This window comes from Gilvimarinus sp. 1_MG-2023, from assembly GCF_030548285.1.
Genome location: NZ_JAUOSC010000001.1, coordinates 57,672 through 115,342 on the forward strand (window position 1 = coordinate 57,672; position 57,671 = coordinate 115,342).

General features: G+C 50.4%; 45 protein-coding genes, 1 tRNA gene and 1 pseudogene (2 of these 47 cut by a window edge). 34 read left to right on the forward strand and 13 right to left on the reverse strand.

Features of this window, described 5'->3' with window-relative positions:
- From serS to Q4563_RS00275, 6 genes are all read left to right on the forward strand, one after another.
- Positions 1–610, forward strand: the end of a protein-coding gene (gene serS / locus Q4563_RS00250; protein WP_303603217.1) for a serine--tRNA ligase. It extends 671 nt beyond the left edge of the window; the window shows 610 of its 1,281 coding nt (coding positions 672–1,281); the start codon falls outside the window, past its left edge; it ends in the stop codon at positions 608–610.
- A gap of 27 nt (positions 611–637) precedes the next feature.
- A complete protein-coding gene (cysG, locus tag Q4563_RS00255) occupies positions 638–2,023 on the forward strand; it encodes a siroheme synthase CysG (RefSeq protein WP_303603218.1) in 1,386 nt (461 codons plus the stop codon).
- A 90-nt stretch (positions 2,024–2,113) separates the two neighbouring features.
- The gene (locus tag Q4563_RS00260) at positions 2,114–2,350 is read left to right on the forward strand and encodes a hypothetical protein (protein ID WP_303603219.1); all 237 of its coding nucleotides are present in this window, start codon (positions 2,114–2,116) and stop codon (positions 2,348–2,350) included.
- A 57-nt stretch (positions 2,351–2,407) separates the two neighbouring features.
- On the forward strand, positions 2,408–3,787 hold the full coding sequence (gorA, locus tag Q4563_RS00265) for a glutathione-disulfide reductase (RefSeq protein WP_303603220.1): 1,380 nt from the start codon (positions 2,408–2,410) through the stop codon (positions 3,785–3,787).
- A gap of 112 nt (positions 3,788–3,899) precedes the next feature.
- On the forward strand, positions 3,900–4,346 hold the full coding sequence (locus Q4563_RS00270) for an excinuclease ATPase subunit (protein WP_215976776.1): 447 nt from the start codon (positions 3,900–3,902) through the stop codon (positions 4,344–4,346).
- Positions 4,347–4,844: 498 nt separating this feature from the next.
- Positions 4,845–6,041, forward strand: coding sequence for an alginate export family protein (locus Q4563_RS00275; protein WP_303603221.1), 1,197 nt, complete (start codon positions 4,845–4,847; stop codon positions 6,039–6,041).
- A 92-nt stretch (positions 6,042–6,133) separates the two neighbouring features.
- On the opposite strand, the gene Q4563_RS00280 is transcribed toward Q4563_RS00275, so the two are convergent.
- Positions 6,134–10,174, reverse strand: a complete 4,041-nt coding sequence (locus Q4563_RS00280) for a hypothetical protein (protein WP_303603222.1) — start codon at positions 10,172–10,174, stop codon at positions 6,134–6,136.
- A 395-nt stretch (positions 10,175–10,569) separates the two neighbouring features.
- On the opposite strand from Q4563_RS00280, the gene Q4563_RS00285 reads away from it, so the two are divergent.
- Entirely contained in the window at positions 10,570–10,746 is a 177-nt protein-coding gene (locus Q4563_RS00285) for a hypothetical protein (protein WP_303603223.1), read from the forward strand.
- Positions 10,747–10,959: 213 nt separating this feature from the next.
- On the opposite strand, the gene Q4563_RS00290 is transcribed toward Q4563_RS00285, so the two are convergent.
- From Q4563_RS00290 to Q4563_RS00300, 3 genes are all read right to left on the reverse strand, one after another.
- Positions 10,960–11,976, reverse strand: a complete 1,017-nt coding sequence (locus tag Q4563_RS00290) for an aldo/keto reductase (RefSeq protein ID WP_303603224.1) — start codon at positions 11,974–11,976, stop codon at positions 10,960–10,962.
- 148 nt (positions 11,977–12,124) lie between these two features.
- Positions 12,125–13,045 carry a cysteine synthase A gene (gene cysK, locus Q4563_RS00295; protein ID WP_303603225.1) on the reverse strand — a complete coding sequence of 307 codons (921 nt, stop codon included), beginning with the start codon at positions 13,043–13,045 and terminating at the stop codon, positions 12,125–12,127.
- Positions 13,046–13,096: 51 nt separating this feature from the next.
- Complete coding sequence (locus Q4563_RS00300; protein ID WP_303603226.1) at positions 13,097–14,326, reverse strand: hypothetical protein; 1,230 nt, start codon at positions 14,324–14,326, stop codon at positions 13,097–13,099.
- Positions 14,327–14,495: 169 nt separating this feature from the next.
- Between Q4563_RS00300 and Q4563_RS00305 the strand changes: the two genes are divergently transcribed.
- The gene (locus Q4563_RS00305; RefSeq protein ID WP_303603227.1) at positions 14,496–15,425 is read left to right on the forward strand and encodes an HPP family protein; all 930 of its coding nucleotides are present in this window, start codon (positions 14,496–14,498) and stop codon (positions 15,423–15,425) included.
- On the opposite strand, the gene Q4563_RS00310 is transcribed toward Q4563_RS00305, so the two are convergent.
- A complete protein-coding gene (locus Q4563_RS00310) occupies positions 15,419–16,201 on the reverse strand; it encodes a substrate-binding periplasmic protein (protein ID WP_303603228.1) in 783 nt (260 codons plus the stop codon). The genes Q4563_RS00305 and Q4563_RS00310 overlap by 7 nt on opposite strands.
- 371 nt (positions 16,202–16,572) lie before the next feature.
- Between Q4563_RS00310 and ahpC the strand changes: the two genes are divergently transcribed.
- The 5 genes from ahpC to Q4563_RS00335 all read left to right on the forward strand — a co-directional run bounded on the left by ahpC (position 16,573) and on the right by Q4563_RS00335 (position 21,922).
- Positions 16,573–17,139: an alkyl hydroperoxide reductase subunit C gene (ahpC, locus tag Q4563_RS00315; RefSeq protein ID WP_303603229.1), complete on the forward strand. Its 567-nt coding sequence runs from the start codon at positions 16,573–16,575 to the stop codon at positions 17,137–17,139.
- Positions 17,140–17,210: 71 nt separating this feature from the next.
- Positions 17,211–18,791 (forward strand): alkyl hydroperoxide reductase subunit F, encoded by a 1,581-nt coding sequence (ahpF, locus tag Q4563_RS00320; RefSeq protein ID WP_303603230.1) that lies wholly within the window; start codon positions 17,211–17,213, stop codon positions 18,789–18,791.
- A 784-nt stretch (positions 18,792–19,575) separates the two neighbouring features.
- On the forward strand, positions 19,576–19,833 hold the full coding sequence (locus Q4563_RS00325; RefSeq protein WP_215976788.1) for a YerC/YecD family TrpR-related protein: 258 nt from the start codon (positions 19,576–19,578) through the stop codon (positions 19,831–19,833).
- 35 nt (positions 19,834–19,868) lie between these two features.
- Positions 19,869–21,248 (forward strand): anthranilate synthase component I family protein, encoded by a 1,380-nt coding sequence (locus Q4563_RS00330; protein ID WP_303603231.1) that lies wholly within the window; start codon positions 19,869–19,871, stop codon positions 21,246–21,248.
- A gap of 11 nt (positions 21,249–21,259) precedes the next feature.
- Complete coding sequence (locus Q4563_RS00335) at positions 21,260–21,922, forward strand: anthranilate synthase component II (protein WP_215976790.1); 663 nt, start codon at positions 21,260–21,262, stop codon at positions 21,920–21,922.
- A gap of 78 nt (positions 21,923–22,000) precedes the next feature.
- Here the strand turns inward: Q4563_RS00335 and Q4563_RS00340 are convergent, their stop codons facing one another.
- Positions 22,001–23,071 (reverse strand): beta-N-acetylglucosaminidase domain-containing protein, encoded by a 1,071-nt coding sequence (locus Q4563_RS00340; RefSeq protein WP_303603232.1) that lies wholly within the window; start codon positions 23,069–23,071, stop codon positions 22,001–22,003.
- 349 nt (positions 23,072–23,420) lie between these two features.
- Between Q4563_RS00340 and pgi the strand changes: the two genes are divergently transcribed.
- The 19 genes and pseudogenes from pgi (at position 23,421) to Q4563_RS00435 (ending at position 43,652) form a co-directional block, all read left to right on the forward strand.
- Positions 23,421–25,067: a glucose-6-phosphate isomerase gene (gene pgi / locus Q4563_RS00345; protein WP_303603233.1), complete on the forward strand. Its 1,647-nt coding sequence runs from the start codon at positions 23,421–23,423 to the stop codon at positions 25,065–25,067.
- A 311-nt stretch (positions 25,068–25,378) separates the two neighbouring features.
- A complete protein-coding gene (edd, locus tag Q4563_RS00350; RefSeq protein WP_215976793.1) occupies positions 25,379–27,193 on the forward strand; it encodes a phosphogluconate dehydratase in 1,815 nt (604 codons plus the stop codon).
- 38 nt (positions 27,194–27,231) lie between these two features.
- Positions 27,232–28,704, forward strand: a complete 1,473-nt coding sequence (zwf, locus tag Q4563_RS00355; RefSeq protein ID WP_215976794.1) for a glucose-6-phosphate dehydrogenase — start codon at positions 27,232–27,234, stop codon at positions 28,702–28,704.
- A gap of 5 nt (positions 28,705–28,709) precedes the next feature.
- Positions 28,710–29,417 (forward strand): 6-phosphogluconolactonase, encoded by a 708-nt coding sequence (gene pgl, locus Q4563_RS00360; protein WP_303603234.1) that lies wholly within the window; start codon positions 28,710–28,712, stop codon positions 29,415–29,417.
- 33 nt (positions 29,418–29,450) lie between these two features.
- Entirely contained in the window at positions 29,451–30,083 is a 633-nt protein-coding gene (locus Q4563_RS00365; RefSeq protein ID WP_215976796.1) for a bifunctional 4-hydroxy-2-oxoglutarate aldolase/2-dehydro-3-deoxy-phosphogluconate aldolase, read from the forward strand.
- Between the two features lie 60 nt (positions 30,084–30,143).
- Positions 30,144–31,154 carry a type I glyceraldehyde-3-phosphate dehydrogenase gene (gene gap, locus Q4563_RS00370; RefSeq protein ID WP_215976797.1) on the forward strand — a complete coding sequence of 337 codons (1,011 nt, stop codon included), beginning with the start codon at positions 30,144–30,146 and terminating at the stop codon, positions 31,152–31,154.
- Between the two features lie 16 nt (positions 31,155–31,170).
- Positions 31,171–32,616 carry a pyruvate kinase gene (gene pyk / locus Q4563_RS00375; protein WP_215976798.1) on the forward strand — a complete coding sequence of 482 codons (1,446 nt, stop codon included), beginning with the start codon at positions 31,171–31,173 and terminating at the stop codon, positions 32,614–32,616.
- A gap of 94 nt (positions 32,617–32,710) precedes the next feature.
- Positions 32,711–33,547, forward strand: a complete 837-nt coding sequence (locus tag Q4563_RS00380) for a M23 family metallopeptidase (protein ID WP_215976799.1) — start codon at positions 32,711–32,713, stop codon at positions 33,545–33,547.
- 203 nt (positions 33,548–33,750) lie between these two features.
- A complete protein-coding gene (locus Q4563_RS00385; protein WP_215976800.1) occupies positions 33,751–33,948 on the forward strand; it encodes a Trm112 family protein in 198 nt (65 codons plus the stop codon).
- 29 nt (positions 33,949–33,977) lie between these two features.
- On the forward strand, positions 33,978–36,581 hold the full coding sequence (gene alaS, locus Q4563_RS00390; protein WP_303603235.1) for an alanine--tRNA ligase: 2,604 nt from the start codon (positions 33,978–33,980) through the stop codon (positions 36,579–36,581).
- Between the two features lie 265 nt (positions 36,582–36,846).
- Complete coding sequence (locus Q4563_RS00395; protein WP_215976802.1) at positions 36,847–38,079, forward strand: aspartate kinase; 1,233 nt, start codon at positions 36,847–36,849, stop codon at positions 38,077–38,079.
- Positions 38,080–38,319: 240 nt separating this feature from the next.
- Positions 38,320–38,505 carry a carbon storage regulator CsrA gene (csrA, locus tag Q4563_RS00400; RefSeq protein WP_215976803.1) on the forward strand — a complete coding sequence of 62 codons (186 nt, stop codon included), beginning with the start codon at positions 38,320–38,322 and terminating at the stop codon, positions 38,503–38,505.
- Positions 38,506–38,691: 186 nt separating this feature from the next.
- Positions 38,692–38,781 (forward strand) — tRNA-Ser (locus Q4563_RS00405).
- A gap of 994 nt (positions 38,782–39,775) precedes the next feature.
- Complete coding sequence (locus Q4563_RS00410; RefSeq protein ID WP_303603236.1) at positions 39,776–40,699, forward strand: GIY-YIG nuclease family protein; 924 nt, start codon at positions 39,776–39,778, stop codon at positions 40,697–40,699.
- A 20-nt stretch (positions 40,700–40,719) separates the two neighbouring features.
- A complete protein-coding gene (locus tag Q4563_RS00415; protein ID WP_303603237.1) occupies positions 40,720–40,992 on the forward strand; it encodes a hypothetical protein in 273 nt (90 codons plus the stop codon).
- 90 nt (positions 40,993–41,082) lie between these two features.
- Positions 41,083–41,373: a hypothetical protein gene (locus Q4563_RS00420; RefSeq protein WP_303603238.1), complete on the forward strand. Its 291-nt coding sequence runs from the start codon at positions 41,083–41,085 to the stop codon at positions 41,371–41,373.
- Positions 41,374–41,501: 128 nt separating this feature from the next.
- Positions 41,502–41,732, forward strand: a pseudogene (locus tag Q4563_RS00425) (integrase core domain-containing protein); the annotation flags it as partial.
- A 52-nt stretch (positions 41,733–41,784) separates the two neighbouring features.
- Positions 41,785–42,465, forward strand: coding sequence for a sulfotransferase family 2 domain-containing protein (locus tag Q4563_RS00430; protein WP_303603239.1), 681 nt, complete (start codon positions 41,785–41,787; stop codon positions 42,463–42,465).
- A gap of 671 nt (positions 42,466–43,136) precedes the next feature.
- Positions 43,137–43,652, forward strand: coding sequence for an adenylate kinase (locus tag Q4563_RS00435; protein WP_303603240.1), 516 nt, complete (start codon positions 43,137–43,139; stop codon positions 43,650–43,652).
- A gap of 64 nt (positions 43,653–43,716) precedes the next feature.
- On the opposite strand, the gene Q4563_RS00440 is transcribed toward Q4563_RS00435, so the two are convergent.
- Together Q4563_RS00440 and Q4563_RS00445 are read right to left on the reverse strand one after the other, a co-directional pair.
- Complete coding sequence (locus Q4563_RS00440) at positions 43,717–44,097, reverse strand: DUF4112 domain-containing protein (protein ID WP_303603241.1); 381 nt, start codon at positions 44,095–44,097, stop codon at positions 43,717–43,719.
- Between the two features lie 38 nt (positions 44,098–44,135).
- Positions 44,136–44,783 carry a DsbA family oxidoreductase gene (locus tag Q4563_RS00445; protein ID WP_303603242.1) on the reverse strand — a complete coding sequence of 216 codons (648 nt, stop codon included), beginning with the start codon at positions 44,781–44,783 and terminating at the stop codon, positions 44,136–44,138.
- A gap of 855 nt (positions 44,784–45,638) precedes the next feature.
- On the opposite strand from Q4563_RS00445, the gene Q4563_RS00450 reads away from it, so the two are divergent.
- On the forward strand, positions 45,639–48,410 hold the full coding sequence (locus Q4563_RS00450; RefSeq protein WP_303603243.1) for a discoidin domain-containing protein: 2,772 nt from the start codon (positions 45,639–45,641) through the stop codon (positions 48,408–48,410).
- Positions 48,411–49,038: 628 nt separating this feature from the next.
- Here Q4563_RS00450 and Q4563_RS00455 read toward each other — a convergent pair.
- Complete coding sequence (locus Q4563_RS00455; RefSeq protein ID WP_215977292.1) at positions 49,039–49,326, reverse strand: hypothetical protein; 288 nt, start codon at positions 49,324–49,326, stop codon at positions 49,039–49,041.
- A gap of 370 nt (positions 49,327–49,696) precedes the next feature.
- Positions 49,697–52,558: a valine--tRNA ligase gene (locus Q4563_RS00460; protein ID WP_303603244.1), complete on the reverse strand. Its 2,862-nt coding sequence runs from the start codon at positions 52,556–52,558 to the stop codon at positions 49,697–49,699.
- A gap of 225 nt (positions 52,559–52,783) precedes the next feature.
- Between Q4563_RS00460 and Q4563_RS00465 the strand changes: the two genes are divergently transcribed.
- Positions 52,784–55,801 carry a hypothetical protein gene (locus Q4563_RS00465; RefSeq protein WP_303603245.1) on the forward strand — a complete coding sequence of 1,006 codons (3,018 nt, stop codon included), beginning with the start codon at positions 52,784–52,786 and terminating at the stop codon, positions 55,799–55,801.
- A 59-nt stretch (positions 55,802–55,860) separates the two neighbouring features.
- On the opposite strand, the gene dapD is transcribed toward Q4563_RS00465, so the two are convergent.
- From dapD to nth, 3 genes are all read right to left on the reverse strand, one after another.
- Positions 55,861–56,895: a 2,3,4,5-tetrahydropyridine-2,6-dicarboxylate N-succinyltransferase gene (gene dapD, locus Q4563_RS00470; protein ID WP_303603246.1), complete on the reverse strand. Its 1,035-nt coding sequence runs from the start codon at positions 56,893–56,895 to the stop codon at positions 55,861–55,863.
- 15 nt (positions 56,896–56,910) lie between these two features.
- A complete protein-coding gene (locus tag Q4563_RS00475; protein WP_303603247.1) occupies positions 56,911–57,264 on the reverse strand; it encodes an ArsC family reductase in 354 nt (117 codons plus the stop codon).
- Positions 57,265–57,387: 123 nt separating this feature from the next.
- Positions 57,388–57,671, reverse strand: partial view of an endonuclease III gene (gene nth, locus Q4563_RS00480; RefSeq protein ID WP_303603248.1) — the final stretch only. Its footprint extends 388 nt past the window's final position; 284 of the gene's 672 nt are visible here — the last part of the coding sequence; its start codon lies off the right edge, out of view — the gene reads right to left on this strand; the stop codon is at positions 57,388–57,390.

Consider the following 57,671-nt stretch of genomic DNA (forward strand, 5'->3'; position numbering starts at 1 on the left):
CGGTTTTTATCTAATTCCTACCGCCGAGGTGCCGGTTACCAATCTGCTGCGCGATACCTTGCTGGATAAGGGCGCCGAGCTGCCGTTAAAGTTTGTCGCGCACACACCATGCTTTCGCTCAGAGGCGGGCAGCCACGGGCGCGACACCCGCGGCATGATTCGTCAGCATCAGTTTGAAAAAGTCGAGTTGGTACAATTTGTTCGCCCCGAAGATTCCGATGCCGCACTGGAAACGCTTACCGGCCACGCTGAAGCTATTTTGCAAAAGTTGGGCCTGCCATATCGCACCGTCATTTTATGTGGTGGCGATATCGGTTTCTCGGCTGCTAAAACGTACGACATTGAAGTCTGGGTTCCCTCGCAAGACAAATACCGCGAGATTTCATCTTGCTCGAGTTTCCGTGACTTTCAGGCACGCCGCTTAAAAGCACGCTACCGCGATCCGGAAACCGGAAAACCTGCCTTGCTGCACACTTTAAACGGCTCTGGTTTAGCCATTGGCCGCACCTTGTTGGCGGTCATGGAAAATTATCAGCAGGCCGATGGCAGCATACTGGTACCCGAAGTGCTACAGCCTTATATGGCCGGTGCCACTCGTATTCAAGCCTAAGTGCAAGTTAGCGTAAGGAGTTAAGTGGTGGAGTATTTCCCTTTCTTTATGCATCTGCGCGGTCGCCCCGTGCTACTGGTGGGAGGGGGGGATATTGCCATCCGCAAGGCTCGTTTGCTGAACAAAGCGGGCGCGCGGTTACAGGTGGTCAGCCGCGAGGTTGCCCCTGAGCTCGAAGCTATAGTGCGTGACGGCGGCGGCAGTATCCGAGTGGGGGAGTTTACCCCCGATGATCTCAACGCCGTGGTGTTAGTGCTGGCCGCCACCGATAATGCCGAAGTTAACCGCAACATTTCCGAGCACGCTCAAGCCCGTCAATTACCTGTTAACGTTGTAGATAGCCCTGAGCTATGCACCGTGATTACCCCCGCTATTGTCGATCGTTCGCCACTGATGATTGCCATCTCCAGCGGGGGTGAGGCACCGGTATTGGCGCGCCGGGTACGCGCCCAGCTAGAGCAGTGGCTGCCCACCAGTTACGGACGTTTAGCCGGTCTTGCCAGTCGTTTCCGTCAGGCGGTAAAAGATAAATTTAGCGATGGCGATCAGCGCCGGCGCTTTTGGGAACAAGTGCTTAGCGGCCCAATCGCTGAACAAGTCTACGCCGGTAAAGACGAGCAAGCCGATCGTATGCTGCGCGAGCAATTGGCGCAGCAAAATGACACGGTCGGCGGCGAGGTGTATTTAGTCGGCGGCGGGCCAGGGGATCCCGAGCTGCTCACCTTAAAAGCCTTGCGTTTAATGCAGCAGGCCGAAGTGGTTCTTTACGATCGCTTGGTCTCCGATGAGGTGATGGAGTTAGTGCGGCGCGATGCCGATCGCATCTACGTGGGTAAAAAACGCAGTGAACACGCCGTGCCTCAGCCCGATATCAATCAGCTATTGGTAGACTTGGCTCAGCAGGGTAAGCGAGTGCTGCGTCTAAAAGGCGGCGATCCATTTATTTTTGGCCGCGGCGGTGAAGAAATAGAGCTTTTGGCCGCCAACCACATTCCCTTTCAAGTTGTGCCGGGTATTACCGCGGCCTCTGGCTGTGCCGCTTATGCGGGTATACCGTTAACCCACCGCGATCACGCACAATCCGTGCGTTTTATTACCGGCCATCTAAAAAACAATAACCCAAATTTAAGCTGGCCCGAGCTGGCACAACCGGGGCAAACTCTGGTGTTTTATATGGGCTTGTTGGGTCTGAAAGAAATTGCCCAGCAGCTTATGCACAATGGCCGATCGGCCTCTACCCCAGTAGCGCTGATTGAAAAAGGCACCACAGATGAACAACGTGTGATCGTCGCTACTTTAGACACCATCAATGCCAAAGTGGAAGATTTGGGTGCCAATGGGCCAACACTGATTATCGTTGGCGAAGTGGTCTCTTTACGCGAGCAGTTAGATTGGTTTGGCACAAGCCGCTAAAATTGTGAATTAAAACGCGTTTTTGGATAAAATACATACAGTTTTTGATATTTGGCCGATAGCCATCATACTCAACTGATAAGTGTATTTATGGTTTACTTAGGACCCATTACAAGATTATCCCCGCTAACCATGCCCAAGCCTGCCACCGGCTATGAGCCCGATAAAGACTTGCTAATTGATAAGCGCTTGCCCGATTCTAGCCCCCCCAAGCTAGAGCGGCGACGGGGTGATCGGCGCAAAAAACAAAGAACATCTGTTCTCGATTCGCGCGCCGGTCAGGATCGACGTCGTGAAAATGCGCCTAATATTGATCTCGAAGTGTAACAGCCGTACTCTTAAGCACTCTAATGAGTGAATTCACCTCTTTGTTGGACAGATCAAATGGGCACTACAATAGCGACAGAAACCTATGATTTATTAGTAATCGGCGCAGGTTCCGGCGGTGTTCGCGCCAGCCGGGTGGCCGCGAGTTTGGGCGCAAAAGTGGCCGTGATTGAAGAGCGAGCACTAGGGGGCACCTGTGTTAATGTCGGTTGTATTCCCAAAAAGTTATTCGTATACGCCAGCCAATTTAACGAGCAGTTTGAGCGCGGTAAGGCTTACGGGTGGCAAGCGAATGATATTCACTTTAACTGGCCAATCTTGCGCGATAACACACAGCAGGAAATCCAACGGTTAAACGGTGTTTACGGTCGAATCCTGGACAATGCCGGCGTCACCTTACTGCGCGGTCACGCCCGGCTTTTGGGTGATGGCCAGGTACAGATAGAAGATACCGTTTATCGGGCTAAGCGTATTATTTTGGCCGTTGGTGGCTGGCCGTTTATCCCCGATCTTCCCGGTCGCGAACACGCAATTACCTCAAATGAGATTTTTACTCTGCCAGAGCTACCAGAGCGAGTTGTAGTCGTCGGCGGCGGCTATATCGCCTGTGAATTTGCCGGCTTTCTTAATGGCTTGGGGGTAGATACACACCTTATCTATCGCGGCGATTTAATACTGCGCGGTTTTGACGATGACATTCGTCAGTTAATGCTCGAACAAATGCGCCATAAGGGCGTGCAGGTACATTTGCAAACGGATATCGATGCCATAGAGAAAACCTCGACCGGGCAGCTGAATTTGGCGTTAAATAATGACAGCGAGATGCAAGCCGGTGCGGTGATCTACGCCACAGGTCGCAAGCCATTACTGGATAACCTAGGGTTAGAAAACACCCAGGCCACCACAAGTAAAAGTGGTGCCCTTACCGTCGGTGATGACTATCAAACCGCAGAGCCCAATCTCTACGCCATTGGTGATGCTATAGACCGGCTGGCTCTGACGCCTGTGGCTCTGGCAGAGGGTATGGATTTAGCACACCGATTATACGGGAAAACCGGCCAAGGCCCGGGAGCTGTCGATTACCCACTGGTGCCCACTGCTGTCTTTACCCAACCCAACATTGCCACTGTGGGTTTAACCGAGAATCAGGCCCAACAAAACAGCGTAGAGTACGATGTTTATCGAGCAAGCTTTACACCATTACCTCTGACCCTGTCACAGAGTTCTGAGAAAGTTATGGTAAAATTATTGGTCGAGCGAGCGAGTGATAAAGTCATAGGCTGCCATATGGTGGGGGCTGAGGCTGGTGAAATCATTCAAGGCCTAGCAGTGGCCATGACGGCTGGGGCCACCAAGGCTGATTTTGACCGCACCATAGGTATCCACCCAACAGTAGCGGAAGAGTTTGTGACTCTGCGCGAGCCGGTTACCAAGTAGGGGGTGTCTCTTGGCCCCGTGGGCACTAAGGTAAACAAACAATTCGTAGCGTCATAAAGTTTTGGTATATTTAAGTTTTCGAAGACTAACGACAATAGAAAGGAGTTCAATAATGGCTATTCGATTGAATAAAACACTGTCTTTAATCGCAGCGGCGGCACTGACTTTCGGTGCGGTAAATGCCCAGGCGCGCGATGAAGGCCTAATGCTGCCGATTCAGGATGTCTTGACTGAATACACAGACAAGCTCGATAGCGATATTAAGTTGTATTTTGGCGAGCAAGCTTACCCCGCACCCAGTAAAAAATTGGGCAGCTTCACCAGTAACAAAAAAACCAAGGCCGTTTTTAAGTCTGATGAGGAAGCGTGTTCTTGGGCTATGCTATCGGCGTTGATTGCACTGCAAGAGCGGGCTGTGCGTGAAGGTGGTAATGCTGTGGTTGATATCGTTAGCTACTACAAGAAAAACGAAATGAGCAGCGAAACTCAGTACGAGTGTCATGCCGGTAAAATCATGGCCGGTGTTGCCATGCGTGGACGAGTAGTCACTATAGACTAACCAACCACTGACGACTAGTTTATCTCAATTTGCTCTATAAGAAAGGCGCTCTATCGCAGAGCGCCTTTTTTTTGCCTCATGATATCGGTCAAAAATCCCACTTGCACACTCTGAGTGCGCCTCTAATTTTATGCACTGCCACAAATGCTCGTCTCTGGTGCGAGCGTTGCGCCTTCGTCTGGGGCAAATATCTAAATGTGTGGGCAAAACAGTGCATGGGCAGGACTAAATGTAAACCCAAGCCACTGTCTGTTTTTTAAGTTCTAGGTTTTTTTCTACAGTTCTAAGTTGTTGAAAAATAATAATAATAAAGTTTTTTGTGCAATGTTAAAGCCGGCTGGCATATGCCTTGCTCTACCCCTTGCGCCGATGTGGGCGACACAAAAAAACAGAAATCCAGCGCACAGTAAAAGCTCACAGATAAGTTTCACAAACTTAGAACCAAAATAGCGCGGCGGGAAGAAAACAAAACCTAAACAACGAGCTAGGAGATAGGCAATGAAAAAGCAATTGGTTTTGGCCTTGGGGGCCGCAGGATTAATGAGCGCGTTTGCAGCACAAGCACAAGAGGCTGCCAGTATTAAAGAAGCACTGACACAGGGAGATGTGAAGTTAAATTTTCGTCTGCGTTATGAGGATGTTAATTGGGATGGACTGACCGACTCGGATGCACTAACACTACGTACCCGATTAAGCTTCACCTCGCAAAGCTACCAAGGCTTTGGCTTAACGCTGGAGATGGACGATGTCCAAGAGCTGCTGGATGCCGATTATCGCACCGCTGGCAATGATGCCCTAAACCCAGGTACGGCGATTATTGCCGACCCCGCAGGTACAGAAGTTAACCAAGCCTTTCTGTCTTATCAGGCTCCCGCTAAAACCACGATTAAATATGGCCGTCAGCGAATACTGTTGGATAATCAGCGGTTTATTGGCGGCGTAGGCTGGCGTCAAAACGAGCAGACTTACGATGCCTTCTCGCTCAGTAATAAAGCACTTGAAGACGGCACCTTTTTCTATGCCTATGTCCATAATGTTAATCGCATTTTTGGTGAAGATAACCCCATTGGGGATCACAAACACGAAGCACATTTAATCAATTTTAATTACGCCGGCTGGGATGCTGGCAAGCTGTCGCTTTATGCCTATTTGTTGGATAACGAAACCGCTGCGGCCTTGTCAAACGACAGTATTGGGGTGCGATGGGCAGGTAAGGCGGGTGAGTCTGTAGGCTACACACTGGAATACGCCATCCAGTCAGATGCTGGCGATAATCCTGTTTCTTATGATGCCAATTATCTTTTGGCAGAAGCTTCAGTAAAATTCAGTGGCGTTAGCATAAAAAGCGGCTACGAAGTCCTCGGCTCAGACGATGGCGTGGTTGCATTCAGTACACCATTGGCAACCTTGCACAAATTTCAGGGTTGGACGGATCGATTCTTAGGCACACCAGCGGCGGGGGTTGAAGATCTTTATGTGGGTGTGTCCGGCGCCCTGGGTGGGGTGAAGTTAGCAGCTACCTACCACGATTTAAGCGCGGAGTATGGCAGTACCGATTATGGTCAGGAGTTCGACATCTCTGCAGCGAAAAAAATCGGACCCGTAACACTGCTGGTTAAGTACGCCGATTATCAAGCCGATGATTTTGGTTCGAACACGCAAAAGCTGTGGGTTATGCTAAACGCGACCTTTTAAGTCATTATTGTAGTCGTGTATTAACGCAACACAGACAAATATATATTTTTCAGTCTGTCAAAAAATGGCCCCAATATTATGGGGCCATTTTTTTATTTGTCTTCCGGTAAATCTAACTCCAGGCTTGTTTTGTCCTGTGAAGCACTTGGCGCTACTGGCGCCTTGGCGGGTGGGCTTTGTGAGTGCCAAATGCCGCCATTACTAAGCTGTTGCCAACCCCAACGTAACCAGCCGGTTAGGGCAAAGGCGAGCCATAAAGACCACAGTAGCATAACCAAACGATAAGCCCACAGTGGCAAGCTGATAATGGTAACCTGGGGTGTGCTGCCCGCACCCTGATCAATAAACCAGTGCAGTAGATGGTTACTTGAGCCATTGCCCTGAACCAACATTTGCGGTTGCGCCAAAAGCCCGTAGGGAATAGTGACCAGTAACAACAATAACGAAACAACACTAAAAATAATTAAAAACACCTGCATAACATTAAAGTTATTACCCAAGCTTGCGCAGGCTGTGCGTCCGCGCACCGTTAAAGCAATAAAGCAGGCGGCAATGATTAACAGTAGCAAGGCGTTCATGGTGACGATGCCCAGGCTTAGCAGTATCCATTCCCACGTACGCAGTGGCGTCAATTTGGTTTTGGCCAAAGCGATAGCCAGTAACAACACCACCGCCACTATGCTCCACAATAAAACAGCCGGCCCAATTTGTGGCCCGGAAACCCACAGCACCCACCGATCACTGGGCAAGGTTATTGAAATCTCGGCGTTGGCAAAGGGGTAATCGAGCCGAACCGGTTTTGGTTTGGTCAGTAGCGATAATTCACTGGGGCTTTGCCATTGCAGCTCAACGTTTTGGGTGTCGGCGCTTACCGGTATCGCAAGCTTGCCACTTTGCTGCGCGCTGGGTTGTTCACGCCCGTTAACATGAAGTCGGGTCAGCTCGGCACCGCTGGGTAATTGAAATTCAAATTTACCCGCTTGATAGGTTTGCACACTCACATTCAATGTGTTGGTTTGCAGCCCTTTGCCCAGTGTTTGCCCCAGAGTTAATTCACTCAATGCCAGTGTGGTCCCTTCAACTGGGGTGGGGCGCGATACCTCTAACGTTAAGTTGTCGCCGGGGCGGGGCAACCATTTTACTTGATCACCCTGTAAAAGCTTAGTTGCTTCGGAGGTGGTCTTAACGTGCCACTTAGGCGCTGCACTTAATTGCCACACTTCATAGCGTTGACTGTTAGCATCCGCGGCGGTAAGTTCTAAGCTTGTGTTTGGCTCCAAGCGAGAGCGCCACTCAACGCTGCGCTGGGTGGGGGCTAGTTGTACCGGCATAGCGCCATCAATCAGCTCACTATCGCTCAGGGGTTGTTCGCCTGGTAGCAGAGGAACTGAAGCGTTAATGCCTCCCTGGCTAGGCGCCATACGGTAGACGCGAGTGTGTACCATCCAATCGTGTTCAAGCTGAATGTGACGTTCTACCCGAATAAACGGAGCAATGTCGTTGGGTTGCAGCTCTACCTGATCATTGGTTTGTGTTTGCACTGGGTTCAGTTGCAGATGGCGACCAGGTTTTTGGCTGAGGTTGACGCTCCAACCGTCCAGCTCGGTAGTGACATTATGTACCACCGTGGAAAAATTTAAATCCAAGGTTTGGCGTGATGGCACCTGACCGGAAAGCACCACTTGGTGGTGCCCTTTGGGAACTGCGAGCATAAACCCAAGGTCGGCACGCTGTAGGGTGGCGGCTTTGTTATTCAGTGTCACCTGCTGCGGCCAGTTATAACCTAGCTCGGGTAGACTGAGAGTCGTTAAGGCTTGTGCGCTGACTTCCAGTTGAACGGTAACCTGTTGATCGTGCGCCTGTACCAGCGTTGAATTAATGACAGCGCAACTTGGATGGCAGTCGGGCGTTGCAAACAAACGTTCACGCAAGTCATCAAGCAGCTCATTATCAATCACCACACTCGCCTCTGGGGCGGGTGTCCAGCCGCTGCCAACAATCAAAGCCAGTACTGCAGCTACACTAGAGCGGGGCAGTTGGGGGAGGCTAGGCCTGGGGCTTTTAAGCCACAACAACCACGCTAACAACAACGGCGAAAGCAGAGCCAGTAGGTGACCGAGTTTATCCAGTATAGGCGGTACCATCAGTAAGGTCAGTGTTTGGGTATGGGTCACCGGACCGGTCCAGTTTAAGCGGGCGGAATTCCACTGCCATTTCATTCGCGGTGGTCCAGCCTGCACTTGTTGTTGTGCATCGTACTCGGTGCTGAGTATTTCTTTTTGTGGCGCGGGGGCCTCGGCGTATCGAATGCTGCTCAGTATGTTGCTGCTTTGATCAACGACTTTCTCTTCTAGCGTTCGAGCTACAACGCTCACTTTATCGGCCGATTGAGCCTTTTCTGCGTGTGGTGCTTGCAGGGTATTGATTTGCGAGTGTTCGAGTTGTGGATAAGCCACCATTCGGGCTTGATTAATGGCAAAGGGCAGCATAATAACCGCAAAGAGTGCAAAGCTTGCCAGTGTGTAATAACTCAAGCGCTGGTGCCATTTGTCTTTAACGTGCTGAGCCAAAGCAATGCAAATGGCAAAGTTAAGCCAAATAATCAGCGGTGCTCCCTGGCGTTGATACGTTAACAAAACCACAAACAGCGCCAACGCAGCGGCGCGCCATCCACCCACGCGTTTAACCGCAACCGCAATGATTAAAATTAAAAAGATATCCCACAGGTTAAAGCGATCTATCCATACGCCGCTTACATTGTCGGCGCCCGAAGTGGCTAAAATAGACCAGCCCGGTGGTAAAAATAGTTGGCTGGAGACGGACTCAAAACTTTCATCCCAACCGCTAACGGGAATACTGCTCTGTCTTGGCATACGGCCTACGGCTGATAGGTTGACCGATTGCTGACGTACCTCTACCCCGAGCTGATCGTTTAGTTGCGATACCACTAAGGGCTGATTGGGGGTTGAGGCACTGCCTAGTTGATAGGCCTCCACCACATTAAGGCGGGCGTTGGGGCCCAGCTCACCGGTTAACGTATCTTCAATGGTAAAACCTGCACCATTAAAATCGAGCCAAAGTTTTTTATTAAGCGTTAACTTGTTCTTGCGCTCGCCGCTGATACGGGATATTTCCTCGAGCGTTGCCGGGTGTTCATGGTTTAACAGGTAGGCGGGATGATTGACCCATTGGGCGGGGACTTGCGCTTGGGCTGGGTCCACCGTGGGTGCGCCACTGATGTTGGCATTGCGATACTGAGTGTCTGCGGCAAAGCTCCAGATTTCCTGTTCGGGCCAAAGCGCTTCATTTATATTGGCCGATAGCGGCGGTAAGTTCTGCAGGCTGTAGGCTTGAATATCGATGTGCCAGCGGCCGGGTTTAACCAGAGCGGTAAGCGTATTGTCGGCATTAATTCGCGCGGCCAAATTGCTTTGCACCGACTGCGCTTTAAAATGTTGGGGGAGTACTTGTTCGAGCTGTATTTCTCTTGAGGTGCCACTGACGTCAAGGTGAATGCGTGTGGTGAGTGCCATGGGTATGCCGTCTTGCAGTAAGCGGTAAACGCGTACATTTACATCGTCAGCTTCACTGTCGGCTATCTCTTGAACCTGTCCCTGTAGCCTGAGCGTATCGCGGTCTACCTCTATTCGAGGTACGACTTGTTGATGGCGGGTAAGGCTCAGCAGCCCAGTTTGGCGGGGTATGCTTAACAGCTTGGGTAGAGCCCCCCATTCAAACCGCCCGTTTATGGTGTGGTTGCCCGCATCGAGCACAACCGCGGGGGCATTGTTGTAGCGAAATAGATTAAGGCTGGTTCCGGTTTGGTCGGTGACAGCCAGAGGCCAATGATTGTCATCCCCCGGTAAAATAACCTGAGTGCGACGGTACAGATCAACCTCAAGAGTAAATTTACCGCCGCTATCATTGACGTTTAATTGCAGTGACTTGGGCCAGACACAATGGTGTGCGCTGTTCGAGGCCAAAACACAGGCCGCATCGGGGCGCTCGGCCCGTATCCAATCGGCCCATTCGGCCAGCGGCTTAGGCGTAGCGGCGGGGTCGTAGGCAGCGTGGCCAGGAAGGGTAGATAACAGCAGCGCTGTAGCTACGAGAAAGAGGATGATTTTTTTCATACGAGTGCTTCCCGTCACCAATTGATTATGCGCGATACCTTAGCACAAGGCGGTTATTGCGGGAATTAAAAGATGTTACACAAGAGCACAGGTTCTACTTTTGGAAACAAGGTCGTTCATGGCAAAAAACGCTCGGTAATCGGCTGGCCTCAGGGGACAAAAGCGGGCCATCGGCGCGGGTTTTAGTGGGCGGTCGTGTTTATTGTGACGTCGTAATAATCTAGGTTAAGCGCTTCGCATCGGGCAAGGAGCTGCCAGTGTGTGTAGTTGTTCTTAGTGACCGAAAAACACCTTGCCAGCTTTAAAGCCGATCTCTGTCGGAGATAGATTGTCGCGGGGAGTGTGATTTTGGCAAATGAATTTGCTGTTATATGTGTGTATCGAGGGAGTGCAATATGCAAAAGGTTATCGTATTTAGAAAAATGTCATTTTGGACAAGTCAGCCGGATATGTTGAAGTTGAATCAAAAAATCCAGTCATTGAATAAAGATGGTTGGAAGGTTCAATCAATCGTTCCCAATGTCTCTATGGTGGGGGCTATTCGTTCATTTACTTTGCTGCTTGAAAAGTAATTTTTAAATATACCTCATTAAAAATCATATAATGATAATATTATGTCGCTGCAAAGTTATGCGGCTGCGTCCGCTACACTTGCGATTCGCAGCCCATATTCGGGTGTTAAGCATCCCCCACTTCTATTAATATCCAGCTCTGCGGTCTAAATAATCCTTTACCTTTAATTGTTGATTAAAGAGAGGATTGAATAGCCCTGAGCTTTGGTATGGTTAAGGCTTAACAATAGCGTCAATCGCTGCCAGCTCGTCTGCACTAAAGTTCATATTATTTAAAGCCGCAACCGAATCGTTGATTTGTTCGACACGGCTGGCGCCGATGATGGCACTGGTGACGGTTGGGTTATTGAGCGTCCAGGCAATGGCCATTTGGGCGAGGCTCTGGTCGCGGCTTTGGGCTATGTCGTTTAGGGCGTTTACTTTACCTATGACTTCTTCGCTTAGGTCACTTTCTTTTAGGTAAATTTGATCGCCCCGGCCAGCGCGTGAATTATTGGGAATGCCGCCTAGGTATTTGTTGGTGAGGATGCCTTGATTCAGTGGCGAGAAAACAATGGCGCCTACACCTTCGTTGTCCAGCACGTCGGTCAGGCCGTCTTCAATCCAGCGATCCATGAGGTTGTAGCGGGGCTGGTGTATTAGCAGCGGGGTGCCTAGGTCTTGCAAAATAGCGGCGGCTTGCCGAGTTTGTTCTGCGCTATAGCTGGAAATGCCGGCGTACAGTGCACGGCCTGAGCGAACAATGTAGTCCAACGCTTGCATGGTTTCTTCCAGTGGGGTTTCTGGATCAAAGCAGTGGGAGTAAAAAATATCAAAGTACTCCACACCGCAACGCTTGAGGCTTTGGTCGCAACTGGCTACTAAGTATTTGCGTGAGCCGCCCATACCGTAAGGGCCGGGCCACATGTCGTATCCGGCTTTACTGGAAATGATCATTTCATCGCGGTAGTGGTCTAGACCTTCGGCCATAAGCTGGCCAAAGGTGGATTCTGCCGAGCCGTAGTTGGGGCCATAGTTGTTGGCTAAATCGAAATGCGTAATGCCGAGGTTAAACGCGCCTTGAACCATAGCGCGGGCATTGGCCAGGGAGTCTACCGCCCCAAAATTTTGCCACAGTCCGAGAGATAGGCGTGGCAGGCGCAAGCCGCTTTTACCACAGCGCTGATAGGGCATGGTTTGGTAGCGTTGTGCGCTGGCGACATAGCGCGGATTGACTTCGTGGGTAATCATTGGCTGTCTCTTATAGTGTGTTGTGTGGCTAACGGTGCCCGTATGCGGGTTGGGCTTATTGTTGGATTATACCTATTCTACGAAAAAGCCGACCTTTGGGGGTCGGCTCTGACGATTCTTAACAGAGTTTTCGTTTGCCGAGTTGGTGTTATTCGCTGGCAAACAAATCGTCAATGGATAGGTAGCGCTCGCCGGTGTCGTAGCTGAACACCAAAATACGACTGCCTGGTGCGAATTCCGCTTCGCGCTCTTTAACCGCCGCGAGACTAGCGCCAGATGAAATGCCGACAAATATCGCCTCTTTGCTGGCGCACTGGCGGGTCATTTCAAAACTTGCTTCTTCGCTAACGGCAATGGTGCCGTCCAGAGTGTCGGTATTGAGAATCTCCGGCACAAAGCCGGCGCCTATACCCTGCAGGCGATGCAGACCTTTTTCTTTGCCCGCGATTACTTGGGATTTTTCTGGCTCTACCGCATAGGTTTTCATATCGGGAAATTCGGCTTTTAACGCTTCGCTGCAGCCGGTGATATGGCCGCCGGTACCCACGCCGGTAATTAAGTAATCTAAACCTTCCGGAAAGTCGGCTAAAATCTCCTGGGCGGTGGTTTTGCGGTGCGCTTCTACATTGGCTTTGTTGGTGAATTGTTGCGGCATCCAGCTGTTGGGGTAATCGTCGCGTAACTCGGTGGCTTTGTTGATGGCTCCGCCCATGCCTTGCTCTTTCGGGGTTAATACCAGCTCGGCACCGAGGGCTTTCATGATTTTTCGCCGTTCGACAGACATTGACTCTGGCATGGTCAGTATAAGTCGGTAACCGCGCGCGGCCGCTACCATGGCCAAACCAATGCCGGTATTGCCGCTGGTCGGCTCGATGATAACGGTGTCTTTCTGCAGCAAATCTTGGGCTTCGGCGTCATCAATCATGGCCAGAGCAATACGGTCTTTGATGCTGGCGCCGGGGTTAAAACGTTCGGCTTTCATCCATACTTCGATGTCGGGTCGAAATAGGTGGTTAATTTTAATGCACGGGGTGTTGCCAATGGTCTCTAGAATATTGTTGTACTTCATTGTTCTGCTCCGTTTGGTGTGTGGCCGGCTTAACTTAGCCCTAGTCGAGGGTTATTTCAATAATTTTGAATCTAATACGTCAGCCGGTGTTCCGATTAAATTTTCTACACTCTCTTTAAGCATGGTGAGGTCAACCCGCTTTTCTTGGACCAGTATACGGGTGATGTCGTCTAGCGATTTTTCCCCATCAGTCTTTTGGTCAATTTCCTCGGCCAGCGCTTTAATTAATAATACCGCACGCGCGGTTGTTTCCCCGCTTGAGGCGCTACCGCGCAGCTGGGTGATGTCTTCACTCCAATCGGCAAGCCATTGGTAAATACGCTCGAGCCTATCGTCGCTTAAACCCCCACTGCGGTAGAGAATTTCAATGGCATAGTACTCGGCCAGGCCCTCGACTAACCAGTCGTCGTTGCCTTTATCGGTAATGCCGGTCAAGGTATGAAATAGCTCATGGAGCAGGGTGCTGGTGCCATTTTCGCTCACCATAGGCCGGTCGGCATGGAAGAACAGCGAGTTGGGGCCTGACAAGCCACCACGCCACATGGGGTCTGGCGCGGTAACGATTAATATCTTGGGTGGCAGCTCGTCCAACAGCTGACGAAATTGAGGCCAGTTCATAAGAATAAAGCTGACTAAGTCCATCCGTTTTACGCCCAGATTTTGCGGCGCACTGACGGCAATGTGTGTATCGCTTAAGCGCTCGCGCCGGGTGCCGAGTTTACCGGCTATAAACCAACCGGTGGGGCGGTCAAAGCGTCGGTCGGGGGCGTCAATGGCAAAGCTGCCATCTTCTTGTTTGAGCCAGCCGCTGTTCACGCTGTTCCAGTGCTCGGGCAGGGTAAAAGTTAAGGTGGCTTGGCTTTCAACTCCGGCTTTAGTGCGTACTTTGGCCGGTGGGACTAGATCGTCGCCCCTAAATATGGTGAAGTCTTTTTGCCGGATAGAGTCGAACTCCCCTGGATCGCGCTCGTGATTAAGCGCCACTTTATACTCTAGTTTGGCGTTTTCTTCCGGTGGGTGCCAAATCGCGCGCCCATCGTTGACCTCTAGTTGACCGTTGCCCTCTATATCACTATGAAAGTCGGGGTCGAGGTTAAAATTAATACTCTTAATCAGCTGGGCTTGAGGAATGGTTATGCTCATCTGAGCGTGCTCGGTATCATCGCTTATGGTCGCATGATATTGAAGAGCGTAAGTCTCGCTAATGGCGGTATTTGAGGTGATTAACAGAGCGAGGAAAAAGCTCGATTTAAAGATTCCCGAGCGGAACGTCAGGGACATAAAAATATAACTCCGATGACAACGAGTGAGTGTAAGTAAACATAGAGTGCATGGTTTGGGCACACGCATCAACGCCTATGATCACATTTCGGTCGATAAATTCAACTTGTTAACCGAAGTGTCCTTCTTTATGATGCCCCACCTTGGTGCACTGTAAAGGTAGAGTCGCGTGTTATTTCTCAAAGGTTTACTGGGGATAGAGGAAAATGTAACAAACCATCCGGAAAAACTGATATCCGGTTTAGGTGCTGCTGTAGGGATTGGCTTGGTTTACGGCTTAACACAATGGTTTGTACCGGACGCTACGGCTTGGATCTTGGCGTCTATGGGGGCTTCAGCGGTACTGCTATTTGCTGTGCCCCACGGGCCACTATCGCAGCCGTGGGCGCTCGTCGGCGGGCATCTAATCTCAGCTTTGGTCGGGGTGTCGGTTCAGCAATGCTTACCTGGGCAGCCTTTTGCGCCTGCTCTTGCGGTTGGCCTTGCCGTATTGCTCATGTGTTATTTGCGTTGCATACACCCACCCGGTGGGGCTACCGCTTTAGCTGCGGTTATCGGTGGGCCCGCTATTCATCAGTTGGGTTATGGTTATTTGTTGATTCCGATAGGCATTAATGTCGCCGTTATCTTGGTCGCTGCGGTGTTGTTTAACAGTGTGTTTGCATGGCGGCGATACCCAAGAACCTTGGCTAGCAGCGGGCATGTGGTTAATAAGTCTCTGCCAACGTTGACCCATGAAGACTTTGCCGCGGCAATGCACGATTTAAACACTTTTGTGGATGTGGCGCCGGATGAACTGTCGGATATATTTGCTCGTGCCTGGGAGCATGCACGCCAGCACGATAGCCATAAGCTTGAGCTACACAAAGGGGCTTACTACAGCAATGGCGAGGTGGGTGCACAGTGGTGTGTTAGACAAATTTTTGATTGCGATGACGACCTAAGTCGTAATGATGCCAAATTAATTTATCGCAATGTGGTTGGTGTCGAGTCAGAGCAAACCACACTTTGCCGAGTTGGGGAGTTTCGCCAATGGGTACGCTGCCAAGTGCAAAAACGCAATGGTCATTGGGTTCGCGTGGTGCCAGAGGCTCAATAAAAATCTGTCACTTCAATGTTATAGCGTTGCAGTATTGTCTGGTATTGATCGGTTTTCCGAAATTCTGCCACCGCTTGGGTCAAGTCGGCGACTAATTGCTGGGCGTCGGCTCTGGTTTGTGAAACCCCTATATAAATAGGTCCGCTATAAACGGCCTGGTCGAAAAAACGGATTTGACTCTCAACCCCTAACGTGCGCGCATGATGGGTAATACTGGCCCGGTTGCCCAGAGCATAATCTATTCTCCCTGCCAATAATATCTTAACCAGCTGCGACTCGGTGTTTACCTGTCGCTTGGTAAAATCATTTTGGTCTTGCAGTGCCTCACCATAAAAATAACCCCGCACGCCTCCCACTTTGTGTTGCTTAAGGTAGTCACTGTTAAGTGGCCGAGGCGTGGTTACTGCTGTCTCCAGGCGAGAAAAAACGGAGATAGTTTCAAAAATATGGGGTACTTGGGTGAATACTATGCCCGGCGAGCGTTCGCTAGTGTTAAATAAGGTGCAGGCGATATCAGATTTACCTTCTCTGAGTTCGTGCAGCAGGCGTATAAAAGGTGAGCGCTTAAAGCTGAGGGTGTGACCGAGCGAGGCCACTACTTCTCGGCATATCTCAATAGAGACGCCCGTAAACTGCCGGTTAATATCGTCGTAGTAATAAAACGGGGGGTAGTCTTCGTTGGCGAGTGATGCCTGTAGCTGGAGGGCGTGTACAGGCTGTGAGCCAATAGACAAGGCCAGAAATGGCGCGAATAGAGATCCCAAAATCAGTTTCAACGGCCGATCCTACTTTTTGGTCTGCGTGCCAGAATACTATACCCGTATTTGACTGCCAATATAGGGTTTTTCCCAGATAGAGACAGCTCCCACTCTCTGCCTTCCCTGTTAGCCTTAGCTGGAACGCTTTCCCTTGCCCTGAGTGAACACCAGTGTCAAGAAACCTGTACCGATAGTCAGCCTGCCGACTAACTCATATTGTTGTATCTCCTCCTACAATCACCCGCCATAAAAATATCGACCCAGCCCGCCCGATAGGAAATAGCTATCAGTAGAATAATGATAGTTAATTTAAATTGTTTCTTTATGGTTGATAGTATTTATTCCGTTGATTAGATATCGCTTTTTAAACACTAACTCAGGAGTAAACCATGTCTCGATATATCAATAGTGAACTGCAAGCCTTTCAAGCCAAAGCTTATCTGAAGGGTGAGTTTGTGGATGTTTCCGAAGCCGATTTTAAAGGTAAGTGGGCGGTTGTTTTCTTTTATCCTGCGGACTTTACCTTCGTTTGCCCGACAGAGTTGGGCGATTTAGCGGATAACTACGAAGAGTTTAAGCGCCTGGGCGTTGAGGTGTACTCCGTATCGACGGATACCCACTTCACTCACAAAGCCTGGCACGACTCATCAGAGACTATTGGCAAGATTCAGTTCCCGATGATTGGCGATCCAACAGGGGCGATTACCCGCAGCTTTGGCGTGATGATCGAAGAAGAAGGCATTGCCGATCGCGGCACCTTTGTGATCGACCCCGAAGGCCGGGTGCAAATTGTTGAAATCACCGCCGGTGGTGTAGGGCGCGATGCCAATGAGCTGATACGTAAAATCAAAGCGGCTCAATATGTTGCTAACAACCCAGGTGAGGTTTGCCCGGCTAAATGGAAAGAAGGTGAACAGACACTGGCACCATCGCTGGATCTTGTCGGCAAAATTTAACTCTAGCCCCTTTGTGCCGGCTTCGGTCGGCATTTTTTTTAACCATTTATGAACAACATCGGGACACACTTATGTTAGATGCAACAATCAAACAACAATTGGACACCTATCTGCAAAAGTTGGCGGAGCCCATTGAGCTCAGTGTGTCCATGAACGACGGTGAAAAAGCGCGCGAATTGAGTGCTTTAGCGAGTGAAATCGCGAGTTTGTCTGACAAAATTCAACTCAAATTTCAGTCTGCCAATCGCTCGCCCAGTATGGGCATTGCCAGAGCGGGGGAGACGCCTCGGGTGAGCTTTGCTGGTATTGCTCTGGGGCACGAATTTACCTCGTTGGTGTTGGCCGTATTACAGACCGGTGGTCACCCGATAAAAGAAGATGAATCTTTAGTGGCAAAAATTCGCAACCTCAAGGGCGAATACCATTTTGAAACCTTTGTGTCGCTCTCCTGCCAAAACTGCCCAGAGGTAGTTCAGGCTCTGAACGTGATGGCGACGATTAATCCGAATATTACCCACCAGATGGTCGATGGTGCTTTATTTCAAGAGGAAGTTGAGCGGCGTAATATTATGGCCGTTCCCGCGGTGTATCTAAATGGTGAACCCTTTGGGCAGGGGCGCATGACCCTGGATGAAATTGTCGGCAAGCTCGATGAAAACAGCGGCGAGGAAAAAGTCGCCGAGCTAAACGCCCGCGAAGAATACGATGTGCTTGTAGTCGGCGGTGGGCCAGCCGGCGCAGCGGCGGCCATTTACGCGGCGCGCAAGGGTATTCGTACGGCGCTTCTGGCCGAGCGTTTTGGTGGCCAGGTGATGGACACTGTGGGGATCGAGAATTTTATTTCAGTGCCCTACACCGAAGGGCCTAAACTGGCCGCAGGGCTGGAGCAACACGTAAAAGACTACGGCGTAGATATTATCACCGCCGAGCGCGCCAACCGAATTTACCGCGATGAAAAAATAAACCTGGAGCTGCAAAGCGGAGCCAGTTTGGCCAGCAAAAGCGTTATTTTGGCAACCGGTGCCCGCTGGCGCGAGCTGGGTGTGCCCGGCGAAGCTGAGTACCGTACCAAGGGCGTGGCTTATTGTCCGCATTGTGATGGCCCATTCTTTAAAGGTAAATCCGTAGCGGTCATTGGCGGTGGCAACTCCGGTATTGAGGCGGCGATTGATCTGGCCGGAATTGTCGATCATGTAACCGTGTTGGAGTTCGCCGACACCTTGTGTGCTGACCAGGTCCTGCAAAACAAGGCAAGGTCGATGGCCAATATCGAAATTATCGCCAGCGCTCAGACCACCGAAATAATCGGTGATGGCCAAAAAGTGACGGGCTTACGTTACCGCGACCGGGTAACCGAGCAAGAGCACACACTGAGCCTAGCGGGTGTGTTTGTGCAGATTGGTTTGGTGCCCAATACCGAATGGCTGCAGGAGTCAGAGGTGGCACTCACCGTGCGCGGAGAAATTGAAATTGACGAGCGCGGTGCGACAAGTGTACCCGGCATATTCGCTGCGGGTGACGCCACGACCGTGCCCTACAAACAGATAGTGATCTCTATGGGCGCAGGAGCCACGGCAGCACTGGGTGCTTTCGACTATTTAATTCGCCGTGAGGTTGCGCAGCCAGAGGTTGAGAAAAAATCGGCGGCCTAGTATTTATCTTTCAACTCCCATTGGCCCTTCGGGGCCTTTTTTTAAGCCAAAAAAAGAGCCGCGAAGAGCGGCTCAAGGGGGAGGGTGATGCCGCGGCGGACGCCGCGCTCATCGATGGGAATAAAAAAAGGCCGCCCACCGGTGAGGGTGGTGGCCTAACGAGGGTGAGTGGTTCACCGGCTCGGGCGAATAAAAAAGGGCCGTCAATCGGTTAAAAAAGCGGCCCAAGTCGGGGGGTGAAAACATGTTTACACTCTGAACCGCACCAGTCACTACTTGAGAGGTGCTCAAGTTGGCGTCTGATTGCTGGGCTGGATTGGTATTAACCATGTCAATTGTCTCGCAGCGGTTCAATAGTGTTCGCAGTATTGCGTGTGTTGTTTACCATTTGTTAATAAGTGAATAGCGATACTTATGCCAACAATCAAATATTCATATAAAACAATCACATATGGAGTTTTTGGTGTCGGTGTGTGCTGCTAAACCGGCCTTAGGTGGAGAAACTTACAAGCGGTAAGTGTAAGGATTGCAAAATGATTGAATAGTAATGGGGTAGGCAGAGAGTCGCTTGATTATACGGTTTGGGCGGGCCGTTTTATTGCTTTTATTCTGATCGATTAAGACAGTGGGGTGTTAAAACGCTCGGCTGCATGAGGTCCTGTTGAGCTAGGTCGCTATTTTGCCATGGAATATGCCGGGCCGCACGGTTCCAGTCGGTAATTGGCGTATAGATTTGATTAATACCGGTTGTTGTTTAGCATCAATGATGGTAGTGTACTAGTACATGAATACGGAAGAGCAACACCTTCAAGAGCTGGTTCAGTATCTGCTGCAATTTGACACTCCCGAAAGTATGCGTCGCGTGCTTGAAGGTTTGTTAACGCCGGCGGAGCTGCACGCTATTTCTCAGCGTTTGCAGATCACACGGTTGTTAAAAGCCGGTGTGTCTCAACGAGAAGTGGCCCGGCAGCTGGGGGTAGGCATTGCCACGGTAACCCGAGGTTCACGCGCTCTTCAGGCTGGCAAGCTGGATGATATGTAAGCCGCTGCCCAAACCTAGCTGTTATAGGCCCGATTATGAATAAGCCAGACCCTATTAGCATTCCTCGCAAGCCGAGTTATGTCACACTTACGACCGATTGTGATTTTTTTGGAGTCTTCAAAAAAATCGAGAAACGCTATGACCATTGTTTTTTCCTCGAATCACTGGGTGAAGAAAGCCATATATCTCGCTACTCTCTGATCGGCTTCGATCCGGAAAAAATTCTCTCGGCCCAAGGTAAAACCTTGACCATTACTGAGCGCGATGGCAGTGCTGAGCAATATCCCAGTGAAAACCCCTACTATTTGCTGCGCGATATTGTGCCACAAAATATTATTTCTCGCGGATACGCCGGCGGCTTAACCGGCTATATTGGCTACGACTGCATGAACTACTTTGAGCCGAGTATGAACTTGCAAGCCAGTGATTACTTCGATGCCTTTAAGTTTGGTTTGTACAAAGACGGGCTGATTCTGGACAAAATGACCAATGAGGTTTTCTACTTCTTTTACGATGAAAGCCGCGAAGCTTTGGTGCATGACCTGTTGAATGAAACGTATCAAGGCGATGGCGATTTGTGCATAACCCCGCAAGGCGACACCATGGATCGCGCCGCCCATGAACAGGCGGTAGAAAAGGTTAAGAAAGACATTGTTGAGGGAAAAATCTTCCAGTGCGAAGTGGGGTTTAAAACTCAATTTAAAATTGAGGGTGATACCATTCGTGTGTATGAATCTATGCGCGAGGTGAACCCTTCACCGCAAATGTACTACCTTAAATTTGGCGATGAAAAAGTCATTGGCGCTAGCCCCGAGCTCTTATTCCGCCTGCGGCAGGGCGAAATGGAAACCTATCCTTTGGCCGGTACGACGAAACGTGGCGCCACAGAAGCCGAGGATAAAGCCCTGGCACGCACCCTGTTAAATGATCCGAAAGAAATTGCCGAACACAATATGATCGTGGACTTACACCGCAATGATATTGGCCGCGTAGCGCAATTTGGTACGGTGAAGGTACGCAGTTTGATGGATATTAAGCGCTTTAGTCATGTGCAGCATATTTCCAGTGAGATTGTCGGGATTATGTCGGATTCTGAAGATATGTTTTCCGCTCTGGCGAGTAACTTCCCGGCGGGTACATTAACCGGCGCCCCTAAAATTGAAGCCATGAAAATTATTGATGAGCTGGAGGCCGATGGCCGTGGCCCATACGGTGGCGCAGTAGGGCACTTCTCTTTTAATGGCGACTGCACCTTTGCCATTCCTATCCGAACGGTGTTTGTTAACGGCGAACACGGTTATGTGCAAACTTGCGGTGGCAATGTGTACGATTCTAATGCCGCTGATGAATACCAAGAAATTCAACGTAAATTCGCCGGCACTAAAAAAGTGTTGGATCGATTTAAGCCGGCCTAAGGAGTCTGACCGTGAAAATTTTAATTATCGACAACTACGACTCCTTCACCTACAACTTGTATCAATATATAGGTGAAATTCTAACCGCAGAAAAGGCCAAGGGCGCTGTGGGCGATTTTTCTATTGTAGTGGAGCGCAATAATGACATCAGTTTAAACGATGTTATTGCTATGGCGCCGGATCGTATTATTATCTCGCCAGGCCCGGGGTCGCCCGATGACAAAGCCTATTTTGGTATTTGCGCCGAGGTTATTGCCGAAGCCGGAAAAACCATCCCGCTACTGGGTGTGTGTTTGGGCATGCAAGGTATTACTCATGTTTTTGGTGGTAAGGTGGTTAAAGCCGGCTTGCCTGTGCACGGCAAAACCAGCCCAATTTATCACAACGCGCAAGGTGTCTTTGCCCGTGTGCCGCAATCGCTTGAGATCATGCGCTACCACTCGCTGGTAGCTGACCCATTAAGCTTGCCCGAGTGCTTGGAGTTGACCGCAGTAGTAGCTGAGGTGGGTATTAAAAGCTTTAGCGATGCCGCTGCCAGTGGTGCGCCTATGGAAATTATGGGTGTGCGCCATAAAGACTACCCGATTGAGGGCATACAGTTTCACCCCGAATCTTTTGCCACCGAGGGCGGTAAAGATTTACTGAGAAATTTTTTGTTTGAGCAGGAGCGCTAAATACTTAAGGGTGTGTGGGCGTCAAATTTTTAAAAGTGTCGAATACGATCTTTTGCTGAGAGGATGTATTCGAATATGCTACTCGGTTAGGCAACTGGGGTCGAAGGTGTAGCCGCCGGCTAGCCAATCACAGATTTCTGCTGCTATGGGGTCGATGATGCCGAGTGGTGTGTAGCGCTCAATCAGTATTTGTTTGTCGTGATCGCTTAATGCGTTTAATCCGCCCTGCTCAAAAGTGGGTAAATCTTGCTTAAGGTAGTGCGCGGTTTGTTCGCTGTACAGGTTTTGTAGAATTGTTTGGCACTGCGGTGCTTGCTGACTTGTTAACACTTGACTTAAGCCGGCCAGGGCAGGCCACGATGCATAGAATTGATTCATCGGGTTAGCCGCAATGCCTGCTATATAGGGTTTGGCGGTGCTCCGGTCGCTCTTGGTGGGCGATAAATACAAGTGCTGTGAGCGTACGGCGCCGTCATTGACCGGATAGTTGTCCCACAAAAAGGGCTTGCGCCCCAGGCGCTCGTTCACCTCAAGCAAATGCTCGGTTGGGTAGTGATCACTGCACACCGAAGGCCCCGTCCAGAAAACATCAATAGCCCGATCAAGGGTTTGTCCCAGGGTTTCTAAATAGTGCTCTGGTGCAGGGCCGAATACTTTTTCCAGCACCGGATCGTTGGAGTAGTATGTAGGGCAAAGAATGACTCGTTTGGCGTTGCTTAGGTTGGCGGCGCGCTCGGCGAGCTCGCTCTGGCGCTGGGCGAGCTGGGGGATGTCGCCACGCATATCGTCAAATAATAGGGCGAGGTAATCCAGCTCAAGAGTGTTCAAGTGTTTAATTTTAGCGTCGAGCGCGGCGGTATCGGTAATGCCCTGATCGGTACATAAGTCCAGCGGGCTTAGGCCTACGCCAAAATCAATCTGACAGTCTCGGTAGGTCTCGCGGGTGGCGGCCAACTCGCGCCATTGCTCGGCGGGGTGTGATGCGCGCCAGTGTCGCCGCAAAAAGGGGTCAGATTTGGGCGCGTAAAGATAGAAGTCGAGCTGATGCTCGCTCAGAAAAGAGGCCAATTGACGCCGCTGCGGCCACTGCCACGAGCGACCAAAAAAACCTTCAATGACGCCGGCCGGAATTGGGTTGCTGGTATTCATAAGCCCTATCTTATAGCAGTTGCCGAGATTGCGTTAGTGTTGCCGCCACCGCTGGCAATTATTGCGATATTTACTCAGTTTTTGCCGTAAATTCAACAACCTGCGCTACGGATATGACGTTAGTGTGACGGGATAGTTCAGAATAGTCAGATTGACATCAAGGGGTGGTATCACTATCATAGCGGCCTTTTCGCACCGCACTGTTAATGATTTGGCCCAATAGGGCTAAAACCCTGTTTAACCAAGGTAAATCAAAACGTCTGACGCACTGTTGTGGCGCGTTTTATTGGTTAAGGCAGTGTTTGGTGTTGTCGTACAACCGAAATGTAACTGAGGATGTGGAGTAAACATGCCCAGCCGTACTGAACTGACTGCCTGGCAGGCCCTTCAGGCTCATGCCAATGAGATAAGTACACGTCACATGAGTGACCTGTTTGATGAAGACGATCTGCGATTTGCAAAATTCTCCCTCCAGTCCCCTAATATTCTGCTCGATTACTCCAAAAACCTGATCACCGAAGAAACCCGCACCAAGCTACTTGACCTGGCAAAGGTCTGCGAGGTGGAGTCTTTCCGCGATAAAATGTTTGCCGGTGAGAAAATCAATCGCACCGAAGATCGCGCTGTATTGCACGTTGCACTGCGTGATCCGTCGGATGAGCCGCTCGAAATAGACGGGGACGATGTGCGCTCGCAAGTAAAACATGAGTTGGCGCGTATGAAAGCGCTGGTGGCTCAAGTGCGCGGTGGCGATTGGCGCGGTTACACAGGTAAAGAGATCACTGATATCGTCAGTGTCGGTATCGGTGGCTCCAACCTAGGCCCATTAATGGTGACCGAGGCCTTGGCGGCCTATCAAGATGGTACTCTCAATGTACACTATGTATCTAATGTGGATGGTTTTCAGATCGCAGAGACGTTGCGCGATCTAGACCCTGAAACCACTTTGTTTGTGATTGCCTCGAAAACATTCACCACCTTGGAGACCATGACCAACGCCAATTCGGCTGTGGCTTGGTTTTTGGATAAGGCCGAAGACAAAAGCTACATCAACCGTCATTTTATTGCTGTTTCCTCTAATCGCACCAAGGCTATGGAGTTTGGTGTGGCCGAGGAAAACATCTTCGATATGTGGGACTGGGTCGGGGGTCGTTTTTCGTTGTGGTCAGCAATTGGTCTGCCTATCGCGCTTAACCTCGGGTTTGAAATGTTCGAGGAGCTACTAGCGGGCGCTCACGAAATGGATGATCACTTTCGAACCGCACCCTTGGTCAAAAATGCGCCGGTAATGCTGGCTCTAATGGGGGTTTGGAATAACAACTTTTTGGGGCGACACGCCCACGCCTTACTGCCTTACGATCAGTGCCTGCACCGCTTAGCGGCTTATATGCAGCAGGCCGAAATGGAAAGTAACGGCAAGAGCGTTAATTGGAGTGGTGAGCGGATTGATTACGCCAGCGTGCCGCTTATTTGGGGTGAGGTAGGTATTAATGGTCAGCACGCCTTCTATCAGTGTTTGCACCAGGGTACGCAAATTGTACCTGCCGACTTTATCGGTTCGGTTGAGCCAACAGTGCCGGTTAAAGGGCATCACGATGCGCTGATGGCTAACTTCTTTGCTCAGTCTGAGGCCATGATGCGCGGTATCAGTGCCGATCAAGTGCGCGCAGAGCTAACGGCTCAGGGCATGGCGCCCGAGCGCATCGAAGAAATCGTCGATCACAAAGTGCACGAGGGTAATCGACCTACCAATACACTAATGCTGCAAAAGGTGGATGCTCGCTCGTTGGGTTCACTGATTGCTTTATATGAGCACAAAATATTTGTGCAGGGCATTATTTGGGAGGTTCACTCCTTCGATCAGTGGGGTGTAGAGCTGGGCAAGGTGTTGGCGAAAGGCATACAAGCTGAATTGGCGCCAGAGGCGTCAGTGGCTGATAAGCATGATTCGTCGACCCGCAATCTGATAGAATACTACAAGAAATCGCAGTCTTAGGACTGTTTTCACCCTATTTGGTGGGGTGATACTGGGGGCGACCCCGCCGCAATACCATCGACGTAAACCGCCGGGGTGTTGGAATGGGCATCTCTAGTCATAGAGATGCCCATAAGTTGCTTTATGACTAGCGTTATACACCTACTAGAGCGCCCAAGGCGCCAGGCCACAACAGAGCTATAAAGCCGAGTGGCCAGCCACGGTATACGTGGTTTTGAGAGAGCTGCACTACACGCCTACGGCGACCAACGGTAAGTGATCCTTGCCTAGGGCCCCGTATTTCTTAGGCATACTGGATCAGTGGTAACCAAATGACCGATAGTAAGATCGCTGCGATAACCGACCGAATTATTGAAAACAGCCGACCGACACGCGAAGCGTATTTGGCAAAAATTGAACAAGGGCGTTCCAATGGGCCCGCTCGCAAGCGTTTATCCTGTGGCAATTTGGCCCATGGATTCGCCGCTTGTGGCACATCCGACAAGCAAGCATTGGCCGAAGGCGATGCCCCAAACTTGGGTATCGTTTCGTCCTATAATGAAATGCTGTCGGCCCATGAGCCCTATGCGAGCTACCCGGAGCAGATTAAACAAGCGGCTCACGCGGCGGGCATGACTGCCCAGTTTGCCGGTGGGGTGCCGGCGATGTGTGACGGCGTCACACAGGGGCGCGAAGGTATGGACTTATCGCTGTTTTCGCGCGATGTGATTGCCATGTCTACCGCCATTGCTCTGTCACACGATATGTTCGATGGCGCAATTTGCTTAGGTATTTGCGACAAGATTGTGCCCGGGCTGACCATTGGCGCACTGTCTTTCGGTCAGTTGCCGGTTATATTTGTGCCCGCAGGTCCAATGACACCGGGTTTGCCTAATGCCGAAAAGGTACGGGTACGCCAGCTGTTTGCTGAAGGCAAAGCGGGCCGAAAAGAATTATTAGAGGCCGAAAGTGCCTCTTATCACAGTGCCGGAACCTGTACGTTTTACGGCACTGCGAACTCGAACCAAATGCTGATGGAGATCATGGGGCTGCACTTGCCGGGAAGTTCATTTGTGAACCCAGGCACGCCCCTGCGAGACGCGCTGACGCACGCCGCTGTGAAGCAGCTGGCTGCAATCACCACCCGTGGCAATTACACGCCAATGGCTGAAGTGGTGGATGAAAAGTCAGTGGTCAATGGCATGGTGGGTTTGTTGGCCACCGGTGGCTCAACCAATCACGCCATCCACTTAATGGCCATGGCGCGGGCCGCAGGCGTGATCATCGACTGGCAAGATTTGTCAGATTTGTCGGATGCGGTCCCTTTGATGTGCCGTATCTATCCGAATGGGCTAGCGGACATCAACCGCTTTCAGGCCGTGGGCGGTATGGGTTATTTAATGCGCGATTTGCGTGCCGAAGGTATTTTGCACGACGATGTAAAAACCGTGATGGGTGAGGGCGGTTTAGAGCCTTACACCAAAGAGCCGTTCCTGGAAGAGGGCGAGCTGGTATGGCGCGATGCGCCACAAGAGAGTTTGGATGACGGCGTACTGCGCCCGGCCAAACGTGCGTTTAGTACAACAGGCGGCATGAAGTTGCTTACCGGCAACTTGGGGCGCTGTGTGATTAAAGTCTCGGCAGTAAAACCCGAGCACCGTGTTGTAAAGGCGCCGGCGGTGGTTTTTCAAACCCAAAACGCACTGCAAGAAGCGTTTAAAGCCGACAAGCTGAATAAAGATTTTGTGGCAGTGGTACGCTTTCAGGGCCCTAAGGCCTGCGGCATGCCAGAGCTGCACAAACTGACGCCGCCATTGGGTGTGCTGCAAGATCGTGGATTCAAAGTGGCGCTGGTCACAGACGGACGTATGTCTGGCGCGTCGGGCAAAATCCCGGCGGCGATTCACTTAACGCCCGAGGCACTGGATAAAGGCCCCATAGGCTTGGTACGCGATGGCGATATCGTCGAGGTGGATGCCGAAACCGGTGTGCTTAAGTTGCACGTCAGTGATGAAGAATTGAAAGCCCGTGAACACGCCGAGTTTGATTTGACGGCCAGTCACGAGGGTATGGGACGCGAGCTGTTTGCACCGCTGCGTCAAACAGTGGGTTCCGCCGAAGAAGGCGCAACTGTATTTCGCTGGTAAGCCTTACCTAAACCCAATTAGAGCGAGTGGATGTATTAATGCAAAAACCATTTGATTTTGTGATTTTTGGCGGCGCGGGCGACTTGGCTCTGCGCAAATTAATTCCGGCCTGGTATCGTGCTTATCGCGAAGGGCAGATGCCCAAAGGATCGCGGATTTTTGGCACTTCACGCAAGCAGGACCAAGTAGACGGTTATCGTGAAATGGTACGCGAGGCCGCCTTTAAGTTCCTGCGCGCCGATGAAATCGACAACGAAAGCTGGGCCGAGTTTGAGCAGTGCGTGCACGGTGTGTACATCAATATCACAGAATTTGATGATCACTGGAAAAATCTGGCCAAGACTCTCGACCAAGGTGCCGAGGAGCGGGTGTTTTATATGGCTACGCCACCGGCGGTTTTCTCAGCCTGCTGTAAAAACATCCATGACTCAGGCATGATCAGTGAGCACGCTCGCGTGGTGGTTGAAAAGCCACTGGGTTACGATACCGAGTCGGCCGAAGCTATTAATGCTGAAATTGCGCAATATTTCGATGAAAACGCTATTTTCCGTATTGACCATTACTTAGGCAAAGAAACGGTTCAGAACTTGTTGGCCCTGCGCTTTACCAATTGTATTTTTGAGCACCTGTGGGATGCCAAATCAATTGATCATGTGGAAATCAGCATTTCAGAAACAGTGGGCTTGGAAGGGCGCGCCAGCTTTTATGACGACGCCGGTGCACTGCGCGACATGGTGCAAAACCACTTAATGCAGTTGCTCTGTTTAGTGGCCATGGAGCCCCCCAGTAAACTGAATGCCGATAGCATTCGCGCCGAAAAGCTCAAAGTATTGGATGCTCTGCGCCCATTAGTCGGTGATGATGTGGCCACTAACACCGTGCGCGGCCAATATGTGGCAGGCGTGTCTGGTGGTAAAGAGGTGCCGGGATATTTGGATGAACTAGGTAAAGACAGTAATACCGAAACATTCGTGGCCATTCGCGCCCATATCGATAACTGGCGCTGGTCAAACGTGCCGTTCTATTTGCGCACCGGCAAGCGCTTAAAGCAGCGCTGTGCGGAAATTATTATTCAATATAAGACGCCGACGCATCATATCTACCCCGAATCGGCCGGCAATATGGTACCTAATCGTCTTGTCATACAGTTGCAACCTGATGAGCGTATTCAGATGATCGTGACCTCCAATAATCTGGAGAAGCACGAGTCTGCTTTAGTACCCAGTGTCTTGAATCTGAATTTAACCGATCATTACGAAAAATTTTACTCCGACGCTTACAAGCGTTTAATGCTCGATGCAGCGGCCAATAATCCAGCGTTGTTTATTCACCGCAATGAGGTGGAAGCGGCTTGGAAATGGATCGATCCAATCATTGAAGCTTGGCAGCGACCAGAAAACAAACCCAAACCCTACCCGGCAGGTAGCTGGGGCCCTCAGGCCTCGGAAGACCTGCTCAGCGAGGGTGGTTGCGGCTGGTTTAACGTCGGCGAGAATATTCGAGGGAATTAATAGCCATGGCAGTAGAAGAACGTTTTTTTGACTCTCGCGAGCAAATGGTAGATGCGGTGTTTGAGCACACCATCAGTGCATTGCGAGAGGCGACATCGCAGCGCGATGCGGCGAGCTTCCTGGTGTCTGGAGGCAGTTCACCGGCGCCTATCTATAAGCGCTTATCTGAGGCGGACTTAGCTTGGCAGAAAATCCAAGTTGCTCTGGTCGATGAGCGCTGGGTTGATATTGACCACGAGAAAAGCAATGCAGCGTTTATTCAACAAACACTGCTGCAAAACAATGCCAGCGAAGTAGAGCTGGTAGGTATGAAAAACTCGGCCGTGAGCGCGGCCGATGGCGTGGCAAAATGTGAGGCGGCTTATCAAAAGCTGGCTGCACCGTTTGATGTGACCATATTAGGTATGGGCCCCGATGGTCATACCGCATCGCTGTTTCCACATGCCAAAGGTTTGGCTGAGTCGTTGGAAACCAAAAATTTGTGCAGTGCTATCACCGCGATTAAAAGTGAAGTGACTGGTGATTGCACAGAGCGAATGACATTGTCATTAAATGGCATTGTCAATTCGCGTCATTTGCTATTGTTGATTTCTGGTGAAGAGAAGCTTGCCACTTATCGCGAAGCTCTAGCCGGTGACAATATATCGGAAATGCCCGTGCGTGCTGTACTACAACAAGACCAAATACCTGTAACTGTTTACTGGGCTCCATAAGAGCCAACTTAACGAGACTGTGAGGACCTACAAGTGAGCCTGACCATTGATGAAATTTTGAAATTGGCGCCGGTTGTACCGGTAATTGTGATTGAAGACCTTGAAGATGCCGTACCCCTGGCACAAGCGCTGTATGACGGCGGTCTGAAAGTGTTGGAAATCACGCTGCGTACTCCAGTTGCCTTGGATGCTATTAAAGCAATGGTAAAAGCGCTGCCAGAAGACGCCGTGATTGGCTCAGGCACCGTTGTAACACCAGAAGATTTACAGGCTTCTATCGATGCCGGTTGTAAATTTATGGTAAGCCCAGGCACCACGCCTGCTTTGATTGAAGCGGCCAAAAAGAGTCCGATTCCATTGTTGCCAGGCATTGCCTCACCGTCAGAGGCGATGAACCTCTACACTCAGGGCTTTAAGCACTTGAAATTCTTCCCGGCCGAAGCCGCCGGCGGTGTCCCTATGGTGAAATCCATCGGTGGGCCATTACCGCAAATCACTTTCTGCCCAACAGGCGGCATTAATTTAGAAAAAGCGCCGACTTACCTAGCACTGCCTAACGTCGCTTGTGTAGGCGGTACTTGGACGACACCAAAGAATCTCATCACCGAAAAGAAATGGGACGACATTGAAGCACTTGCTCGCGAGGCCGCTAGCCTAGAGCGTTAATTGAACAGAGATTAGCTTTTATCCTGCCCGCTGGGGCAGAGACATAGACAGGAGAGAGAAATGACAATTAAAGTAGCTATTAATGGTTACGGACGTATTGGGCGCAATGTTTTGCGTGCTCTGTACGAATCAGGTTATCGCGACCGTATTCAGGTGGTTGCCGTAAACGATCTGGGTGATACTGACCTGAACGCACATTTAACCAAGTACGATTCTGTACACGGCCGCTTCCCTGGTGAAGTTTCAGTTAATGGCGATAAAATGATTGTCAATGGCGATGAGATTCAAATCACCGCCGAGCGCAATCCAGCTGACCTGCCTTGGGGCAAGTTAGATGTAGATGTTGTGTACGAGTGTACCGGTATATTTACCAGTCGCGAAAAAGCTAAGCTGCACTTAGATGCCGGCGCTAAAAAAGTGATTATCTCGGCACCTGGTACCGATGTAGATGCCACCGTTGTTTATGGTGTTAACCACAACATCTTGAAAGCGACTGACGAAATTATTTCTAACGCGTCTTGTACCACTAACTGCTTGGCACCTGTTGCAAAAGTGCTGAACGATAAGTTCGGTATCGAACAGGGCTCAATGACCACCATTCACGCCTACACCAACGATCAAAACCTGAGCGATGTATTCCACAAAGACATCTACCGTGCCCGCAGTGCCACTCAGTCAATGATTCCTACCTCTACCGGCGCCGCGCGCGCAGTTGGTTTGGTGTTGCCAGAGCTGCAAGGCAAGCTGGATGGTATGTCTGTACGTGTACCGACCATTAACGTCTCTTTGGTTGACTTGAATGTACAAGTGAAAACCGACGTTACCGCCGAACAAGTTAACGCTGCCATGAAAGAAGCGGCCGACAACGAAATGCCTGGCGTTTTGATTTACAACGATGAGCCGCTGGTTTCTATCGACTTTAATCATCATCCAGGATCGTCCAACTTTGACTCTAAGCAAACCAAAGTCATGGGCACTCGCTGGGTTAAAATTATGTCTTGGTATGACAACGAATGGGGCTTCTCCAATCGCATGCTGGACAACACCATCGCGCTGATGAACGCCAAGTAATTAAAGAGAGAGAGCTATGTTTCGTCGTACCAAAATCGTCAGCACACTTGGCCCGGCTTCTGAGTCCGAAGAAGTCCTAGAGAAGCTTATTCTTGCCGGCGTTAACGTCGTGCGCTTGAATTTTTCTCACGGTTCACCAGAAGATCACAAAGGTCGTGCCGAGGCGGTTCGTCGTCTGGCCGCCAAACACAACCGCTATGTGGCTGTGTTGGGTGATCTACAGGGCCCCAAAATTCGTATTTCCCGCTTCGCCGATGGCCCAATCACCTTAGCCGTTGGTGACAAATTTATCCTCGACGCCTCACTTGAGCGCGATGCGGGTAACCAAGAGCGCGTGGGAATCGATTACAAAGAGCTTCCCGGTGACTGTCAGCCAGGCGACAAACTGTTGCTGGATGATGGCCGTGTTGTGCTCGACATCGATAAAATCGAAGGTCAAGAAGTATTCTGCACCACCAGTGTTGCCGGCCCTCTGTCGAACAACAAAGGCATCAACCGTCAAGGCGGTGGTTTATCGGCTCCGGCCCTGACCGAAAAAGATTTGGCTGATATCAAAACCGCGGCTGAAATCGATGTGGATTATCTGGCGGTTTCTTTCCCACGCAGTGCCGATGATATGAACCAAGCTCGCAAACTGCTGACTGAAGCCGGTGGTAAAGCAGGTTTGGTATCTAAAATCGAACGCGCTGAAGCGGTGGCTGATGACGAGACTCTGATCTCTATCATCGAAGCCAGTGATGCGGTAATGGTTGCCCGTGGCGACTTGGGTGTGGAAATTGGTGACGAAGAGCTGATCGGTGTGCAAAAGCGCATTATCAACTTCTCGCGCGCGCAAAACCGCACCGTGATTACTGCGACGCAAATGATGGAGTCGATGATCAACTCCCCTCTGCCCACTCGCGCCGAGGTGTTTGACGTTGCGAACGCCGTACTGGATGGTACCGATGCGGTTATGCTGTCGGCTGAAACCGCTGCCGGTAATTTCCCGGTTGAAACGGTAGAGGCTATGGCCCGCGTTATTGTCGGTGCGGAAAAGCACCCGCAAACCAACTATTACAACTACCGCGTCGATCAGGATTTCGGTTCAGTTGATCAGGCGATTGCTTTGGCAACCGTGTATACCGCCAACCACTTAGGTGGTGTTAAAGCGATTATCGCCCTGACCGAATCTGGCGCGACACCGCGCTTGATGTCTCGCGTGGGTTCGGCGCTGCCGATTTTTGCTTTCTCGCGTCATATCGATACCCAGCGTCGCGTTGCTTTGTATCGCGGTGTACAGCCCATACCGTTCGACACTCAAGACATCCCGTGCAAAGAAGATTACAACCGCGCGATCGATGTGTTGAAACAAGACGGTATTTTGGTCGATGGTGACCTGGTGATGTTGACCGCTGGTGACAGCGCGCAACTTGGTGGCACGAACACCATGAAAGTCTTGCGTGTGGGTGATAAGATCGCCTAAAGCCGCTCGATTTTGCAGCAAAAAAAACGGCAGCTTCGGCTGCCGTTTTTTTTGTCTGGTGAACAATAAACTCCGCTGTTTAAGGACTCTACCTATGTATCCACTGCGAATAATACTGGCCGCCTTTGGGTTAATCTGGGCCGGTTGCACCACCGCCGCCGATGCTCCGCCGCTATCCATAAAAGGCGAGTGGATTCAGGGCGGTATTCTGCGCGGGCAGGTGGCCCCCGGTCACGAGGTGCGGGTCAATGATGAGGTGATCGATGTAGGGCCAGATGGCGAGTTTGTATTCGGCCTGGGGCGGGATGAACCCGAAACAGTCACGCTGGCTGTGATTGGGCAAAGCCTGGATTGGCATAAAACCTATGAAGTGGCGCGCAAAACATACAATATACAGCGCGTCGAGGGCGTTCCTCAGCAAACCGTGAACCCCTCTGAGGCGCAGCGCAAACGCACACAAAAAGAGGCCGAAAAGGTATGGCTGGCACGTCAAACACAGCGCTCCAGTTTGGATTATATGCAGACGTTTCAGTGGCCTCTGCTGGGTCCGATCAGTGGCGTCTACGGCTCACAACGGTTTTACAATGGCGAACCCCGGCGCCCACACTACGGGGTGGATATAGCCCGGCCCACGGGCACTAAAGTGGTGGCGCCCGCTGCGGGCTTGGTGACCCTGGCCGAGCCCGATTTGTTTTACTCCGGCGGCACTTTGATTATCGATCACGGCCATCGCCTGTCCTCTACCTTTTTGCATTTGTCCAAGCTGCACGTCGAGGTGGGGCAAGAGGTCGAGCAGGGCGCCTTGCTCGGCGAGGTGGGCGCCAGTGGTCGTGCCACCGGCCCACATTTGGACTGGCGCATGAACTGGCGCGACCGCCGGGTAGACCCAACGACTCTGGTTGGCCCAATGCCCGATTGGCAGGCACAGTAACTCTCAAGCGCTTATTTATTGGCCGAATAATCAGCCGCTGCTAGGGCTACTTTTCCGACCCAGTATTCATAGCGACAGGCAATCGGCCAATTAGTATCAACTTACCCCCAACCCGCAAGACACAAAGGCCTTGGCGGTGTAAACTAACGGGCTTTGGGCCGTACTCGGCCGATCGTTTATCAGGTTATTCACCAGGACACGGCATGATCGATAAAAAATTGCTCAGTATTCTTGTCTGCCCAGTCAGCAAAGGAGAGTTGGAATACCTTCCGCAACAATCCGAACTTGTTTGCTGGGACAGTGGCTTGGCTTACCCCGTGCGCGACGGCATCCCGGTGATGCTCGAGACCGAAGCCCGCTCTGTGACCGACGAAGAAAAACAAGCCCATAAGCACCGCTAATACCGATTGATTAGACCTACGGAAACACTATGAAAAGCGCTGAAATCCGCGACGCCTTTTTGCACTTCTACGAGTCCAAGGGCCACACTATTGTCCCCTCCAGCTCACTGGTGCCAGGTAACGACCCCACACTGCTGTTTACCAACGCTGGTATGAACCAGTTCAAAGATGTTTTTTTGGGGGGCGACAAACGCTCTTACAGTCGTGCCACCAGTTCTCAGCGCTGTGTGCGCGCCGGTGGCAAACACAACGACCTAGAAAACGTTGGCTACACCGCGCGCCATCACACTTTTTTTGAAATGTTGGGTAACTTTAGCTTTGGTGATTACTTTAAGCGCGACGCCATCCGCTTTGCCTGGGAGTTCTTAACCGGTGTGCTGGGCCTGCCCGAAGAGCGTTTGTGGATTACCGTGCATATCTCGGATGACGAAGCGGCGGATATCTGGCAAAAAGAAGTCGGCGTGAGTCCCGAGCGTTTTTCACGGCTGGATGAAGATAACTTCTGGCAAATGGGCGATACCGGCCCCTGCGGCCCCAGCTCAGAAATCTTCTACGATCACGGCGCCGATATTCCCGGAGGCCCACCGGGCAGTGAAAACGACGACCTGGATCGCTATATCGAAATCTGGAACTTGGTGTTTATGCAGTTTGAACGCCAAAGCGACGGCGAACTGAAGCCATTGCCCAATCCCTCCATCGACACCGGCATGGGCCTTGAGCGCATTGCCGCTGTTATGCAGGGCGTGCATAACAACTACGATATCGACCTGTTCCAGCACTTACTAAAAGCCGCCGCTAAGGCTACAGGTTCCAGTGATTTGGAACATAAGTCCCTGCGTGTAATCGCCGATCACATTCGCTCCAGCGCCTTTTTGGTCAGTGACGGTGTGTTGCCTTCCAACGAAGGGCGCGGTTATGTGCTGCGTCGTATTATTCGCCGGGCGATTCGCCACGGCCACAAATTAGGCCAATCCGGTAACTTCTTCCACACCTTAGTTGGCGCACTGGCCGAAGTGATGGGCGAAGCCTATCCCGAGTTAGTCGAGCGCCAAGCACAAATTGCCAAAGTCCTGTTGGCCGAAGAAGAACAGTTTGCCAAAACCCTCGACAAAGGCATGTCGGTACTCGAAGACGCGCTGGCCGCTTTAAAAGGCACTGAAATTCCCGGCGATGTTGTTTTCACCTTATACGATACATACGGTTTTCCGTTAGATCTTACCGCCGATATTGCCCGCGAGCGCTCCTTAACGGTAGATGAGGCCGGGTATAAAACGTCCATGGAAGAGCAGCGCAATCGCGCCCGCGCCGCCGGTGCCTTTAAGGTGGATTACACCCAGCTCACGCTGGATGTGGCCGCTACTGAATTTACCGGTTACACCGAGCTTGCGGGCAAAAGCCAAGTGTTGGCCGTGGTGCGCGAAGGTGCGGTTATTGAACAGGCGGGCGCGGGCGACGAGGTTGCTCTGGTGTTAGATCAAACCCCTTTTTACGCCGAGTCGGGTGGTCAGGCCGGTGACAATGGTTATATCGATGCCGAGGGTTTGCACTTTGAAGTGCACGACTGCGTTAAACAAGGCAACCACTTTTTGCATGTGGGCCGTGTACTAAGCGGCAGCGCTCAGGCTGGTATCAGCGTTAGCGCCACCGTGGACAACCAAGTTCGTCAAGCCACCGCACTTAACCACTCGGCCACTCACCTTTTACATGCCGCTCTGCGCCAAGTACTGGGCGAGCATGTCAGTCAGAAGGGGTCGCTGGTAGATTCTGAACGTTTGCGTTTTGACTTCTCTCACTTCGAGGCGGTTAAGCCCGAAGAGCTGCAAGCCATTGAAACCTTGGTGAATAATCAAATTCTCGCCAACACCGCGGTCACCACCGAGCTGTGTGATATGGAAGCGGCCCAGCAAAAAGGCGCTATGGCGCTGTTTGGCGAAAAATACGGCGAGCAAGTGCGCGTATTGAGCATGGGGCAAGACAGCTTTTCGGTAGAGCTGTGTGGCGGCACCCATGTGGCGCGCACCGGTGACATCGGCCAGATACGTATTGTCAGCGAGTCGGGCATTGCTTCTGGTGTGCGCCGTATAGAAGCCATCACCGGTAAAAACGCGCTGGCAGCATTCGATGCCGCACAACAGCGCTTAGCGCAGGCCGCGGGTTTAATTAAAGCCACCCCCGATAACCTGCTGGAAAAATTAGAGCAGCTAACCGCCGCCAATCGCAAATTGGAAAAAGATGTCAACCAGCTGAAAACCAAACTGGCCACCGCTGGCAGTCGAGACTTAACCGCCGAGGCGGTTGAGATTGCCGGTATTAAAGTGCTGGCGGTTAAGCTCGAAGGCGCCGATGGTAAATCACTGCGCGACAGTGCCGACCAATTGAAAAACAAGTTGGGTTCAGGTGTTGTGCTGCTGGCCGCCGATGATGACGGCAAAGTAGCGCTGGTGGCCGGTGTGACCAAAGATGTCACCGACCGGGTGAAAGCCGGCGACTTAATGCGCATGGTGGCCGAGCAAGTTGGCGGTAAAGGCGGCGGCCGGCCCGATATGGCTCAGGGGGGTGGTACCGATGTTGCGGCCATCGACGGTGCGCTGGCTTCGGTCGTCCCCTGGATAGAAGCTAAGCTCAACGCTTAGTTTCTTGCAGCACGTCTAGGTGTTTTATTGAGCCGATATACCCTGTCTACTCTCGCCCTAGAGCTGATTAGACGGGGTATGGCGGCCAAATCTCCAGACTTATCCAAGTTGTGATCTTATTAATACCGCGGGACGTAAATAATTGTATATGTAGGGCACAAAGCGATTAACTTTTGTCTAAGTATGGTGTTTAATTGCTGCCCATTTGCGCCAAAATGCATTTTAATGCGCCAATCAAACGGAATGTGTGAGGAATAGGCCAAGAATGAGCTTATTGGTACAGAAATATGGTGGTACCTCGGTCGGTACCACAGAACGCATCGAAGCGGTGGCAGATAAAGTCGCCGGCTTTCGTCAGCAGGGCCACGATATGGTGATAGTGGTTTCCGCCATGAGTGGCGAAACCAACCGCTTAATTGCACTGGCTAAAGATATTCAAGAAACGCCCGACCCACGGGAAATGGACGTACTGGTATCGACCGGCGAGCAAGTCACTATCGCATTATTGTGCATGGCCTTGAAAAAGCGCGGCTGGGACGCACGTTCATATACGGGTGGGCAAGTTCGCATCCTAACCGACGACTCGCACACCAAGGCCCGTATTCAAGAGATCGATGAAGCCAATATGCGCGCCGATCTCGATGCCGGCAGAGTGGTGGTGGTTGCAGGTTTCCAAGGGGTGGATGCGCAAGGCAACATCACCACCTTAGGCCGCGGCGGCTCAGATACCACCGGCGTGGCACTGGCAGCGGCACTAAAAGCCGATGAATGCCAGATTTATACGGACGTCGACGGCGTATACACCACTGACCCACGGGTTGTGGATCGCGCGCGCCGGCTAGAGAAGATCACCTTCGAAGAAATGCTGGAAATGGCCAGCTTAGGCTCCAAGGTGCTGCAAATTCGCGCTGTTGAATTTGCGGGTAAATACAATGTACCGCTGCGGGTTTTATCCAGTTTTAAAGAAGGCCCCGGCACTTTGATTACCCTCGATGAGGAAGAAAACACTATGGAACAACCCGTTGTTTCCGGGATCGCGTTTAACCGCGACGAAGCCAAAATTACCTTAGCCGGTATTCCCGATCTGCCCGGCATTGCCTCTAAAATTTTGGCGCCGGTGGGCGAAGCCAACATTGAGGTAGACGTTATCGTGCAAAACGTTGGCGCCGACAACACCACTGACCTGACCTTCACCGTTAATCGCGGCGATATGAACAAAACAGTGGATGTGCTGAGTGCTGTCGCCAAAGAAATCGGCGCCCGCGAGGTGACTGGTGACGATGCCATCGCCAAGGTGTCTATCGTGGGTGTGGGCATGCGTTCGCACGCCGGTGTGGCCTCAACCATGTTCAGCGCACTGGCTGCTGAAGGCATCAATATACAAATGATCACCACCTCAGAGATTAAAATCTCGGTGATTATCAGTGAAAAATACTTAGAACTGGCTGTGCGCACCTTGCACAGCGCGTTTGGCCTGGATGCCGAACCTGCCGCTTAAGACGTCTTAAATGTCTATTTATTAGGCACTGACTTGCACAGTAGGTATAGACGGGATGTCTAGGGTTGAAATACACCCATCTTTTTTTAGGGGGCAACTCCCCTTTTTGCGGATTATGGACAATACTATAAACAAGGATGCCCAACATAAGGGCAGTTGTTCCGCAAAGGGGGTTAATATGAGCGGCGTGGGATAGTAGGAGTCCGGTCGCGACTACAGGATGGAATTAAGGAGATTGTTATGTTGATTTTAACCCGCCGCATTGGCGAAACCTTGATGGTTGGTGATGAAGTCACCGTTACCGTACTCGGTGTAAAAGGTAATCAGGTTCGTATTGGCGTTAACGCACCCAAAGATATCGCCGTACACCGTGAAGAGATTTACCAGCGTATCCAACGCGAAAAGGAAAACCAGGATCTGGGTTAACCAGAGCACTGTTAAAAAACGGCAGCCAGCAGGTTGCCGTTTTTTTATGCGCATTGATTGCCGAGCCTCCACAGCTTAAAAAAAATTCCCGAAAAGTCTCACAAGCCTTTGAATTTCTGTCAAATATGGTATTATGCCGCCCCAGTTGACGAGATGCTTTTAACGCACTTGCTCAGCGGAAACTACGGAGAGGTGGCCGAGTGGCCGAAGGCGCTCCCCTGCTAAGGGAGTATACCTTGATCGGTATCGAGGGTTCGAATCCCTCCCTCTCCGCCATATAAAAAAACCCAGCCTTGCGCTGGGTTTTTTTATATACGGTGTGGGAGGGTGAGAACCCTCGCCGGGTTCGACAAAACGCCGGGAGCGTTTTGAACCGAGCGCCAGCGAGCCCGAAGGGCGGGGCACAAGGACGTTCCCTGGTTACAAAACGCCGGGAGCGTTTTGAGCCGACCGAAGGGAGCCCGCAGGGCAAAGCGCATGGACTGCGCTTAGGCTCATCCCTCCCTCTCCGCTCCACCAGTAGAGCGCCACTGCTGATTAAGTTGTCAGATGTTCAGCTCCACCAGTCTTGTGCTTATACATGGTTGTACGTCTAACGTCAGACATCTGACTGTATTTTAACCATTTGCCCTCTTTCGCCGGGCGGGCGAGGTACTTTTTACTGCAAAAAGTACCCAAAAAGCTGCCCCCGGCAACTGGCCCTGCGTCGCTAAGCGTCCGGCCAGCAAGCACAGCTTACTGTCGTTCGACTACGCGCAAAGCTGTGCTTTGCAAACGCTAGGCCTCACCCCTCACTCCGGTTGATTTTAGTGGGCCGCATCTACTCGCCGTCCTTGGCGAGAAGATACTTGCGCAAACGTCCTGTTTGCTTACCCACTAAAATCAACCTCCACTCGGCTTAGTGGCATGGGGGAAGGGGACTTTGTAGCGGGTTTTGTTTTTGCGTCAGACGTCAGACTTTCATTTTTCATCAGACGCTCCCCCCCCAATTGTTGGCTTCGCACGCTTGCCCACACCTGGGCGCACGGTTGGCGGTTTTCAATATACGGAAAAACCTTTATAGTCAGTGTCTTAACCAAATTGGAAGGTTAGATAACAAGACCCCGTGTGCGAGATAATGCGCACGCACGCTTTGCTCTCCCTTCCCAGAACTAATAAATAAGTTAAATCGCTTAAAAATCAAAAGCTTGTGTCGTATTCTTGACCTTTTCTCAAGGAGTGATAACGCGCATGCGCGATATACAAATGTTAGCTTTCTCGGAGAGAATGGATGTATTCCTCGAAGTATGGAAAAACAATTAAATTATTTCTGATGGATGCTGACCCTGATGGAAGGATGGTATGCGAATTATCGAACTGGAACGGCAAAGCGTACCGGATACCTCGAGGAAAGGTTAAAGATTGCTCAGACAGGCAAGACCTAAAAGGCACCTCTGTTTACCTTTTGTTTGGTCGTGCGGAATCCTCGGCTTCCAAGCCGAAAGCATATATAGGCGAAGCTGAAAACGCCTACGCTCGTCTTGCTCAGCATGTATCTGAAAAGGAATTTTGGAACGAGTCGGTCGTATTCATAAGCAAAGATGAAAACCTCAATAAAGCTCACATTAAGTACTTAGAGTCCCGACTTTATGAAATTGCCACTGCCGCGGGAAGGTATGATATTAAAAATGGAAATACCCCAACACGAAGCTCCATTTCTGAGTCAGACCAGGCGGAAATGGAAGAGTTTATCGAATATATAAAAATTTTAATCAATACGATGGGCTTCAAAGTCTTCGAGCCTCTTATTAAAGTGGATTCGAATGAAAAAATTACTGATGATCATTTCTTCATAAAAGGTGCCAGAGGTGCAGATGGCCGCGGGAAAAGAACACCAGATGGATTTGTTGTATTTTCTGGTTCTAAGCTAGCCGTTGATACAGTTCCATCTTTCCCGAAGGGTTTTAATACCCTCAGGGATGAATTAATAGACAATGAAATTGTTGTCAAAGAGGAAGAAGATTTGGTCCTAGCATCTGATTACCTTTTTAGCAGTCCATCGGCTGCAGCTGCCGTAATCATGGGGCGGAGCGCGAACGGGCTAATCGAATGGAAAAACTCACAGGGCAAACAGCTTAAATCTGTCGAAGAAACAGAAATATCAAAAGCTAACAAATCAAAGCACTCGGACGCCATAGACGGCGCCGGTGTTTGAAGCGTTAAGTGCCTCTGAGTATGGATAGTATTAAAAATCTAGCGTCGGAAATAGAGCAAAATCTAAGGCATAATAACTTCAACGATTATGCTGATGGTATTCATCTAAGCATCATGAAGCTAGATCGCAAAGAAACTATTTTAGAGGGGCTTTCTGAAATTGAAAGCGCTTGTCATATAAAAGCTTATGGCGATCTATACCTTGAAACATTATCAGGTTGGGAATGGCCAAATAAGCTAAGTAAGCTTGGTAGTATGTGTCGTAATAAGAAAAAGGGAATGCTCGGCGCATAAACACTTAACAAGCAAAGGCAGAATCTCCCCTGCGGGGTTGGGCTTCGCTTCGCTACGCTAGATCGCTGCTTTGGGTGTTAGGAGTAAGTGATGGGTAAGAAGCTGTCACCAAAACAATTGGAACTCTATAAAAGAATTGACGAGATTCTTTTCTATAAATGGGACCCAATTGGAATTTCAGATGGAGGCTGGGCTAGGGATGAGTATCAATCTTACTTGCCAAGAGTATTCGTTCATGCACTTGAAAGTGATTCGCCAGAAGCAATTGCCGAGTATCTAGGTGTGGTTTCAACGAAAAGTATGGGTTTGTCATCCGCTACAGAGCACGACATGAAAATTGCACAAATAATAATTGAAATAAAAGAGAGCCTAGAGCTGTAACAAAAATGTAGGGTCAGATGAAACTTATGGAGCATTATGAATGCTTTCTATGGTGAATATGGGGCGACTGGGGTTAAATTGATGATAAATGTGTCATAAGTTTCATCTGACCCCATTTTTACATTTTTCATCAACATCAGATTACACTGCTTTATATTCAGCCAGGCAAGCCGATTCAAAATGCCTATGTTGAGCGTTTTACCCGTGCAGCCCAGCACGAGTGGCTCGATTTGCATGATTTTGATAGCGTTGAGCACACACAAGAGCTTGCGACTCAGTGGCAATGGCATTACAACAATGAACGGCCGAATACCTCAATCGAAGGTGTCCCGCCAAGGTGGATACTACAGGCAGTATAACCCTCTACTTTTAACGGCTGTTTAAAATGGGGGGATTACAGAAGCAGACAATATGATATCTAATAAATACAAATGCATCTTTGTGCACATACCAAAAGTTGCGGGGCAAAGTATCGAACATTTTTTTCTAAATCATCACAACTTATCTTGGGAGGAAAGGGCTACCATGCTTCTAAGATACAATTCTGACCCCAAAAAAGGCCCTGAAAGGTTGGCACACCTTACAGCAAGCGAATATGTAGATTGCAGTTATCTTTCAGAAGCTGAATTCAATAATTACTATAAATTTTCATTTGTTAGAAATCCGTGGGCACGAATTGTCTCTGAGTTTAATTATCGAAATTATCATAAAAGCATGTCATTTAGGGAGTTCGTAACAACCGGACTTCCAGATAAAAGCAACTACTCAGACGTCTTTCGTCATTTAATGCCTCAATATGACTTTTTGCATGATGACAAAGGCAATCTACTTGTTGACTTCGTTGGTAGGTTTGAAAATTTACAGGCTGACTTTGATTATGTTGCCGCTCAATTAGGATTTAATGAAACATTATTACCACACATTAATTCCTCCAATAAGTTATCACTAATAAAAAAATTCAATATATTTAAAAGAAATAAAAATAGAAAGGGAAGATGTTATTCCGAATACTACGATGAGGTTTCGCGAAATATAGTTGATAAAATGTATGCAAAAGACATTGAAGCATTTGGTTATAATTTTGGTGAATAGTGTTTCTAACATTCGACTGTGGTTCAATCCGAAGCTAAAAATATTTAATACGCCAACCCCTGACCATCAAGAAAGTGGGGTCAGTTGAGATTTATGGCGTATAATATTCATAATCTTTGAGCTACTTCTACTTTTTTGAATGTGAGCATGGCGAAGGAGCTGATCACGCAAGCGATGCAAGTGGCCATTGATACTCGTAAATTTTCCCCTGGCTTGATCCTTATGAGCAGGTTGGGAAGTTGAGAATTCCGGTGCTGTTCCCTCAATTAGAAAAAACCTAAAGTTATTTATTATAAATACGGCAAGGGTTTACAACTGATTCACAAAATCAGCTTGAGTTGGGTTGGCTGCCGCTTCGCCTGTGTGCTGAGCGTTTTACCCTATCTGTTGACGGCAGCGCCGTAAATGTACGCTGTAAGCCAGAGGTACTGCACTATTGTGCAAAGGTGCCTTAATTTAGCCCCTATGCTCAGGCACTATTTATTGACATGTGGCCCTTTTCGAGCAATCATAAACACATGAATATCTTTTTGGCGCACAAGGCTTTCCGAATTATCATCATTCCATAGGAATGGTGGGGTTTTTATGCGTCTGTAACTTATTAAACCCACCTCTTTAAGGTGGGTTTTTTGTTTCTGCCTCATAAGAGTGGATGTTTTCAAGGAGGCAGTATGAAAAAAATAGCCGTTTTCGGTAAACCCGGCAGTGGTAAATCGACATTAAGTAAAGCTTTAGCCTTGGCGGCTGGTATACCGCTATATCAGTTGGACTCGATAATGTACAAACCGAACGGGGAGCTGGTAGACCGCGGTTTATTTGATGAAGAGCATGCGCGCATTTTGTCGTCTGGAAGCTGGTTAATCGATGGGGTGGGGCCGTTAAGTTCATTTAATCAGCGTCTGGAAGCGGCTGATACATTGGTTTATGTTGATCTTCCCTACTTAACGAGCTACTGGTTTGTGACTAAGCGGCTTTTAAAAGGGGTTGTTGTAAAACCCGAAGGGTGGCCGGATGGAAGTTCGGTCTTAAAGGGCACCCTTGCAAGCTACAAAGTATTACGGTTATGCCCGAACTTTTGGAATGATGATTTCATTGCGAGATTGGAATCGTTGTCAGATAAGAAGTCTTTATACATCGTTAAGTCCGTATCTGATCTGAATAACTTTGTTAGCCGAAACATTGCATAGCTGTATTAATCATTCAGAGCCGGTGGGGTTACTTTGGTTCGCTGCGTTACTAGCAGAAATTAGTCTAGTGGCTTTCGGTACGATTTTTCTGCCGATTGGTTAAATGTTCTCTCAGTATTCTTGTGTTTCGGATATTGGCTTTGAAAAAAGCATCGAATATATCGCCAACGATTGGCACCAGGCCGCCCAGAAAGTCGATGGCTATATTGAGCAATATGCGCAGTTTGACAGTGCCGCTGGCTTGAGCGCGCTGAGCTTCGAGTAATACGTAGCCAGACAATAGTAAACCGGCTAAATCCCCAATCACGGGCACTAACCCGATAATAGAATCCAGGCCAATCCTAAAGCGAGTTAAGGGAATGGGAATGCTACTGTCGGTTAACCGGCTAAAGGTGTCCAGTCGCGCCAGTATGGCCTGTTCTTGCTCTAGTGTTGGCTTGGGCATAGCGTTAGTGGTCTGGTGTTATTGAGTTAGGGGCCGGTTTAATCGGTTTCAGTGCCGATTTCTTGCAGTGCTTGCTTAAAGGTAGCGCTTTCTTGCGCACCAGATATTAAATATTTGCTGTTTACGATAAACGCGGGTACCGCCGTAATACCAGCTTGTTGGTAGGTGGCTTCGTCTTTACGCACTGCCTGTTCGTATTGATCTGAGTTTAGTACTTGTTCAGCGCTTTCTGGCGCGAGCCCTATGCTGGCGGCGCAGCGAGTAAGTACGTCGTGGTCAGAGACGTCTTCGGCTCGGCCGAAATAGGCGTCAAACAGCGCTTGTTTCATGGCGGTTTGTTGGCCTTGTTCGCCTGCCCATTTCACCAGCCTGTGTGCGTCAAAGGTGTTGCATGTACTGCGCTCTTGCAGCTTGTCAAAATTAATTCCAAGGTCTTTGGCAATTTTTATCATTTGGTCTTGATTGGTGCGCATTTCGTCTTCGGTGCCGCCGTACTTTTTTACCAATGCAGGCAGTATGGGCTCGGCCTCGCCATTGTGTGAAGGGTCTAACTCGAATGCGTGCCAGTGTAGAGTGAAGTTGTGTTCGCTGCTTAATTCTTTAATGGCTTTCTCTAGGCGGGCGTAACCTATGGCGCACCAAGGGCAGGCGATGTCGGAAACGATATCGATTTGAATGTCGGACATAATTGGGCCTGTTGAGTAATAAAATTTCGCGTTCGGTTAATGTAACACGTCGCTTCGCTTTGTACTCAGATTCGCTATGGATGGCACAGTTCCGTGATCGTAACGCCGTAAATTAAAGGTATAAGCGCCGTTTGTGTCTATTCCGAGCATTGATATTTAGCAGCATCTTGTTCACAAGCGAGCTTGAGCCAAAGGGTGGGGTTGTTACGCACATCCTCTAAGGTGTGGTCTTTTTTGATTTATCACGCCTATTGGTTGATTTATTGGTTAACCAATTAAGATAAATGGCACTATCTTTGTAGTTAGTGGCATAAAGTATTAACAAATGCGCCAAATTCTTCACTATGTGCCATTTATACAGATTGGTTCACAATAATGGCTGTGCAGATTGTATACATATTGGAATTCAATGCGGTAGTATCTAAAACCTGCTTGATCGGGACAGACGATAATAATGCGTACCTGACTTAAGCAAGGGCTCAAAGTGGCGAAGTGCTAGTGTTCAAACTAGTGAGTGGCGTGGAAATTTGCCTGAGTTCTTTGAGCAAAGTTGATAACAATAACGGACCGAATACATAGACATCTATAAGCAAATTGAGTGCTTTGTAAGCTCAGTGCATGTAGGTGTGAGCTTGGCTCTTTACTACGTACTGTGACAGCTAAATTTATACCCGGACGTCACAAGCTGTGTAGAAAAAACGAATAAATCAGATTCACGCCATATTTCCTGTCATGGTTTTGTCGTTTTGCAGTTTCTTCCAGTCATTCTTTAAGCCATACGGATGGTGGGCCTCTAGGGGTTTATACATGTCCCGTAATGGCAAATTTATATAAAAATAATAGGAGAATATGCCCATGCATAAGCAAATACGCATACCCGGAAAACTAACCATGCTCGCGGCGGCCTTGGCCGTTACTCACTCTGCTGCTAGTTTCGCGGCAGTCCCGGTGAGTGTTAATGCGTCTGACCACGATGGTAATACACCTGAAAACACACTGGATAATGATCTTTCTACCCGTTGGTCGGCAAATGGCGATGGCCAATGGATAGAGTATGAGTTGGGTTCGGTCGTTAATGTTGAGTCACTGGATGTGGCTTTCTATAAAGGTGACCAACGCACCACAACCATTGATATTCAAACCTCAACCGATGGCAGTAGTTGGGAGAGTGTTTATTACGGTGACCAACCGGTAAGCACCGCGCAACAACAAAATATTGATGTGACCGACTCGGTTGCCAGTTATGTTCGTCTGGTCGGCTACGGCAACACCTCGAACACCTGGAACAGCATTACTGAAGTTGATATCAACAGCTCAGCTATTAGCAGCTCTTCTAGCTCTTCTAGTTCGTCTTCCTCAACCGCATCGTCCAGTTCTTCTGTAAGTGGCGATACTATCTTAATTCAGGCTGAGGATTATGATTCCGAGTACGGTACTGGCGGTGATTACACGGTAGATGTCGGAGGCGGCGAATATGTGGGGTATATTCATGATGGTGAATATACTGAGTATTTAGTTGATGTGCCTGAGTCAGGTATTTATACGTTTAACGTGCGTGTTTCCAGCCAGACAAGCGGCGGAACTATTAACGTAACCCAAGGTGGCTCAAATGTAGGGTCGGTAGACGTTCCTGGAACTGGCAGTTGGACTGCTTGGACCACTGTGAGTTCTACGGTGAATTTACAGGCGGGTGAACAGCCTTTGCGCTTAACTTTTAACGGTGGCAGTGGCTATTTATTTAATCTTAACTGGTTCAGTTTAGGTGGTGATGGCGAAGTAAGCAGTTCGTCTTCAAGCACTTCCTCTAGTTCTTCCAGTGTGACGAGCAGCTCTTCAAGTGAGGCCAGTAGCTCAACCGGCTCGTTGAATGCCTCGGCCAGCACTGATGATGGTAATGTGGCAAGTAATGTACTGGATAACGACCTAGGTACGCGTTGGTCAGCCAGCGGTAGCGGCCAATGGCTGCAGTTGGACTTGGGCAGTGTGCAGCAAGTGGGCAGTGTAAACCTTGCTTTTTATAATGGTGATCAACGTAGTTCTTCGTTTGATATTCAAACCAGTATAGATGGCTCGAATTGGACTACGGTGCTTTACAGTGGCAACAGCTCTGGTTCCACTACATCATTAGAGTCTTTCAATGTGGCCGAATCCGATGTTCGCTACGTTCGCTACGTGGGCTACGGCAACAGTTCAAACGATTGGAACTCCATTACTGAAATGAGTGTGAGTTCTGAAGGTGGTCAGCAAAGCAGTTCGTCTTCTTCTAGCTCTAGCACGAACTCATCTTCTAGCAGTAGCTCATCTGAAGACAATAATTCATCCTCGAGCTCTTCAACACCTTGGCAGGGCGGTGGTACTACTTATACGGCCTCACCTGATGATGTCGCCGATGTGTTAGCCGGTGCCTCAGCGGGCGACGAAATTATTGTGACTGGTTCGGGTGAGATCTCGATCAGTAATGAGCATTTCACCGCGCCGGTTATGATTCGCGCTGCCTCTATTGGTGGAACGACGCTTAGCAATGCGACCATTTCAAACAGCAGCAATATTATTCTGCAGGGATTTGTGTTTGGACCTAATGAAGAAAGCACCTACCTGAAAATTGTCAATTCGACCAATATTCAAGTGTTGCGCAATGTGTTTGATCACGATGGGATTAAAAACAGTCAGACATCCATCGTCACCACTCAGGCCAGCCAATACATTTCGATTGGTTACAACGAGTTCCGCGGTAAAAATGAAATGTTTACCTCCGAGGGTTACAAGCTAACGGGCAGCTATATCAAAACCCAGTTTGATGACCCGCAGATGACGAAAAACTTACATGTATTCCGCAATCACTTTAAAGATATTTATCCATACGTACCGGACGGTACCACACCAACCGGTGATTCGGACCGGGAAGTAATGGCTATGGGTATTGCTGACTCGCAAGATGTGGTCACTAATAATGTGGTGGAATATAACCTGTTTGAAAATTGTGATGGTGAGAATGAAATTGTAACGGTGAAAACCTCAAACAATAAATTCCGTTATAACACCTTTAAAAATTCAATGGGTTCACTGTCATTCCGTTTAGGTTCAAACAACGAAGCGTACGGTAACTACTTCTACGGTGAAGGTGCCAGTGCCAACTGGGATGATGATAACTATCAAACCGGTGGTATTCGGATTTACGGTGAAGGCCATTTGGTTTACGACAACTATATGGAAAACCTAACCGGTGTCAGCTGGCGTCGGCCGATCCTGATTGACTCAGGTGACACCTCAGACAGTACCGGTGCCGACAGTCACGAAACGCCTAGTAATAATTCTATTTACGACAATACGATCGTCAACAGTGTAGGTGGTGGCATTCATATTGGCAGTGATAATTATGGCAACATGCCTTATAACATCGACATCGATAATAATCTGGTGATCGGTAGTGAAGGCATATTGTTTAATAACTATGCCAATGACTCATCCAACAGTTGGTCCGGTAACCAGGCCTATGCAACGGGTTTTGCCACGGCAGTAGGTGGCGGTTCGCTCGGCTCGTCTGAGGTGAGTGTACTGTCCAGTGAGCCAAGTATCAGTTCGCCAGGTTACTTAACCGCAAGTGATGTTGGCCCTGACGCACCATAAAATCAACGATTGCACCCGACTTGCCGGCCCTAATGGGCCGGCTTTTTTTGCCTCTTCATTATAGAGTTTGATATTTACCGGTTAAGTCCTCATTTGGGGAAGGCTGAGTCTATTCTCTTGATATGTGCTCATCTTTTACGTGTGGCAATACGCAGTGAAGAGTGATGAGGGCATCTTTTTTTATTTATGCTACATGGACTTTTTCTGGTCGGTTGTTCGAGTAACAACAAGTACAGATGCTCGCCCCAACGCTAAATTCGGTAGCAGAATATCTAGCTCAACATGAAATGCCGTTAAGCCAAGCTACCACGATCCAGTTATTAACCTAGCGCCGGTTACGACTTCCACAACACCTGATACCGCAAGTCATACTGGCCTTGTAGTTGGGTGTCTAGGGTTGATAAGCAGTTATTAATACGAAATTCCTGAATGAAGCTCCGCTAAAACTCACTTTTTTTGATCGCTATGAGCGGTGGTTTCTCATTGAGGGTGAAAGCAGAAAGTTGTTTTTTTATTAGACTTGTAGAGCGCCGAGAAAGGTTGTTCTTCTTTTACGCTTTGTAAAAAAAGCCCCGCAAAGCGGGGCAGAAATAGGAACACGACAGGGGGAGCCCGCAGGCTCGTATCATTAACCGTTCAGCTTTTTAAATTCGCGAATGGTTTGGTTAAAGGTGTCGGCGTAGCTACGTAATTCATCTTCGGTTTTGCGAGCTTCGCTTGAGCTCAGACGAGCACAAGACAGGTATTCTTCGGTAGCGCGAACATAGGCTTTTACTTCGTTGTTCACTTTAACCATCTGTGCGGTGACCGCTGTTGTTGGGTCGGGAATGGATGGTTTGCTTTGTGGCATTTCGCAGGCCAGAGCAGGGGCCGTTACCAGGGTAAAGATTGCAGCAGTAAACAATGTTTTTTTCATAGCGCTATACCGTATTTTCAATGGCTGTCCTCGCGCTTGGTAAACGCTGGGCAGCGGGTTGGTCTGGTTGTTTGTTGTCGAAGTGTGATGCACGTCTCAAACATGGGCGCATTTTGCCACTGAAATACGATACTGGAAATAGACCCAACTAATTATTTTGTTATGGATGCGGGCGAAAAGTGAACAATTTGTTATAGCTTGAGGTTATAGCTGGTTTATCTTCTTAGTTCGTGATGGAATTATGTCGCGATTAAGACGTGATGGTTTCGCCAGTTTTAGTGTGACAAAAATATGACATAAAAAGCCAGGGCGGGCCCTGGCTTTTTAGTGGGGCGTAATGAGCACAGTAAGCGCGGGCCATAGACGCTGTTTACTCGTCGATGGCCTCTATGGCTTTCAGTTGCTCTGATAAGGCGTCAATACTGCTGCTGTAATCAGCCAGCTTGGCTTTTTCCTTGTCCACCACTGCAGCCGGAGCTTTATCAACAAAGTTGGCATTGCCGAGTTTACCGGCAATACGCGCTTTTTCTTTGTTTAATCGCTCCAGTTCTTTGTTAAGCCGCGCCTTTTCGGCGGCGACATCAATAAGGCCGGCCATGGGCACCAGTATTTCCAGCTTGCCGACCAGGGCGGTGGCCGCCAAAGGGGCTTCATCGCCGGGGTTAAGCCAGGTGATCTCTTCCAGGTTGGCCAGCTTTTGCAAAAATACGCGGTTGGCTTCAAGCCGGGCTTGGTCGTCGCTGCTGCCCTGCTGCATAAACAGTGGTATGGCCTTGCCTGGGGCAATATTCATTTCGCCGCGAATATTGCGCACTCCGACGATCACGCCTTTTAGCCACTCAATGTCGCTGATGGCTTGCTCGTCGATTAAGCTCTGGTCGCTAACCGGGTAGGGGGCTAGCATGATGGTGTCGCCACTTTGCCCGGCCAGAGTTTTAATGCGCTGCCAGATCTCCTCGGTGATAAACGGAATCAGAGGGTGGGCTAGCCGCAAGCTGGTTTCCAGTACACGAATCAGAGTGCGGCGGGTGCCGCGTTTTTGTTCGTCACTGGCGCTTTCATCCCACAGTACCGGCTTGGACAGCTCCAGATACCAATCGCAGTACTCATTCCAGAAAAACTCATAGAATGTTTGGGTGGCCAAATCCAGGCGATAGGTATCGAGTGCGTCGCGCATCTTGGCTTCGGCTTGTTGCAGACGGCCGATAATCCAGCGGTCCGCCAGCGATAGCTCATAGTTTTCACTACCGTTTTGACCGCAATCTTCCCCCTCTGTGTTTTGCAGCACAAAGCGGGTGGCGTTCCACATTTTATTGCAGAAGTTGCGGTAGCCTTCCACGCGGCCCATATCGAATTTAATGTCGCGCCCGGTGGAGGCAAGCGAGCAGAAGGTCATGCGCAGGGCATCGGTACCGAAAGACTCAATACCGTCGGGGAATTCCTTGCGGGTTTGCTTTTCGATTTTGGGTGCATCTTTCGGGCGCATCAGGCCCTTGGTGCGCTTGGCAACGAGGTTTTCCAGATCGATACCGTCGATGATATCCAGTGGGTCCAGGACATTGCCCTTGGACTTACTCATTTTCTGGCCCTGAGCGTCGCGCACCAGTCCGTGCACATACACGGTTTTAAACGGGATTTGCCCCTGGCCATTTTCGTCTTTTACCAGGTGCATGGTCATCATGATCATACGTGCCACCCAGAAAAAGATAATATCGAAACCGGTGACCAGTAAGTCGGTAGAGTGGAATTTTTTCAAAAACTCCGTTTGTTCGGGCCAGCCGAGGGTAGAGAAAGTCCAAAGGCCGGAGCTAAACCAAGTGTCGAGTACATCGTCGTCTTGCTTGAGGCTGACTTCATCGCCCAGGTTGTGCTTGCTGCGCACTTCGGCTTCATCGCGGCCCACATAAACCTTGCCGCTGTCGTCATACCAGGCGGGAATGCGGTGACCCCACCACAGCTGACGAGAGATACACCAATCCTGAATGTCGCGCATCCAGGAGAAGTACATGTTTTCGTACTGTTTGGGGACAAACTGAATATCGCCGTCTTCCACCGCTTTAATGGCGGGCTCGGCCAAGGGTTTGGTGCTGACGTACCACTGATCGGTGAGCCAGGGCTCAATCACCACACCGGAGCGATCACCGCGCGGGACTTTTAGGGCGTGGTCGTCGATTTTGTCTAACAGCCCCTGAGTATCCAGATCGGCCACGATTTGTTTGCGCGCCGCGTAGCGGTCGAGGCCGGCGTAGGCTTCGGGCAAGCCGGTGTCCAAGTCGTTACGCAGTGAGCCGTCAATGTTAAAGACTTGCGCCTGGGCCAGAATATGCGCGGAATAATCCAACACGTTAATCAGAGCCATGTTATGGCGCTTGCCCACTTCGTAGTCGTTAAAGTCGTGGGCGGGAGTGATTTTGACGCAGCCGGTACCAAATTCGCGCTCGACATAATCATCCGCCACAATGGGGATGCGTCGGCCCACCAGCGGCAAAATAATCTCTTTGCCAATCAGCGCTTGGTAGCGTTCGTCTTCCGGGTGCACCGCGACGGCGGTATCGCCTAGCATGGTTTCCGGGCGGGTGGTGGCGACGACTAAATAGTTTTTGCCTTCTGCCGTCGTGGCGCCATCGGCCAGAGGGTAGCGCAGATGCCACAGGTGGCCTCTCTCATCGTGGTTTTCCACTTCAACGTCAGAAATGGCGGTGTGCAGTTTTGGGTCCCAGTTGACCAGGCGCTTGCCGCGGTAAATTAAGCCGTCATCGTACAGGCGCACAAAGGCCTCTTTTACCGCATCGGACAAACCGTCGTCCATGGTGAAGCGTTCGCGCGACCAATCCAGCGATGAGCCCAAGCGGCGCAGCTGGCGGGTGATATTGCCGCCGGATTCTTCTTTCCACTGCCAGACGCGCTCCAGAAACTTCTCACGGCCTAAATCGTGACGGCTGATGCCCTCAGCGGCCAGCTGACGCTCCACCACCATTTGGGTGGCAATACCGGCGTGGTCGGTACCCATTTGCCACAGAGTGTCATCGCCTTGCATACGGTGATAGCGCACCATGGCATCCATGACGGCATTATTGAAACCGTGCCCCATGTGCAGGTTGCCTGTGACATTGGGTGGGGGAATCATAATGCTGTATGGCTTCTCGCCCCCTTGGGGTTTGAAGTAGCCTTGTTCTTCCCAAGTTTGATACCACTGGGATTCGATGGCCTGGGGCTGGTAGGTTTTATCCATGGACTGTCTGACCTGTGCCTAAACGATGATAGTGAAACAAAAGCGCGATTATACCGAGTTTGGCCCGCCAAGTAGAGAGCTGTGAGCCGGTGATTGCCCTTTGCTTGGCTGCGGCTTGCTTTCGCAGGCGCTTTGGGTAAAAGTGAAGCAAATTGACAATCAAATATCCGTTATAGTCGCCGTTGTACTTGTGGGCGTTCTGACTAAAACAAAAAGAGTCTGTCTATGTTTAAACTTGTGTTTAATGGGGAGCTGCAATCGGGAGCGCAGCAAGCGCAGGTGGTCGCGGCGCTGGCCAAACTGCTGAAAACCGATGCCGATAAAATTCAGGCCAAGCTCTTTGCCGGCAAGCCGGTGACGCTCAAGCGAGTGACCAGCCATGCCGAGGCGCTTAAATGGCAGAGGGCGTTTGCCAAAGCCGGAGCGGTTTTGGCTATCGTCGAGCAAGAGGCGGCCTCGGAGGTGACTTCACAACAAGCAGTCGCCCAACCACCAACCGCTGAGGACAATCGAGCTTCAGAGCCGGAGCAGCCCGATACGTCCGCACACGAAGCGGCCGCAGCAGGGCCAAATCACTCGCAGCCGAAGTCGCGCAAACGGCTCTATATTGGGTTGGGTATTTTGGCCCAGTTGATTATTGCGGCGACTGTGATCGCGCTTTGGTACGCCAGGCCACTGTGGCAACCTGCCGCGCTCAGTGATAGCCAGCAAGCACTGGGTTCGGCCATGGTGACTGATGAGAGTTTTGCCATCGCCCGTTTGGATGTGCAACGACTGAATGCTCTAGAGGGCCTGTCCGGTGATGAATTCGATTTACAGGCTCTACCCGTGGGTGAGGGGGTTGTGAATTCGCTGGCGCGTTCCGGGCTGAACATCAGAGCGGATGTCGATACTGTTTGGCTGGCCGGTTATTTAATAAACGATAAACCGGCGAGTATTTTGTTGGCAACGGGGCGCTTCGACTCCGCGCGTCTGACAACGTGGTTTTCCGAGCGGTATGAGGTGGATCAAACCTTGAGCGATGGCGTCGTTTTTCGCCCCGTGGATGAGACCAATTGTGAAAAAGGCGAACCCGTTCGCGCGTTTGTCTCGGACAACCTGGTGTTGCTGGGGGATGTCGAGCAAGTGGGCGAGGTGCTGGAGCGAATGGCACAGCAAACCGCCGCCAGTGACCGGGTGGCTCGCTGGTTTGCCGTGAGCGATTCGCAGCTTGCATCGGCCGCCGTTTTTGCCCCGGAAAACATTGGTCATACATTGTCTGGCCTACCGGGCATGATGCTCGGTGGTATGGGGCGCGCCGCGGCCCCCGCCGATGGTTTGTACTTTGGGGTGGAGCCCGTTGTTTTGCCACCAGGAGTTGAGTTGCAGGTTGTTATCGAAAGCGACGATGCTGAATTTATTCAAAAAACCGACACGGCGCTAACTACAAAGTTACAAACGCTGCGCGCCTCGGCCGAGATCAATTACCCAGAAACCGTCAAGCTGTACGACCGCCTGAGCGTTTCTCGCACCGATGCCGGGGTGCAGGCCGCTATGCGTTTCGACCAGCATTTGCGCACCGAGTTGTCCACTTGGTTTACCTCGCTGTTTGCCGGCGCTATTTCGTCCAATGATGATTCCGCTCCGGTGAGTGAGCAATTGGATGAAAACCCACCCGTCTTTGGCTCCGCCTCGCCGGCGCCGCAGACGCTGGAGTCGTCAAGCCCCGCCTATTCGGACCCATTTTTTCAATTTAGCAGTAACGCCGGGCCTTTTGCCTTGGGCGTGCAGACGCTTGAGCTGAGCGATGCCAATACCATCGCCATTGGTTTGGAGGCGCGCGCTTATGACTTACCTAATTTAGCGTCGCGTGGTGTGGCGGCGCGCATGGTATTAACCGATATTATTAACCGTGCCGGTGACAGCATTATGCCGCCGCTAGAGTGTGGCCAAGCCGATAATCGTGAGCCGGTCGAGATAGGTCAGGTCATGACTTACAACCATTATGTGGATGGCGACAGCCTGAGCGGCCGGTATGTGAGCGGCAAAGCCAGTTATACCTTGCCGGCAAGTATGGATGTGAATGATATCGGTCAGCTGCAAGGCTATATTGATTATCCAGCGGTGACATCGGTGGAGACGATTACGCTAAAACAACCGCTCGCCGGTCAAACGATAGAGCGCGATGGTTTCAGTTTGCGTTTTACTCAAGCCGGCCCCAATGCCGTGAGTTACCTTTATCAGGGCGAGCCGGGTAGGTTATTGCATATCGCCGGTTTGAACGCTCAAGGTCAAGCACTGGCGAGTGGCGGTGCCATGTGGGGCGGCGTGATGTTTGGCTCGGGACAGACCGCCAATGTCGACTTTCAAGGCGAGGTGGCAGTGGTGAATGTCATCTTAGCTCAGGACCTTCGTCCCCAACGCTTTGATTTTACGCTACAGCAGGTGGTGCCCGAATTTAAGCCAGATACTGGATTTAGTCATCAGCGTGAGCCGATTCAGTGGACGCCGGAGAGCTGGACGAACGTTTTATCCGGCGAGCCGCCAGCGGTGAGTTATCGCTGGAACAAGCCTGTGCTTGAGCAAGCGGTCGGCCCCATGACGTTAGCCGTTTATGACGCCTCCGCCAATGAACACTTTGGGGTTCAATTCAATGCAGAGTTGTTTGTCGATTATAATCTGGCACTAACCGGCCTACTGAGCCCTGGCCGGTTAGTGGTGGAGTCGGTGGCAGCTCCCATCAGTGATGAAACTATTGAGTCTCCAAATATTGAGACACCATTAAGCGCACCACTGTCGTTTGCGCTCGATGGTGGTATGTGGGTAAACGGCGTTTATCAAAAAGACGACGAGAAAAATTGGGTTAAAGCGCGTGTTGATCTTCGTGAGCGGGCGCTAAAGTTGGCCTCGCTCGGTGCCATGTCCGGTTACGTTGAGCTTAACCTACCGCTGGCAAGCGTTACCGAGCAAGTGCCGTTTACATTGGGTCAGCAGTGGCGGCGCGATGACTTGACGCTAACCGTGAGTAAAATAGAGGCAGGGGCGGCTTATCTGTCTTTCGATGGCAATTTGTCGCCGCTGATATCCGTGCAGGGCAAGAAAGAGGGCGAGTCGGTAACCGAGAGCGCAGAGCTGCACTCAATGTTCGGCGATGCTTCGGTTAAGCTCACATTAACCGAGTTGCCTGATGAGCTAGTCATCACCGTAGCCACGCAAAGTAAGCCGCAGCGCTTTGACTTTGAGTTATCGTTGCCGACAAAGTGATCTTTGATATGCAAAAAAAACCGGCCAATAGGCCGGTTTTTTTTGCGATTAAAAAACGCTTAAGCGTTTTTGTGCAGCTCTTCGTTCAATTGAACCTTAGACTTGTTGGTCAAACATTCAATGCAGCCATTTTGCGAGTTGCGGCGAAACAGTAAGTCAGATTGGTTGGCCAGATCGCGCGCTTTAACGACATCGACGGTAGCACCTTTATCGTCCAGCAGAGTCACCTTGGTGCCGGCGGTAATATAAAGGCCTGACTCAATAGTGCAGCGGTCACCTAAAGGAATGCCGGTACCGGCGTTGGCACCGAGCAAGCATTCTTTACCGACACTGATAATAATATTGCCACCACCGGAAAGGGTACCCATGGTGGAACTGCCGCCGCCGAGATCTGAACCAGACTCGACAAATACGCCGGCAGAAATACGGCCTTCAATCATGCCCGGGCCAGCGGTACCGGCATTAAAGTTAACAAAACCTTCGTGCATGATGGTGGTGCCTTCGCCTAGGTAGGCGCCCAAACGAACACGGGCAGTGTGGGCGATGCGCACTCCGGCCGGTACAACGTAGTTGGTCATCTTGGGGAATTTATCCACGCAGGCAACGTCCAGCAGTTCGCCGTTCAGGCGCGCTTGCAGTTGGCGCTCGGGCAGCTCTTCTAAGTCGATAGCACCTTGGTTGGTCCAAGCCACGTTTTTCAGTGCGCCAAACAGACCGGTTAAGTTGGTGCCGTGAGGCTTAACCAAGCGGTGAGAGATTAAGTGCAGCTTTAAAAAGCCTTCGGGCACATTGGCCGGCGCTTCATCGTTGGCCAAAACGGTGGCCACTAAAGGACGGTTACCGGTGGCCAGTTTAGCGGCAACGGCGGCTTGTTCGGTGTTGCCGGCTTTGGTGAGAGCGTCGGCCAGTGCCTGTGCTTGGCTGGCGTCAATCGCCACCACTTGGTTGCCAGCGGCATCACCAAGTGTGTCGGTAATAGCTTTGCCGGTAGCGGCATCTGGGTTGAGCAGGGGCGCCGGGTAAAATACTTCCAGCCATTCGCCTTTGCTGTTTTGGGTGCCGACGCCGAGGCCGACGCTGTATAAATCAGTCATGAGAAATCCTATCGATCAATTAAATAGAGTTTGGTAGTGCTCGGCTTTAAAGCCTACATGCACCTCGTTACCTAAGGTTAAAACGGGGCGCTTAATTAAAGTTGGGTTGGCCAGCAGCAGCGCGGTGGCCGTGTCGGCATCTAACGCTTGTTCTTTCTCGCTATCGGTCAGACCCTTCCAGGTGGTAGAGCGCTTATTAACCAGCGTCGCCGTATCGGTCGCATCGAGCCAGTTTTGAACTTGCGCGGCACTGAGCCCATCGCTGCGAATATCGTGGAATTGAAAATTTATACCTGCTTGCTCCAGCCATTGGCGGGCCTTTTTGACGGTATCGCAATTTTTAATGCCGTAGAGCATAGCGTCGCTCATTGCGGGTTCCTCAATGGTTACAAGAGTATTCGGTACGCTTAGAGCGTTCGTTCGCTTTAGGTGCCGAGGAAAATCGGCGGCTATTCTAGCACGGGGCGAGCTCGGTAAGAATAAGCGACGCAGTTAAGGCTTGTGGAGTTTTTTCGGGTGTTTGCGCGCCGGGTAACAGGTGCGGCAAATGCCGCAAACCCGGCCATCGCAACCGCGCGCAGAACAGTGCTCGCGGCCGTAGAAGATGATTTGCAGGTGCAGCTTATTCCAGTGTTCCTGTGGGAAAAGCCGCTTTAGATCTTTTTCCGTTTGCACCACATTTTTACCGCTGGTTAGCCCCCAGCGTTGAGCCAGACGGTGAATATGGGTGTCGACCGGAAAGGCGGGGACGTCAAATGCTTGCGCCATCACCACAC

Coding starts and splice junctions, on each gene's coding strand:
- Q4563_RS00260 (WP_303603219.1), top strand. CDS start 2,114: ATGGTTTACTTAGGACCCATTACAAGATTATCCCCGCTAACCATGCCC.
- gorA (WP_303603220.1), top strand. CDS start 2,408: ATGGGCACTACAATAGCGACAGAAACCTATGATTTATTAGTAATCGGC.
- Q4563_RS00270 (WP_215976776.1), top strand. CDS start 3,900: ATGGCTATTCGATTGAATAAAACACTGTCTTTAATCGCAGCGGCGGCA.
- Q4563_RS00275 (WP_303603221.1), top strand. CDS start 4,845: ATGAAAAAGCAATTGGTTTTGGCCTTGGGGGCCGCAGGATTAATGAGC.
- Q4563_RS00280 (WP_303603222.1), bottom strand. CDS start 10,174: ATGAAAAAAATCATCCTCTTTCTCGTAGCTACAGCGCTGCTGTTATCT.
- Q4563_RS00285 (WP_303603223.1), top strand. CDS start 10,570: ATGCAAAAGGTTATCGTATTTAGAAAAATGTCATTTTGGACAAGTCAG.
- Q4563_RS00290 (WP_303603224.1), bottom strand. CDS start 11,976: ATGATTACCCACGAAGTCAATCCGCGCTATGTCGCCAGCGCACAACGC.
- cysK (WP_303603225.1), bottom strand. CDS start 13,045: ATGAAGTACAACAATATTCTAGAGACCATTGGCAACACCCCGTGCATT.
- Q4563_RS00300 (WP_303603226.1), bottom strand. CDS start 14,326: ATGTCCCTGACGTTCCGCTCGGGAATCTTTAAATCGAGCTTTTTCCTC.
- ahpC (WP_303603229.1), top strand. CDS start 16,573: ATGTCTCGATATATCAATAGTGAACTGCAAGCCTTTCAAGCCAAAGCT.
- ahpF (WP_303603230.1), top strand. CDS start 17,211: ATGTTAGATGCAACAATCAAACAACAATTGGACACCTATCTGCAAAAG.
- Q4563_RS00325 (WP_215976788.1), top strand. CDS start 19,576: ATGAATACGGAAGAGCAACACCTTCAAGAGCTGGTTCAGTATCTGCTG.
- Q4563_RS00330 (WP_303603231.1), top strand. CDS start 19,869: ATGAATAAGCCAGACCCTATTAGCATTCCTCGCAAGCCGAGTTATGTC.
- Q4563_RS00340 (WP_303603232.1), bottom strand. CDS start 23,071: ATGAATACCAGCAACCCAATTCCGGCCGGCGTCATTGAAGGTTTTTTT.
- pgi (WP_303603233.1), top strand. CDS start 23,421: ATGCCCAGCCGTACTGAACTGACTGCCTGGCAGGCCCTTCAGGCTCAT.
- edd (WP_215976793.1), top strand. CDS start 25,379: ATGACCGATAGTAAGATCGCTGCGATAACCGACCGAATTATTGAAAAC.
- zwf (WP_215976794.1), top strand. CDS start 27,232: ATGCAAAAACCATTTGATTTTGTGATTTTTGGCGGCGCGGGCGACTTG.
- pgl (WP_303603234.1), top strand. CDS start 28,710: ATGGCAGTAGAAGAACGTTTTTTTGACTCTCGCGAGCAAATGGTAGAT.
- gap (WP_215976797.1), top strand. CDS start 30,144: ATGACAATTAAAGTAGCTATTAATGGTTACGGACGTATTGGGCGCAAT.
- pyk (WP_215976798.1), top strand. CDS start 31,171: ATGTTTCGTCGTACCAAAATCGTCAGCACACTTGGCCCGGCTTCTGAG.
- Q4563_RS00380 (WP_215976799.1), top strand. CDS start 32,711: ATGTATCCACTGCGAATAATACTGGCCGCCTTTGGGTTAATCTGGGCC.
- Q4563_RS00385 (WP_215976800.1), top strand. CDS start 33,751: ATGATCGATAAAAAATTGCTCAGTATTCTTGTCTGCCCAGTCAGCAAA.
- alaS (WP_303603235.1), top strand. CDS start 33,978: ATGAAAAGCGCTGAAATCCGCGACGCCTTTTTGCACTTCTACGAGTCC.
- Q4563_RS00395 (WP_215976802.1), top strand. CDS start 36,847: ATGAGCTTATTGGTACAGAAATATGGTGGTACCTCGGTCGGTACCACA.
- csrA (WP_215976803.1), top strand. CDS start 38,320: ATGTTGATTTTAACCCGCCGCATTGGCGAAACCTTGATGGTTGGTGAT.
- Q4563_RS00410 (WP_303603236.1), top strand. CDS start 39,776: ATGTATTCCTCGAAGTATGGAAAAACAATTAAATTATTTCTGATGGAT.
- Q4563_RS00415 (WP_303603237.1), top strand. CDS start 40,720: ATGGATAGTATTAAAAATCTAGCGTCGGAAATAGAGCAAAATCTAAGG.
- Q4563_RS00420 (WP_303603238.1), top strand. CDS start 41,083: ATGGGTAAGAAGCTGTCACCAAAACAATTGGAACTCTATAAAAGAATT.
- Q4563_RS00430 (WP_303603239.1), top strand. CDS start 41,785: ATGATATCTAATAAATACAAATGCATCTTTGTGCACATACCAAAAGTT.
- Q4563_RS00435 (WP_303603240.1), top strand. CDS start 43,137: ATGAAAAAAATAGCCGTTTTCGGTAAACCCGGCAGTGGTAAATCGACA.
- Q4563_RS00440 (WP_303603241.1), bottom strand. CDS start 44,097: ATGCCCAAGCCAACACTAGAGCAAGAACAGGCCATACTGGCGCGACTG.
- Q4563_RS00445 (WP_303603242.1), bottom strand. CDS start 44,783: ATGTCCGACATTCAAATCGATATCGTTTCCGACATCGCCTGCCCTTGG.
- Q4563_RS00450 (WP_303603243.1), top strand. CDS start 45,639: ATGCATAAGCAAATACGCATACCCGGAAAACTAACCATGCTCGCGGCG.
- Q4563_RS00455 (WP_215977292.1), bottom strand. CDS start 49,326: ATGAAAAAAACATTGTTTACTGCTGCAATCTTTACCCTGGTAACGGCC.
- Q4563_RS00460 (WP_303603244.1), bottom strand. CDS start 52,558: ATGGATAAAACCTACCAGCCCCAGGCCATCGAATCCCAGTGGTATCAA.
- Q4563_RS00465 (WP_303603245.1), top strand. CDS start 52,784: ATGTTTAAACTTGTGTTTAATGGGGAGCTGCAATCGGGAGCGCAGCAA.
- dapD (WP_303603246.1), bottom strand. CDS start 56,895: ATGACTGATTTATACAGCGTCGGCCTCGGCGTCGGCACCCAAAACAGC.
- Q4563_RS00475 (WP_303603247.1), bottom strand. CDS start 57,264: ATGAGCGACGCTATGCTCTACGGCATTAAAAATTGCGATACCGTCAAA.